The 55539-nt window shown below is 71.4% G+C and carries 58 protein-coding genes and 1 tRNA gene (2 of these 59 cut by a window edge); 41 read left to right on the top strand and 18 right to left on the bottom strand.

Annotation, left to right across the window (positions count from 1 at the left end; genetic code table 11):
- The 6 genes from hpnH to ACIGA3_RS06580 all read left to right on the top strand — a co-directional run.
- Positions 1 to 701, top strand: the 3' portion of a protein-coding gene (gene hpnH / locus ACIGA3_RS06605) for an adenosyl-hopene transferase HpnH (protein ID WP_399711194.1). The gene continues 322 nt to the left of window position 1, outside the view; only the last 701 of its 1023 coding nucleotides appear in the window; its start codon lies beyond the left edge, outside the window; the stop codon is at positions 699 to 701.
- A gap of 4 nt (positions 702 to 705) precedes the next feature.
- Positions 706 to 1839, top strand: a complete 1134-nt coding sequence (gene ispG, locus ACIGA3_RS06600) for a flavodoxin-dependent (E)-4-hydroxy-3-methylbut-2-enyl-diphosphate synthase (RefSeq protein ID WP_399711192.1) — start codon at positions 706 to 708, stop codon at positions 1837 to 1839.
- A 34-nt stretch (positions 1840 to 1873) separates the two neighbouring features.
- Complete coding sequence (gene dxs, locus ACIGA3_RS06595; protein WP_399711190.1) at positions 1874 to 3781, top strand: 1-deoxy-D-xylulose-5-phosphate synthase; 1908 nt, start codon at positions 1874 to 1876, stop codon at positions 3779 to 3781.
- Positions 3782 to 5167 carry an aspartate aminotransferase family protein gene (locus ACIGA3_RS06590; RefSeq protein ID WP_399711188.1) on the top strand — a complete coding sequence of 462 codons (1386 nt, stop codon included), beginning with the start codon at positions 3782 to 3784 and terminating at the stop codon, positions 5165 to 5167.
- A 61-nt stretch (positions 5168 to 5228) separates the two neighbouring features.
- A complete protein-coding gene (locus ACIGA3_RS06585) occupies positions 5229 to 5852 on the top strand; it encodes a helix-turn-helix domain-containing protein (RefSeq protein ID WP_399711186.1) in 624 nt (207 codons plus the stop codon).
- Positions 5849 to 5971 (top strand): DUF6126 family protein, encoded by a 123-nt coding sequence (locus ACIGA3_RS06580; protein ID WP_399711184.1) that lies wholly within the window; start codon positions 5849 to 5851, stop codon positions 5969 to 5971. Before ACIGA3_RS06585 ends, ACIGA3_RS06580 begins: the two co-directional genes overlap by 4 nt.
- A 19-nt stretch (positions 5972 to 5990) precedes the next feature.
- On the opposite strand, the gene ACIGA3_RS06575 is transcribed toward ACIGA3_RS06580, so the two are convergent.
- On the bottom strand, positions 5991 to 6788 hold the full coding sequence (locus tag ACIGA3_RS06575; RefSeq protein WP_399711182.1) for a tyrosine-protein phosphatase: 798 nt from the start codon (positions 6786 to 6788) through the stop codon (positions 5991 to 5993).
- A 260-nt stretch (positions 6789 to 7048) separates the two neighbouring features.
- Between ACIGA3_RS06575 and ACIGA3_RS06570 the strand changes: the two genes are divergently transcribed.
- Entirely contained in the window at positions 7049 to 7834 is a 786-nt protein-coding gene (locus ACIGA3_RS06570; RefSeq protein ID WP_399712450.1) for an SGNH/GDSL hydrolase family protein, read from the top strand.
- A gap of 252 nt (positions 7835 to 8086) precedes the next feature.
- Entirely contained in the window at positions 8087 to 9280 is a 1194-nt protein-coding gene (locus tag ACIGA3_RS06565; RefSeq protein WP_399711180.1) for an MBL fold metallo-hydrolase, read from the top strand.
- Positions 9281 to 9323: 43 nt separating this feature from the next.
- Here ACIGA3_RS06565 and ACIGA3_RS06560 read toward each other — a convergent pair whose 3' ends face one another.
- Positions 9324 to 9770: an SRPBCC family protein gene (locus tag ACIGA3_RS06560; protein ID WP_399711178.1), complete on the bottom strand. Its 447-nt coding sequence runs from the start codon at positions 9768 to 9770 to the stop codon at positions 9324 to 9326.
- Between the two features lie 34 nt (positions 9771 to 9804).
- Positions 9805 to 11739: a hypothetical protein gene (locus ACIGA3_RS06555; RefSeq protein WP_399711176.1), complete on the bottom strand. Its 1935-nt coding sequence runs from the start codon at positions 11737 to 11739 to the stop codon at positions 9805 to 9807.
- Positions 11740 to 12256: 517 nt separating this feature from the next.
- On the opposite strand from ACIGA3_RS06555, the gene ACIGA3_RS06550 reads away from it, so the two are divergent.
- From ACIGA3_RS06550 to ACIGA3_RS06535, 4 genes are read left to right on the top strand one after another with little or no spacing between them, the layout of a single operon-like run.
- A complete protein-coding gene (locus ACIGA3_RS06550; RefSeq protein WP_399712447.1) occupies positions 12257 to 13045 on the top strand; it encodes an ABC transporter permease in 789 nt (262 codons plus the stop codon).
- A gap of 44 nt (positions 13046 to 13089) precedes the next feature.
- Positions 13090 to 14145: an ABC transporter substrate-binding protein gene (locus tag ACIGA3_RS06545; protein WP_399711174.1), complete on the top strand. Its 1056-nt coding sequence runs from the start codon at positions 13090 to 13092 to the stop codon at positions 14143 to 14145.
- Entirely contained in the window at positions 14132 to 14938 is an 807-nt protein-coding gene (locus ACIGA3_RS06540; RefSeq protein WP_399711172.1) for an ABC transporter ATP-binding protein, read from the top strand. The genes ACIGA3_RS06545 and ACIGA3_RS06540 overlap by 14 nt, the downstream gene beginning before the upstream one ends.
- Before the next feature lie 59 nt (positions 14939 to 14997).
- On the top strand, positions 14998 to 15873 hold the full coding sequence (locus ACIGA3_RS06535; RefSeq protein ID WP_399711170.1) for a TauD/TfdA dioxygenase family protein: 876 nt from the start codon (positions 14998 to 15000) through the stop codon (positions 15871 to 15873).
- 41 nt (positions 15874 to 15914) lie between these two features.
- Here the strand turns inward: ACIGA3_RS06535 and ACIGA3_RS06530 are convergent, their stop codons facing one another.
- Together ACIGA3_RS06530 and ACIGA3_RS06525 are read right to left on the bottom strand one after the other, a co-directional pair.
- A complete protein-coding gene (locus tag ACIGA3_RS06530) occupies positions 15915 to 17897 on the bottom strand; it encodes an FAD/NAD(P)-binding protein (protein WP_399711169.1) in 1983 nt (660 codons plus the stop codon).
- On the bottom strand, positions 17894 to 18883 hold the full coding sequence (locus ACIGA3_RS06525) for an amino acid ABC transporter permease (RefSeq protein ID WP_399712444.1): 990 nt from the start codon (positions 18881 to 18883) through the stop codon (positions 17894 to 17896). Before ACIGA3_RS06525 ends, ACIGA3_RS06530 begins: the two co-directional genes overlap by 4 nt.
- Positions 18884 to 19451: 568 nt before the next feature.
- On the opposite strand from ACIGA3_RS06525, the gene ACIGA3_RS06520 reads away from it, so the two are divergent.
- The 10 genes from ACIGA3_RS06520 to ssuE are packed head-to-tail and all read left to right on the top strand — an operon-like array spanning position 19452 to position 28874.
- Entirely contained in the window at positions 19452 to 20576 is a 1125-nt protein-coding gene (locus ACIGA3_RS06520) for an LLM class flavin-dependent oxidoreductase (protein ID WP_399711167.1), read from the top strand.
- The gene (locus ACIGA3_RS06515) at positions 20573 to 21118 is read left to right on the top strand and encodes a GNAT family N-acetyltransferase (RefSeq protein WP_399711165.1); all 546 of its coding nucleotides are present in this window, start codon (positions 20573 to 20575) and stop codon (positions 21116 to 21118) included. The genes ACIGA3_RS06520 and ACIGA3_RS06515 overlap by 4 nt, the downstream gene beginning before the upstream one ends.
- Positions 21115 to 22065: an ABC transporter substrate-binding protein gene (locus tag ACIGA3_RS06510; protein ID WP_399711163.1), complete on the top strand. Its 951-nt coding sequence runs from the start codon at positions 21115 to 21117 to the stop codon at positions 22063 to 22065. Before ACIGA3_RS06515 ends, ACIGA3_RS06510 begins: the two co-directional genes overlap by 4 nt.
- Before the next feature lie 18 nt (positions 22066 to 22083).
- A complete protein-coding gene (locus tag ACIGA3_RS06505; protein ID WP_399711161.1) occupies positions 22084 to 23088 on the top strand; it encodes an amino acid ABC transporter permease in 1005 nt (334 codons plus the stop codon).
- Positions 23085 to 23849, top strand: a complete 765-nt coding sequence (locus tag ACIGA3_RS06500; RefSeq protein WP_399711159.1) for an amino acid ABC transporter ATP-binding protein — start codon at positions 23085 to 23087, stop codon at positions 23847 to 23849. The genes ACIGA3_RS06505 and ACIGA3_RS06500 overlap by 4 nt, the downstream gene beginning before the upstream one ends.
- A 37-nt stretch (positions 23850 to 23886) precedes the next feature.
- Positions 23887 to 24867: an ABC transporter substrate-binding protein gene (locus ACIGA3_RS06495; protein ID WP_399711158.1), complete on the top strand. Its 981-nt coding sequence runs from the start codon at positions 23887 to 23889 to the stop codon at positions 24865 to 24867.
- A 14-nt stretch (positions 24868 to 24881) separates the two neighbouring features.
- Positions 24882 to 25898 carry an LLM class flavin-dependent oxidoreductase gene (locus tag ACIGA3_RS06490; RefSeq protein WP_399711156.1) on the top strand — a complete coding sequence of 339 codons (1017 nt, stop codon included), beginning with the start codon at positions 24882 to 24884 and terminating at the stop codon, positions 25896 to 25898.
- Complete coding sequence (locus ACIGA3_RS06485; protein ID WP_399711154.1) at positions 25895 to 27220, top strand: NtaA/DmoA family FMN-dependent monooxygenase; 1326 nt, start codon at positions 25895 to 25897, stop codon at positions 27218 to 27220. Before ACIGA3_RS06490 ends, ACIGA3_RS06485 begins: the two co-directional genes overlap by 4 nt.
- On the top strand, positions 27217 to 28284 hold the full coding sequence (locus ACIGA3_RS06480) for an LLM class flavin-dependent oxidoreductase (protein WP_399711152.1): 1068 nt from the start codon (positions 27217 to 27219) through the stop codon (positions 28282 to 28284). Before ACIGA3_RS06485 ends, ACIGA3_RS06480 begins: the two co-directional genes overlap by 4 nt.
- Positions 28285 to 28319: 35 nt before the next feature.
- Positions 28320 to 28874: an NADPH-dependent FMN reductase gene (ssuE, locus tag ACIGA3_RS06475; protein ID WP_399711150.1), complete on the top strand. Its 555-nt coding sequence runs from the start codon at positions 28320 to 28322 to the stop codon at positions 28872 to 28874.
- A gap of 28 nt (positions 28875 to 28902) precedes the next feature.
- On the opposite strand, the gene ACIGA3_RS06470 is transcribed toward ssuE, so the two are convergent.
- A complete protein-coding gene (locus ACIGA3_RS06470) occupies positions 28903 to 30396 on the bottom strand; it encodes a SulP family inorganic anion transporter (RefSeq protein WP_399711149.1) in 1494 nt (497 codons plus the stop codon).
- Positions 30397 to 30570: 174 nt separating this feature from the next.
- Here ACIGA3_RS06470 and ACIGA3_RS06465 point away from each other — a divergent pair, with 174 nt between their 5' ends.
- Entirely contained in the window at positions 30571 to 30915 is a 345-nt protein-coding gene (locus ACIGA3_RS06465) for a barstar family protein (protein ID WP_161146586.1), read from the top strand.
- Between the two features lie 3 nt (positions 30916 to 30918).
- Here ACIGA3_RS06465 and ACIGA3_RS06460 read toward each other — a convergent pair whose 3' ends face one another.
- Positions 30919 to 32034 (bottom strand): hypothetical protein, encoded by a 1116-nt coding sequence (locus tag ACIGA3_RS06460; RefSeq protein WP_399711146.1) that lies wholly within the window; start codon positions 32032 to 32034, stop codon positions 30919 to 30921.
- Between the two features lie 375 nt (positions 32035 to 32409).
- Between ACIGA3_RS06460 and ACIGA3_RS06455 the strand changes: the two genes are divergently transcribed.
- The 9 genes from ACIGA3_RS06455 to ACIGA3_RS06415 all read left to right on the top strand — a co-directional run bounded on the left by ACIGA3_RS06455 (position 32410) and on the right by ACIGA3_RS06415 (position 40486).
- Complete coding sequence (locus tag ACIGA3_RS06455) at positions 32410 to 34545, top strand: sensor histidine kinase (RefSeq protein WP_399711144.1); 2136 nt, start codon at positions 32410 to 32412, stop codon at positions 34543 to 34545.
- 107 nt (positions 34546 to 34652) lie between these two features.
- Entirely contained in the window at positions 34653 to 35087 is a 435-nt protein-coding gene (locus ACIGA3_RS06450) for a roadblock/LC7 domain-containing protein (protein ID WP_393591652.1), read from the top strand.
- 2 nt (positions 35088 to 35089) lie between these two features.
- A complete protein-coding gene (locus ACIGA3_RS06445) occupies positions 35090 to 35461 on the top strand; it encodes a DUF742 domain-containing protein (protein ID WP_399712441.1) in 372 nt (123 codons plus the stop codon).
- Positions 35439 to 36038, top strand: a complete 600-nt coding sequence (locus tag ACIGA3_RS06440) for a GTP-binding protein (RefSeq protein ID WP_399711143.1) — start codon at positions 35439 to 35441, stop codon at positions 36036 to 36038. Before ACIGA3_RS06445 ends, ACIGA3_RS06440 begins: the two co-directional genes overlap by 23 nt.
- Before the next feature lie 61 nt (positions 36039 to 36099).
- The gene (locus tag ACIGA3_RS06435) at positions 36100 to 36675 is read left to right on the top strand and encodes a GAF domain-containing protein (protein WP_399711141.1); all 576 of its coding nucleotides are present in this window, start codon (positions 36100 to 36102) and stop codon (positions 36673 to 36675) included.
- A gap of 193 nt (positions 36676 to 36868) precedes the next feature.
- A complete protein-coding gene (tdh, locus tag ACIGA3_RS06430; RefSeq protein ID WP_399711140.1) occupies positions 36869 to 37897 on the top strand; it encodes an L-threonine 3-dehydrogenase in 1029 nt (342 codons plus the stop codon).
- Between the two features lie 53 nt (positions 37898 to 37950).
- A complete protein-coding gene (locus ACIGA3_RS06425; RefSeq protein WP_399711138.1) occupies positions 37951 to 39150 on the top strand; it encodes a glycine C-acetyltransferase in 1200 nt (399 codons plus the stop codon).
- A gap of 30 nt (positions 39151 to 39180) precedes the next feature.
- Positions 39181 to 40086, top strand: coding sequence for a LysR substrate-binding domain-containing protein (locus tag ACIGA3_RS06420; protein ID WP_399711136.1), 906 nt, complete (start codon positions 39181 to 39183; stop codon positions 40084 to 40086).
- Positions 40087 to 40126: 40 nt separating this feature from the next.
- Positions 40127 to 40486 (top strand): MmcQ/YjbR family DNA-binding protein, encoded by a 360-nt coding sequence (locus tag ACIGA3_RS06415; protein ID WP_399711134.1) that lies wholly within the window; start codon positions 40127 to 40129, stop codon positions 40484 to 40486.
- Here the strand turns inward: ACIGA3_RS06415 and ACIGA3_RS06410 are convergent.
- Together ACIGA3_RS06410 and ACIGA3_RS06405 are read right to left on the bottom strand one after the other, a co-directional pair.
- Positions 40483 to 41397: a transketolase family protein gene (locus tag ACIGA3_RS06410; protein ID WP_399711133.1), complete on the bottom strand. Its 915-nt coding sequence runs from the start codon at positions 41395 to 41397 to the stop codon at positions 40483 to 40485. The two genes, ACIGA3_RS06415 and ACIGA3_RS06410, sit on opposite strands and share 4 nt — an antisense overlap.
- A 69-nt stretch (positions 41398 to 41466) precedes the next feature.
- Entirely contained in the window at positions 41467 to 42165 is a 699-nt protein-coding gene (locus tag ACIGA3_RS06405) for a transketolase (RefSeq protein WP_399711131.1), read from the bottom strand.
- Positions 42166 to 42287: 122 nt separating this feature from the next.
- Between ACIGA3_RS06405 and ACIGA3_RS06400 the strand changes: the two genes are divergently transcribed.
- Positions 42288 to 42361: transfer RNA gene (locus tag ACIGA3_RS06400), tRNA-Pro, on the top strand.
- A gap of 96 nt (positions 42362 to 42457) precedes the next feature.
- Here the strand turns inward: ACIGA3_RS06400 and ACIGA3_RS06395 are convergent.
- The 6 genes from ACIGA3_RS06395 to ACIGA3_RS06370 form a co-directional block, all read right to left on the bottom strand.
- Complete coding sequence (locus ACIGA3_RS06395; RefSeq protein ID WP_399711129.1) at positions 42458 to 42865, bottom strand: FKBP-type peptidyl-prolyl cis-trans isomerase; 408 nt, start codon at positions 42863 to 42865, stop codon at positions 42458 to 42460.
- Positions 42866 to 43063: 198 nt separating this feature from the next.
- Positions 43064 to 43471: an SDR family oxidoreductase gene (locus tag ACIGA3_RS06390; protein ID WP_399711128.1), complete on the bottom strand. Its 408-nt coding sequence runs from the start codon at positions 43469 to 43471 to the stop codon at positions 43064 to 43066.
- An 18-nt stretch (positions 43472 to 43489) separates the two neighbouring features.
- Positions 43490 to 43843, bottom strand: coding sequence for a cytochrome C oxidase subunit I (locus ACIGA3_RS06385; protein WP_399711126.1), 354 nt, complete (start codon positions 43841 to 43843; stop codon positions 43490 to 43492).
- Between the two features lie 14 nt (positions 43844 to 43857).
- Complete coding sequence (gene ctaD, locus ACIGA3_RS06380) at positions 43858 to 45552, bottom strand: cytochrome c oxidase subunit I (protein WP_399711124.1); 1695 nt, start codon at positions 45550 to 45552, stop codon at positions 43858 to 43860.
- A gap of 214 nt (positions 45553 to 45766) precedes the next feature.
- Positions 45767 to 46030: a DUF3253 domain-containing protein gene (locus ACIGA3_RS06375; RefSeq protein WP_399711123.1), complete on the bottom strand. Its 264-nt coding sequence runs from the start codon at positions 46028 to 46030 to the stop codon at positions 45767 to 45769.
- Positions 46031 to 46070: 40 nt separating this feature from the next.
- Positions 46071 to 46583 (bottom strand): LysR substrate-binding domain-containing protein, encoded by a 513-nt coding sequence (locus tag ACIGA3_RS06370; RefSeq protein WP_399711121.1) that lies wholly within the window; start codon positions 46581 to 46583, stop codon positions 46071 to 46073.
- Between the two features lie 47 nt (positions 46584 to 46630).
- On the opposite strand from ACIGA3_RS06370, the gene ACIGA3_RS06365 reads away from it, so the two are divergent.
- Entirely contained in the window at positions 46631 to 47368 is a 738-nt protein-coding gene (locus tag ACIGA3_RS06365; RefSeq protein ID WP_399711119.1) for an SDR family oxidoreductase, read from the top strand.
- Between the two features lie 6 nt (positions 47369 to 47374).
- Here the strand turns inward: ACIGA3_RS06365 and ACIGA3_RS06360 are convergent, their stop codons facing one another.
- Together ACIGA3_RS06360 and ACIGA3_RS06355 are read right to left on the bottom strand one after the other, a co-directional pair.
- Entirely contained in the window at positions 47375 to 48139 is a 765-nt protein-coding gene (locus tag ACIGA3_RS06360; protein ID WP_399711117.1) for an SDR family NAD(P)-dependent oxidoreductase, read from the bottom strand.
- A gap of 146 nt (positions 48140 to 48285) precedes the next feature.
- Complete coding sequence (locus tag ACIGA3_RS06355; RefSeq protein ID WP_399711115.1) at positions 48286 to 48870, bottom strand: TetR/AcrR family transcriptional regulator; 585 nt, start codon at positions 48868 to 48870, stop codon at positions 48286 to 48288.
- 441 nt (positions 48871 to 49311) lie between these two features.
- Between ACIGA3_RS06355 and ACIGA3_RS06350 the strand changes: the two genes are divergently transcribed.
- The 3 genes from ACIGA3_RS06350 to ACIGA3_RS06340 all read left to right on the top strand — a co-directional run bounded on the left by ACIGA3_RS06350 (position 49312) and on the right by ACIGA3_RS06340 (position 51441).
- Complete coding sequence (locus ACIGA3_RS06350; protein WP_161147955.1) at positions 49312 to 49713, top strand: hypothetical protein; 402 nt, start codon at positions 49312 to 49314, stop codon at positions 49711 to 49713.
- A 120-nt stretch (positions 49714 to 49833) separates the two neighbouring features.
- Positions 49834 to 50172 carry a DUF3040 domain-containing protein gene (locus tag ACIGA3_RS06345; RefSeq protein ID WP_399711113.1) on the top strand — a complete coding sequence of 113 codons (339 nt, stop codon included), beginning with the start codon at positions 49834 to 49836 and terminating at the stop codon, positions 50170 to 50172.
- Positions 50173 to 50274: 102 nt separating this feature from the next.
- Positions 50275 to 51441, top strand: coding sequence for a PP2C family protein-serine/threonine phosphatase (locus ACIGA3_RS06340; RefSeq protein ID WP_399711111.1), 1167 nt, complete (start codon positions 50275 to 50277; stop codon positions 51439 to 51441).
- A 31-nt stretch (positions 51442 to 51472) separates the two neighbouring features.
- On the opposite strand, the gene ACIGA3_RS06335 is transcribed toward ACIGA3_RS06340, so the two are convergent.
- Entirely contained in the window at positions 51473 to 52366 is an 894-nt protein-coding gene (locus ACIGA3_RS06335) for a helix-turn-helix transcriptional regulator (RefSeq protein WP_399711109.1), read from the bottom strand.
- Positions 52367 to 52524: 158 nt separating this feature from the next.
- Between ACIGA3_RS06335 and ACIGA3_RS06330 the strand changes: the two genes are divergently transcribed.
- From ACIGA3_RS06330 to ACIGA3_RS06315, 4 genes are all read left to right on the top strand, one after another.
- Positions 52525 to 53541: a zinc-dependent alcohol dehydrogenase family protein gene (locus ACIGA3_RS06330; RefSeq protein WP_399711107.1), complete on the top strand. Its 1017-nt coding sequence runs from the start codon at positions 52525 to 52527 to the stop codon at positions 53539 to 53541.
- A gap of 42 nt (positions 53542 to 53583) precedes the next feature.
- On the top strand, positions 53584 to 54249 hold the full coding sequence (locus ACIGA3_RS06325; RefSeq protein WP_399711106.1) for an SDR family NAD(P)-dependent oxidoreductase: 666 nt from the start codon (positions 53584 to 53586) through the stop codon (positions 54247 to 54249).
- Between the two features lie 40 nt (positions 54250 to 54289).
- Positions 54290 to 54703: a cupin domain-containing protein gene (locus tag ACIGA3_RS06320; protein ID WP_399712439.1), complete on the top strand. Its 414-nt coding sequence runs from the start codon at positions 54290 to 54292 to the stop codon at positions 54701 to 54703.
- 431 nt (positions 54704 to 55134) lie between these two features.
- Positions 55135 to 55539, top strand: partial view of an NAD-dependent formate dehydrogenase gene (locus ACIGA3_RS06315; protein ID WP_399711104.1) — the start only. 765 nt of this gene lie beyond the right edge of the window; the window shows 405 of its 1170 coding nt (coding positions 1–405); it begins with the start codon at positions 55135 to 55137; the stop codon falls past the right edge of the window.

Genomic DNA, 55539 nt, shown 5'->3' with positions numbered 1-55539 from the left:
ACGCCATGCTGCTGCGCAAGAAGATGGACAAGTTCACGCCGTCCCCGTACTTCGCGTTCGCGGTCCACATCGACGGGCTGCGCGAGCGGCACGACGAGTCCGTGGCCAAGGAAGGCGTGTTCGACGAGGCCGTGGCGGCGATCAAGGAGGCCAAGCAGCGCGGCTTCCGGGTCACCACCAACTCCACCTTCTTCAACACCGACACCCCGCAGACCATCGTCGAGGTGCTGAACTTCCTCAACGACGACCTCGAGGTGGACGAGATGATGATCTCGCCCGCCTACGCCTACGAGAAGGCGCCCGACCAGGAGCACTTCCTCGGTGTCGAGCAGACCCGCGAGCTGTTCAAGAAGGCGTTCTCCGGCGGCAACCGCAGGCGGTGGCGGCTCAACCACTCCCCGTTGTTCCTCGACTTCCTCGAGGGCAAGGTCGACTTCCCCTGCACCGCCTGGGCCATCCCGAACTACTCCCTGTTCGGCTGGCAGCGCCCCTGCTACCTGATGAGCGACGGCTATGTGCCGACGTACCGCGAGCTGGTCGAGGACACCGACTGGGACAAGTACGGCCGGGGCAAGGACCCGCGCTGCGCGAACTGCATGGCGCACTGCGGCTACGAGCCGACCGCCGTCCTCGCCACCATGGGCTCCCTGAAGGAGTCGCTGCGGGCCATGCGCGAGACCATCTCCGGAAACCGGGAGTGAGGCCATGACGGCCGTCTCCCTGGGCGTCCCCGAGGTACCGGCCCGCCCCGTCGCCACCCGCAGGGTGTCGCGGCAGATCCAGGTGGGGCCGGTGGCGGTCGGGGGCGGGGCGCCCGTCTCGGTGCAGTCGATGACGACGACGCGTACGTCGGACATCGGGTCGACGTTGCAGCAGATCGCTGAGCTGACGGCGTCGGGGTGCCAGATCGTGCGGGTGGCGTGTCCGACGCAGGACGACGCGGACGCGCTGGCGACGATCGCGCGGAAGTCGCAGCTCCCGGTGATCGCGGACATTCACTTCCAGCCGAAGTACGTGTTCGCCGCGATCGAGGCGGGCTGTGCGGCGGTCCGGGTGAACCCCGGCAACATCAAGCAGTTCGACGACAAGGTCCGCGAGATCGCCAAGGCTGCCAAGGACCACGGCACCCCGATCCGCATCGGCGTGAACGCGGGCTCCCTGGACCGCCGCCTGCTCCAGAAGTACGGCAAGGCCACCCCGGAGGCCCTGGTGGAGTCGGCGCTGTGGGAGGCGTCCCTCTTCGAGGAGCACGACTTCCGGGACATCAAGATCTCGGTGAAGCACAACGACCCGGTCGTGATGATCGAGGCGTACCGGCAGCTCGCGGCCCAGTGCGACTACCCGCTGCACCTGGGTGTGACCGAGGCGGGTCCGGCGTTCCAGGGCACGATCAAGTCGGCGGTGGCCTTCGGCGCGCTGCTGTCCGAGGGCATCGGTGACACCATCCGCGTCTCCCTGTCGGCCCCTCCGGTCGAGGAGGTCAAGGTCGGGCTCCAGATCCTGGAGTCCCTGAACCTCAAGCAGCGCGGCCTGGAGATCGTGTCCTGCCCGTCGTGCGGGCGGGCGCAGGTGGACGTCTACAAGCTGGCCGAGGAGGTCACGGCGGGCCTGACCGGCATGGAGGTCCCGCTGCGGGTGGCGGTCATGGGCTGCGTGGTGAACGGCCCCGGCGAGGCCCGCGAGGCGGACATCGGTGTGGCCTCGGGCAATGGCAAGGGTCAGATCTTCGTGAAGGGCGAAGTCATCAAGACCGTCCCGGAGTCGAAGATCGTGGAGACCCTCATCGAGGAGGCCATGCGGCTGGCCGAGGAGACCGGCCAAGCGGATCAGGTGAGTTGAGGCAGAGCACGGCACGGACCGAGAGGGGGCCGGCGTGACGATTCTGGAGAGCATCCGGGGACCACGCGACCTGAAGGCGCTGTCGCAGGAAGAACTGAGTCAACTGTCCGGCGAGGTGCGCGAGTTCCTGGTGGAGGCGGTGTCGAGGACCGGGGGGCACCTCGGCCCCAACCTGGGTGTGGTGGAACTGACCATCGCCCTGCACCGGGTCTTCGAGTCACCGGTCGACCGCATCGTGTGGGACACCGGGCACCAGAGCTATGTGCACAAGCTGATGACGGGCCGTCAGGACTTCTCCAAGCTGCGCGGCAAGGGCGGCCTGTCCGGCTATCCCTCGCGCGAGGAGTCCGAGCACGACATCGTGGAGAACAGTCACGCCTCCACCTCCCTCGGCTGGGCCGACGGCCTCGCCAAGGCGCACCAGGTGCTGGGGGAGCGCGGGCACGTCGTCGCGGTCATCGGGGACGGCGCGCTGACCGGCGGCATGGCCTGGGAGGCGCTGAACAACATCGCGGCCGCCAAGGACCGCCCGCTGATCATCGTCGTCAACGACAACGAGCGCTCGTACGCGCCCACGATCGGCGGACTCGCCAACCATCTCGCCACGCTGCGCACCACCGACGGCTACGAGCAGGTCCTCGCCTGGGGCAAGGCGGCGCTCCAGCACACCCCGGTCGTCGGCGGCCTGCTCTACGAGGCCGCGCACGGCGCCAAGAAGGGGTTCAAGGACGCCTTCGCCCCGCAGGGCATGTTCGAGGACCTGGGGCTGAAGTACGTAGGCCCCATCGACGGCCATGACATCGGCGCCGTCGAGTCCGCGCTGCGCCGGGCCAAGCGGTTCCACGGGCCGGTGCTGGTGCACTGCCTCACCGAGAAGGGGCGCGGCTATCCGCCCGCCCTCGCCCACGAGGAGGACCACTTCCACACCGTGGGCGTGATGGACCCGCTGACCTGCGCCCCGCTCAGCCCCTCCGGCGGCCCCTCGTGGACGTCGGTGTTCGGTGAGGAGATCGTCCGCATCGGGGAGGAGCGTGAGGACGTCGTCGCCATCACGGCGGCCATGCTGCACCCCGTCGGCCTCGGCCCGTTCGCGGCGCGGTTCCCGGACCGGGTCTGGGACGTCGGCATCGCCGAGCAGCACGCGGCCGTCTCCGCGGCCGGGCTGGCCACCGGGGGAGTGCACCCGGTCGTCGCCGTCTACGCGACCTTCCTCAACCGCGCCTTCGACCAGTTGCTGATGGACGTGGCCCTGCACCGCTGCGGGGTGACCTTCGTGCTGGACCGCGCCGGGGTCACCGGCGTCGACGGGGCCTCGCACAACGGCATGTGGGACATGTCGATCCTCCAGGTCGTCCCCGGCCTCAGGATCGCCGCCCCGCGCGACGCCGCCCAGCTCCGGGCCCAGCTGCGCGAGGCGGTCGCGGTGGACGACGCCCCGACCCTGGTCCGCTTCCCCAAGGAGTCCGTCGGCCCCGAGATCCCGGCCCTGGGGCACGTCGGCGGCATGGACGTCCTCCACCGGGACGACGAGCCCGACGTACTCCTCGTCTCCGTCGGCGTGATGGCACCCGTCTGCCTCCAGGTGGCCTCGCTGCTCACCGCGCGGGGCATCAACTGCACGGTGGTCGACCCGCGTTGGGTCAAGCCCGTCGATCCCGCCCTGCCCGAACTCGCCGCAGGACACCGGCTGGTCGCCGTCGTCGAGGACAACAGCCGGGCTGCGGGCGTCGGTTCGGCCGTGGCGCTGGCCCTCGGGGACGCCGATGTGGACGTGCCCGTACGGCGGTTCGGCATCCCGGACCAGTTCCTCGCGCACGCCAAACGCGGTGAGGTGCTGGCCGACATCGGTCTCACGCCGGTGGAGATCGCCGGGCGGATCAGCGCGAGCCTCGCCGTCAGGGACGTGAGTGGCGACCGTGGCCGGCAGAACCAGGAGAGCTGAATGAGCACGGAGTTCGACCTCGAAGCCCTCCTCGCCGCGCGCGGAGCCGAGCGCTACGAGCTGCATACACGCCATCTCAACCCCCAACTCCCGCGCATGCTGCACACCATCGGCTTCGACAAGGTCTACGAACGCGCCGAGGGCGCCCACTTCTGGGACGCCGAGGGCAACGACTATCTCGACATGCTCGCCGGGTTCGGCGTGATGGGCCTCGGCCGCCACCACCCGGTCGTCCGCAAGGCCCTGCACGACGTGCTCGACCTGTCCCTCGCCGACCTCACCCGCTTCGACTGCCAGCCGCTGCCCGGCCTGCTCGCCGAACGCCTCCTCGCCCACAGCCCGCACCTGGACCGGGTGTTCTTCGGCAACAGCGGCACCGAGGCCGTCGAGACCGCCCTGAAGTTCGCCCGCTTCGCCACCGGCCGCCCCCGCGTCCTCTACTGCGACCACGCCTTCCACGGCCTCACCACCGGCTCGCTGTCGGTCAACGGGGAGGACGGCTTCCGTGACGGCTTCGCCCCGCTGCTCCCCGACACCTCCGTACCCCTCGGTGATCTCGCCGCGCTGGAAAGGGAGTTGAAGAAGGGAGATGTCGCCGCCCTCATCGTCGAGCCCATCCAGGGCAAGGGCGTGCACGAGACTCCTCCCGGTCATCTCCGGGCCGCGCAGGAGCTGTTGCACAAGCACAAGGCGCTGCTCATCGCCGACGAGGTGCAGACCGGCCTCGGCCGCACCGGCGACTTCTACGCCTACCAGCACGAGGACGGCGTCGAGCCCGACCTGGTGTGCGTCGCCAAGGCGCTCTCCGGCGGCTATGTCCCCGTCAGCGCCACGCTCGGCAAGGACTGGATCTTCAAGAAGGTCTACTCGTCCATGGACCGGGTCCTGGTGCACTCCGCGAGCTTCGGCTCCAACGCCCAGGCCATGGCCGCGGGGCTCGCCGTGCTCTCCGTCATGGAGGACGAGCAGATCGTCGCCCGCGCCCGGACCATGGGCGAGCTGCTGAAGTCCCGGCTCACCGCGCTCATCGGCAAGTACGAGCTGCTGGCCGACGTGCGTGGCCGGGGGCTGATGATCGGGATCGAGTTCGGCCGCCCCGACTCGCTGAAGCTGCGCGGCCGCTGGACCATGCTCCAGGCGGCCCGCAAGGGCCTGTTCGCGCAGATGGTCGTCGTACCGCTGCTCCAGCGGCACCGGATTCTCACCCAGGTCTCCGGCGACCACCTGGAGGTGATCAAGCTGATCCCGCCGCTCGTGATCGACGAGGCGGACGTGGACCGGTTCGTGGACGCCTTCACCGCCGTCATGGACGACGCGCACAGCGGTGGCGGGCTGATGTGGGACTTCGGCCGGACCCTGATCAAGCAGGCCGTCGCCGGACGCTGAGGCTTTTTGCCTCTGAGGCAAGAAAATTGCCCGACAGGCAAAATTCGGGCTGAATGGAGGCATGAACGCCTCCGAAGCGGCCTCCCCGGCGGGCCAGGGCGACGACCTGCCCGCCGTGGCGCCCCAACTGCGCGCCCTGCGCCGCCGGGCCGGTCTCACCCTGGAGGCCGCGGCCGGGGCCGCCGGGCTCTCCCCGGCGCACCTCTCCCGGCTGGAGACCGGCCACCGCCAGCCCTCGCTGCCGATGCTGCTGGCCCTCGCCCGCATCTACGGTACGACGGTCTCCGACCTGCTCGGTGAGACGGCCGCCGACCGGGACGCCATCGTCCGCGCCGCCGACATGGAACCCACCCGCGCCGCCGGCTGGACCTACTTCCAGGCCGGCGCCCCCGGCCGCGGCATGCAGGCCCTGCGCGTGCGGGTGCCGTACCGCCCCCAGGGCGACATCGTGCGCGTCCACCCCGGTGAGGAATGGCTCTACGTCCTCACGGGGCGCCTGAGGCTGCGCCTCGGGGACAGCTCACATCTGCTCGCGCCCGGCGACAGCGCACACTTCGACTCGCTCACCCCGCACCGCCTCAACGCCGACGACCACGACGGCGTGGAGCTGCTGTTCGTCCACACCTTGCTGCAGAGCCCCACGGCCACGCTGTGCCTGGGCCATCCCACCGGAGAGCCGTCATGAGTGACATGGAAGAGAAGCTGCCGCCCGCCCTGTGGATCCGGGTGGTCATCTACGTCGTCCTCGGCCATCTCCTGGCCGCCTTCCTCTTCCTGCTGTTCTCGCTCGGCGCCAAGGGCTGAGGGGCGGCCGGGGCGCCGGTCAGCCGACCAGGCGCTCGTGCAGCCGCTCCCGCGCGGAGTCCGAGAGCTTCAGCCCCCGCTCCAGGTACGCGTCCACACCGCCCCACGTGTCCTCGATGCTGTCGAAGGCCGCCGCGAGGTACTCGGCGCGTGCGTCGAAGAGTGGGCTGAGCAGCTCCATCACCTCGGGCGTGTACGCGCTCGCCTGGTCGCCGCCGCGCCGGACCTTGTAGCGGCGGTGCTTGGCGTTGGACTCCAGGTAGTCGGCGGTGATCGCCTCCCGGTCCACGCCCACCGCGAGCAGCGTCACCGCCACCGAGATGCCCGCGCGGTCCTTGCCGGCCGCGCAGTGCATCAGCGCGGGCACACTGTCCTCGGCCAGCGCGTGCAGAACCCGGGAGTGCTCGGCGGTGCGCTCGGTGACGATCTTCCGGTACGAGGCGATCATGCGGCCCGCGCCCTTGCCGTCCGACAGGATGTCCCGCAGCTGGTCGAGGTCGCCGTCGCGGACCATCCGCCAGAACTCGGCGCCGTCCGCCGGGTCGCTCAGCGGGACGTTCACGTTCCGCACGCCGGGCAGCTCGACATCGGGGCCCTCGAGCCGCTGGTCGGCCGTGTTGCGGAAGTCGAAGACCGTGTGCAGGCCGAGGGAGGAGAGATAGGCCGCGTCCTCCTCGGTCGCGTGCGCGAGATGCCCGCTGCGGAACAGCACCCCGTACCGCACCCGGCGTCCGTCCACCGTCGGCAGGCCGCCCACGTCACGGAAGTTGCGGACTGCGGCCAGCTCGGGCTCGGTCGACGGGACCTGCTGCGTCACGGGTGCTCCTGGAGGCTCCGCCCCGCCACGCGGCTCGTCGACGGGCGCACCGCCGACGATACGACATCGGATTTCCCCGGCTCCGACCCCATGATCGGCTGTTCGGCATGGCATCCGGGAGGGCTATTCCTCGATTGGCAAATTCTTTAAGGGTGGCTTATATCACCGTTCGTCAACCCCTGCCTACGGTCGCGTAGGTCACATCCGAAGGTGAATCATGGGCCGACGTGGCAGACGATTCGGAGAATGACAACAGGACAGTGATCGGGTCGTACGTGGCGGTGGGGGACAGCTTCACCGAAGGCGTCGGCGACCCCGGCCCCGACGGGGCGTTCGTCGGCTGGGCCGACCGACTGGCGGTACTCCTCGCCGACCGGCGGCCCGAAGGCGACTTCATGTACACGAACCTGGCCGTGCGCGGGAAACTGCTCGACCAGATCGCGTCGGACCAGGTACCCAAGGCGGCACGGCTCGCCCCGGACCTCGTCTCCATCTGCGCGGGGGGCAACGACATCATCCGCCCCGGCACCGACCCGGACGAGACGGCCGAGCGCTTCGAGCGCGCCGTGGCCCGGCTCGCGGCGGGTGCGGGCACCGTGCTGGTGGCGACCGGCTTCGACACCCGCGGCGTTCCGCTGCTCAAGCACATGCGCGGCAAGATCGCCACGTACAACGGTCATGTACGGGCCATCGCCGACCGGTACAACTGCCCCGTGCTGGACCTGTGGTCCCTGAAGTCCGTCCAGGACCGCAGGGCCTGGGACGGCGACCGGCTGCATCTCTCGCCCGAGGGCCACACCCGTGTGGCGCTGCGCGCGGGACAGGCGCTCGGCCTTCAGATCCCGGCCGACCCCGAGCAGGCATGGCCGGTGCTGCCGCCGCGCGGCACGCTGGAGATCCGGCGCGACGACGTGCACTGGGCGCGTCAGCATCTCGTGCCGTGGATCGGGCGCCGTCTGCGCGGGGAGTCCTCCGGGGACCATGTGGTGGCGAAGGGCGTGCTGTCGCCGAGCGACATCAGGATGCGGATCGCGCCGGTGGCGTGAGGCCGTCCGCCGCCCCTGCGCGTCCTCTGCTCGCGGGGGCGGCGGCCCCTGGCACGCTTTCGTCGCGTGTCCGTCGTCCGGGCGCAAGGGAGTCGACCGCTCGCGGTGGGTCAGATCCGGAACACTGTTCGGGAACAGTGAGGGCCGTGAGCGCGTTGGGACTTGTGGCCGGGTCACCCGGCCCACGGCGGCTCCGGGCCGCCACAGCTGCCGACGACAATGGAGCCCTCCGTGACTCCACCTGGAGGTACCGTGTCCGGTCTGCGTTCCCAGAGCTCCGGGCTCCGCGCGCTACAGCCCGAAGCCTTCGGCGCGGAACCGCGCGGTGAGCGCCTCGCGCGCATCCACCGCTCCCCGCATTTCAAGGACGGCGTCTTCCAGAACCCCGGCGGCACGGCCAGCACCCGGCCCTCCGGCTCCGCGCTGGACCTCGCCAAGGCGTTCTTCGACAAGGACACGCGTCCCGTCCGCGCGCCCCACGGCACCATCCCGGTCCACCCCACCACCGTGGCCGACCTGGCCAAGCCGCCGGTCTCCGGCCTCAGGGTGACATGGCTCGGACATTCCAGCGTGCTGGTGGAGATCGACGGGCACCGGGTCCTGTTCGACCCGGTCTGGGGTGAGCGCTGTTCGCCGTTCCCCTTCGCCGGGCCCAAGCGACTGCACCCGGTCCCGCTGCCGCTGGCCGCGCTCGGACCGGTCGACGTGGTGGTCATCTCCCACGACCACTACGACCATCTCGACCTGCCCACCATCAAGGCGCTGGCCGGGACCGACACCCTGTTCGCCGTCCCGCTGGGCGTGGGCGCGCACCTCGAACACTGGGGGGTGTCCCCGGACCGGCTGCGCGAGCTGGACTGGCACGAATCCACCGAGGTCGGCGGCGTCACGCTCACCGCGACCCCGGCCCGCCACTTCTGCGGGCGCGGCCTGCGCAACACCCAGCACACCCTGTGGGCCTCCTGGGTCGTCGCGGGCGAGCAGCACCGGGTGTACCACAGCGGCGACACCGGCTACTTCGACGGCTTCAAGGACATCGGCGCGGCGCACGGCCCGTTCGACGTCACCATGATCCAGATCGGCGCGTACAGCCCCTACTGGCCCGACATCCACATGACCCCCGAGGAGGGCGTCCGCGCCCACCTCGACCTCCAGTCCGGCACCCCGCACGGCGTCCTCCTCCCCATCCACTGGGGCACCTTCAACCTGGCGATGCACGCGTGGGCGGAACCGGGGGAGTGGACGAAGGACGCGGGTGAAGCGGTGGGCCAGGTCGTGGCCTCCCCCCGACCGGGCGAGCCGTTCGAACCCGGTGGCCGGGTCCCGTCCGACCCGTGGTGGCGGACGGTGGCCCACGCGGTCGCCCACACCTGGGAGCGGCAGGAGCCGGTCAAGGCAGCGGCTGCGGAAGGCCGGAGCGACGACCTCAACTACAGCGGGTCGTAACGGCGTTGAGGTGGGCCCCCGCTGAGCGATGCTCAGGAATCGTTCAGGACAGGGGCAAAGCCGACTCGATCGCCTCCGGCATCGTGTGGGTGATCTCGTCGCCGAGGCGTTCGAACTCGCCGCGTAGGAACGGGTCTGCGAGGCGGGCCAGGCCGTGGAACTGGATGTCGGCTTCGTAGGTGATCTCGGTGCCGGCCGGGGCGGGGCGGAAGGTGAGGTTGTCGGTGGAGGTGGCTGTGCTGTTGGTGCCGACGAAGGTCAGGCGGTCTTCGGCGCGGTGTTCCAGGCGGTAGTCCAGCTCGGTGCGGCGGCCCCGGAATTCGGAGACGTTGTGCCAGGTGGCGCCCTCGGTGGGGGTGCCCGTGCCGTCCGTCCGGGCGCATTCCTGGGTGCCGGGGTCCCAGTCCACGGCGTGCGCGAAGTCGGCCAGGTAGTCGATCACGGCGGGCAGGGGGCGGGGGACGGTGAAGGAACGTCGGACGTGGACCATGGTCGTTCTCCAGTGCTCGGGCAGCGGGTCGCCGTTACTGCCGGGTACCCCCGGATGACCCGGAACCGACCTCCGGCAGCCTCTCGCCCGAGGTCAGGCGGGCCCGGACCATCGTGGACGCGTCCTCGGGCGCCCGTACCGCCAGGGTGTGCCCGCTCCGGGTTGCCGTCACGTCGCCGGTGAGGGTGAGCGAGGTGACGGCGCGGCTGCCCGCCGCCAGGACGTACCCATGGCCGCGCGGGGACTTCCAGTGCGTCCGGGCCACCACATGCTGACCGAACCTGCTGCACGCGGCCGTCGACCGGACCCGCGTCACCACCTGCGCGTTCTTGCCCGGACGGCGCAGGGAGACGGTCACGTTCCCCGGCCCCTGCCAGGTGTCCGCCCGTGCGCACGTCCACACGGCGTGGCCTCCGCCGTCCGGCAGATCCTGCTCGGCGAAGTCCCAGGCGTTGACCGCCCGCACCCCCGAGCCTCCCGCCGGGTCCAGGTCGCAGCCGTTCTGGCGCCAAGCCACCAGCGCGGCCGGGCCGGTCGCCTCGCGCGGCTGCCGGGCGGGCGGTGAGCCATGGCCCGGCAGGGGCGTGTACGTCAGATGCGCGGGCGTGAGACCGCCGAGGTCGGCCAGCAGGAACGCGTGATGCTCGGCGATCGCCGGGGACGACCGCAACTGGAGCGCCGGACGGCGCCCGCAGCCGCCGCCCGTCCACCGGGGCACCGGCGCGGTGACTCCGTCCGGCGCCACCGAGAGCGGCCGCGCCGGGGAGTCCGGCCGGGTCAGATCGCGCACCGAGGACTCCGCCACCCACGGCGCCAGCAGATACCGCACCGCGCCACCTCGCTCGTCCAGCGCGAGAGCCGCGGCCGTGGTCACGTCGGCGTCGTCCACGCGGGCCAATACGAGCAGGGCACCCGTGCCCGACTCGTCGTACCTCACCAGGCGTTGGCCGTCGTGGAACACCACCACCGCGCGCCCGCTGACCGACCCGGCGTACAGCAGCCGTGGCGCGCGAGGCGGGGGGTCGGCCGGGGTGCCGGGGGCGCGGACGACCCGGGTGCCGGACGGCGGGTCCGCCCAGACGGCCAGCGCCCGGTCAAGCAGCGCGCGGTCGCGCACCCGGTCCCCGCGCGCGGGCCAGGCCGTGAAGTCGACCCGCGAGGTGTCCGCCCACGCACCAGGGTCGACCCGGACCAGATCGGCGGACCGGGGCTCGCGCGCGTACGACCCCGGTGTGTCCGGCGCCGAGTACGTGACGGCGGCCAGTCCGCCCGCCGCGAGCGCCCCCGCCAGTACGGCGACGGCGGCCAGGCGTACCCGGCGCCGGCGGCGCACCAGGTCGGTGGGGCGGGCGCGCAGGGTGCACGCGTCGAACTCGTCCGAGGTGAGCACCGCCGCCGCGGCCGCCCCCAGTGATGTGTCGAGCCGGGCCGCCTCCCGTACGGCTACCCGGGCCTGGTCCACCCCGGCCGCCTCCAGCACCCCGCGCGCGTGGTCGGCCGTGAGGCCCTCCACGCGGAGCAGGACGAAGGCGGCGCGGGCCGGGGCGGACAGCTCCGACAGGGCCTGGCCGAGCGCCATCTCCTCGGCCCCGCCCGAGCGCGGCGCCAGCCGCAGCCCGAGCACCACGGGCAGCCGGGGCACCAGCAGCCGGGGCGGCCGGACCCCCTCGGGCCACAGCCGGGGCCGCCGGCACTGGGCGAGCGCGGCGCGCACCACCGCCACCCGGAGCGACCGGTCCGGGTCGGCCCCTGGTGAGCGGGGCGCCGGTACGGCGGGCGTGGCGTCGGGCAGGCTGCGCTGCACCAGCGAGTGCGCGGCGAGGACCCGGCGGTGGCGGCCGAGGGAGGCCGGGAGCACGAGGTAGGCCAGGCGGACCAGCTCGGCGTACCGCTCGGCGAGTCTGCGCTCGGCGTGCAGCAGGCGGCGGCGCGAACCGTGCGGGGAACGACTGAGCGAGGACAGGACCATCGGGCGACTGCCTTCCGCGACCGGGGACGTTCGGAGCTGGTGCTACGGCAAACGAGTGAACGCCGCCCGGGTCACAGCGCGTTTCGGCGGCCTGTCCAGGCAGAACGTTTCTCTCGCCCGCCTCTCCCGCCCCCCTTTCTCACCCAGTGGTCCACTTCGTGGACACCTCTTGGTGGTGAGCCCCGGCTGCGGTAGAAAAGGGCCCCATGAATCCCATGCCGTTGGTGCGACGCCTGGTCATCGACCTGTGCCGATGCCCGGCCGCGTGTTGTCGCTGACCGCCGCTGTCCGCGCGTCCCTGACGGTCCGCTCCGCCCGGTGAAGTAACCCGGCGCGGTATCAGGCGAGTTGTCTCTCGTAGGACCGGTCTCTCCCGCTGTGCAGGCGGCACCTCGCTGTCCCCTCTTCTCACATCGCCGCTGTTACGAGGCCCCCATGGAGGCCGCCCGTGTCCCTTTCCCTGCGCCCGGAGAAGGCCGACCCGCTCCCGGCCGCCGCCGCGACCCGCCCGGCCCGTATACCAAGTGCCGTACGGCGTACCGCACTTCCGCTGGGCTCGCTCGTGCTGTTCCTCCTCCTGTGGCAACTGCTCGCGGTGAGCGGCACCTGGAGCGAGACGCTGGTGCCGCCGCCGGCCAAGGTGTGGCGGGCCTTCGTCGACGTGTCGACCACCCACGGCGGGGTCCGGGGCTACAACGGCACCTATCTCATCGAGCACTTGGGCATCAGCCTGCGCCGCATCGCGTTCGGCGCCGGTATCGGCATCGCCGCCGGCGTGGTGTTCGGCCTGCTCATGGGCACCATCGGCTGGGTGCGCTCGCTGTTCGAGCCGTGGATCACCTTCCTGCGGACGCTGCCCCCGCTGGCCTACTTCTCCCTGCTCATCATCTGGCTCGGCATCAACGAGGAGCCCAAGATCACCCTGCTGGCCGTGGCCGCGTTCCCGCCGGTGGCCGTCTCCACCACCACCGCCGTGGCCGCCGTACCGAAGGCGCTCACCGAGGCCGCCCGCGCGCTCGGCGCCTCACGCTGGGACGTCGTACGGGACGTGGTCATCCCCTCCGCCCTGCCAGAGACGCTCACCGGCGTCCGGCTGGCCGTCGGGGTCGCCTACTCCTCCCTGGTGGCCGCCGAGTTGGTCAACGGGCTGCCCGGTATCGGCGGCATGGTCAAGGACGCCGCCAACTACAACAACACCCCGGTCGTGCTCGTCGGCATCATCGCCATCGGCATCTCCGGCCTGATCATCGACGGCCTGCTGCTGCGCCTGGAGCGGGCCGTCGTGCCCTGGCGCGGCCGCACCTGAGACCCGTACGCCCACCGAACTCCCCGTACAGAAACGGCCTTCCGATGACCTTCGCCAACCACCGCCCCTCCCGTCGTCAGCTGCTCGCGGGTGCGCTCGCCGTCGCCGCCACCGCCGCGGTCACCGGCTGCTCCACCGACAGCTCGGCGTCGTCCTCCGGTTCCGGGAAACGGCTGCGGATCGGCTACTTCGCCTTTCCCAGCGGCGACTTGATCGTCAAGAACAGAAAGCTGCTGGAGAAGGCGCTGCCGGACCACACCATCACCTGGATCAAGTTCGACTCCGGGGCGAGCGTCAACCAGGCTTTCCTCGGCAAGTCCCTCGACATCGCCGCGCTCGGGTCGAGTCCGTTCGCGCGCGGGATATCCGGGCCGTCGCCGATCCCGTACAAGGTCGCCTGGATTCTCGACGTGGCGGGGGAGAACGAGGCGCTGGTAGCGCGCAAGAGCGCCGGTGTCACCGACGTGGCCGGGCTCAAGGGGCGCACGATCGCCACGCCGTTCGCGTCGACCTCGCACTACAGCCTGCTGGCCGCGCTGGACAAGGCCGGGCTGAAGCCGTCCGACGTCAAGCTGATCGACCTCCAGCCGCAGGCGATCCTCGCCGCCTGGCAGCGGGGCGACATCGACGCCGCGTACGTCTGGCTGCCGACGCTGGACGAGCTGCGCAAGACGGGCAAGCAGCTCACCAGCAGCAGGCAGGTGGCCGGTTCGGGCAAGCCGACCCTGGACCTCGCCGTCGTCTCGGACGAGCTGATCGCCAGCGACCCGAAGGCGATCGACGCCTGGCGCAAGGCGGAGGCCGAGGCGCTGCGACTGCTCAAGTCCGACCCCGAGGGCTCGGTGAAGGCGGTCGCGGCCGAGCTGAACATCAGCGCCGCCGACGCCAGGGCGCAGCTCGCGCAGGGCGTGTTCCTCACCCCTGAGCAGGTGACCTCCGCCGAGTGGCTGGGCACCGACGGCAAGCCCGGCAAGCTGCTGACCTACGTCGGCGACACCGGCCGCTTCCTGGCCGGCCAGAAGCAGATCGACGCGGCGCCCTCGGGGGCCTCCGTCGAGAAGGCGTTCTACCTCAAGGGGCTGCCCGATGTCCTCAAGTGAGCTGGCAGAAGCAGAAGTCGCGTCACATGGTGTCGAGGGCGGTGCCGTCCGGCTCGACCGCGTCACCCACCGGTACGGAGCCGTGACCGCCGTCGGCCCCGTAGATCTCACCGTGCCCACTGGGGAGTTCCTCGTCCTGGTCGGCGCCTCGGGCTGCGGCAAGAGCACGCTGTTGCGGCTGATCGCCGGGTTCGAGCGGCCCACCGAGGGCACCGTGACGGTCTCCGGCACCGGCCCCCGCCCCGGCGACACGGCGGGCGTCGTGTTCCAGACGCCGAGGCTCTTCCCCTGGCGCACCGTGCGCGGCAACCTCGACCTCGCCCTGCGGTACGCGGGTGTCGAACGCGCCCAATGGCCCGAGCGGCGGGCCGAGTTGCTGGCGCGTGTCGGTCTGGAGGGCACCGAGGCGCGCCGCATCTGGGAGATCTCCGGCGGCCAGCAGCAGCGCGTCGCCATCGCCCGCGCGCTCGCCGCCGAGAACCCACTGCTCCTGCTCGACGAGCCGTTCGCCGCCCTGGACGCGCTCACCCGCGAACGGCTCCAGGAGGACGTGCGGAGGATGGCCGCCCAGGCCGGGCGCACCACGGTGTTCGTGACGCACTCGGCCGAGGAGGCCGTCTTCCTCGGCTCCCGCATCGTGGTGCTGACGAAGAGCCCGGGGACCGTCGCCCTGGACCTGCCGATCACCCTGCCGCGCGGTGAGGTGGACGCCGAAGAGCTGCGCGGCTCACCGGAGTTCGGCGAGCTGCGCGCCGAGGTCGCGCACGCCGTCAAGAGCGCCGCCGCTTCCTGAACGCCGTACTCCGAGAAAACCCAGGTCCCGGACGGGGCCGTACCGGAAAGGACACCCGTATGAGCATCCTCAGCGACCGGCCCGTGGCGACGCGGCTGCCGCTCACCGAACTCGGCCCGAACATCGGCGCCGAGATCGACGGCATCGAGCTGGCCCGGCTGGACGACGACGGCGTGCTCGCGCTCCGCGAGGCCCTCGTGCGCCACAAGGTCCTCTTCGTGCGGGGGCAGCACCGGCTCGACGACGCCGGGCAGATCGAGCTGGGCCGGCGCCTCGGCGAGGTCACGGTCGGGCACCCGGTGCACGACTCCGGTGACGTGGCGCCCGAGGTGTACTCGCTGGACAGCCAGGACAACGGCTTCGCCGACGTGTGGCACACCGACGTCACCTTCGTACCGCGCCCGCCCGCGATCTCCGTGCTGCGCGCGGTGGTGCTGCCGCCCACTGGCGGCGACACCAACTGGGCCGACAGCCAGGCCGCGTACGAGTCGCTGTCGCCGGGGCTGCGGGCGCACATCGACACCCTCACCGCCGTGCACGACGGCTCGCGCGAGTTCGGGTACTACCTCGCCCAGCGCCGTCAGGGGAAGGGCAACCTGTGGGAGGGCGAGGTGTTCACGCAGCTCACCCCGGTGGAGCATCCGGTGGTGCGGGTGCACCCGGAGAGCGGGCGCAGGGGGCTGTTCGTGAACCCTGGCTTCACCTCGCACATCGTCGGCGTCTCCGAGCACGAGAGCCGGGGCCTGCTCGACATTCTCTACGCACACCTCACCAAGCCGGAGCATGTGGTGCGGCACCGCTGGCAGCCGGGCGATGTGGCGCTGTGGGACAACCGCAGCACCTCGCACTACGCCAACCGCGACTACGGCGACCAGCACCGGGTGATGCACCGGATCACCCTGCGCGGCGACATCCCGGTCGGGCCGCAGGCGTAAGGACTCAAGGGGCTGCCCGCTCAGGGGCAGCCCCTCCTGTGTCAGCCCCCGACCCGCGCGCAGTCGACCGGACCCGGCACATGTGGCTCCCGCACATGTGGCTCCGGTTCGGCGTCCAGCTCCCGCAGCACCGCCCTGGCCACCGTGTCGTTCTGCCGGAAGGCGGGCGCGTTGGTGCGGGGGCGGGCGAAGGCGGCGATGGCCCGGCTGTCGGTGGGGGCGCCCAGGGCGATCCGGCGCGGGTGCGGCCGGCCCAGGCCGGGGTCGATCAGGTGACCGTCGGCGGGGGAAACCGTGATCCGGCCGGACCGGTGCCGGTGCGTACCGTCGGCCACCACCTCCTCCGCGAGCGCGCCCGTGCGGTGCAGACGCCGCAGCAGCGGGTCCTCGGTGCGGTCGAGATTCGGGCCCGGCAGATACGCCTCGACCAGGGCGGTCGCGTGCACGGTGTGACCCGGTACGGTCGGGCTGGTCGCCGTGAAGGTGCCCGTCGCCTCGTCCGTGCCGACGCGGACGTCCGCGCCGAGGAAGCGCACCACACCGGCGCGGGACAGCGCGTCCAGCTCGCGCAGCCGGAAGCCGGGTGGCCCTGAGGCGAGGAAGCTGAAGAACCCGTGCCACCAGCCGTCCAGCCCGTCCGCCAGCGAGCGCGCCGTCAGCCGCCCGGAGGCGACCAGGCCGGGCAATTGGCCGTATATCGAGAGCAGCGCGAGGAACGCCCCGAGGTCGGCGCTGAACTCCGGGTCCTCGCGGCGGGCCACGTCCCGGCGGGCGTAGGCGCGCAGGTGTTCCTGGAAGGCGTCCGGGGTGTCGAAGACGAGCCCGTCCAGCGGCCGGTCCAGCGCCTCGAAGTCCAGCCGGTCGGCCGGGTCGGGCACGGCGGTGGCGACCAGCCCGGCCAACTGGACTGAGTACCAGTCGAATTGGTCGTAGGCGGCCAGGAACTCCGGCCAGGACATGGCGGTGCGCTCGGGGTGGGCGTGGAACAGCTCGTGATAGTGGCCGAACCCGATCTCCTTGGCCATCAGCGGCCATACATCGCGCCGTAGGTCCAGCGGGCCCGCCCCGGCGCCCAGCGCGTCGACCGCCTCCGGACCGAAGTACCGGGGGAGCGGGGGCCGGGGGCCCTGGAGCCGGTAGCCGGTCTTGGCGTGGTACGGCACCCCGCGCCGCGAGCCGACGTGCAGCACGGGTTCGCGGCCGGAGGGCAGGTAGGTCAGCGTGCCGTCCGGCTCGGTCCGGTAGGCGCCGCCGCGGCCCTCGGTGAGCAGCACCATCAGGTCGACGAACGCCAGCCCGAAGCCGCGCAGCACGACCTCCTCGCCGGGCCGCAGCCCCGACAGATCGGCGTCGGCGGAGAAGGCGGGCGGCAGATGGAAACGTCCGTGCCTGCGGGCGAAGTCGGCGTGAACTCGGTGCGCCGGGGCGGGAGTCGAGCCCAAATGGCCCTGGGTCAGCACCACCAGGTCGGCGCGCAGCGGGTCGCGCCGGCCGGCCAGGCGGACCTCCTGGGGGCCGTCCGCCGGGCCGGTGACCGAGGTCGCGGTGGTGCGGTGCCACTCGACGGTGACCGAGGGCGGCAGGTCGGCCAGCGCCCGGCGGAACACCCAGTCCAGGTAGGCGCTTTGCGCGCGCCGGGTCGGGAAGTCGGCCGGGTCCAGGGCGCCGAGTTCGGCGAGCACCTCCGGGTCGGCCGGCTCCGCGTACGGGGTGAAGCGCGGGGCGTCCGGCCCGGCGAACTGTGCGGCCCACTCGGCCAGCGAGGGGCCGGGGCGCACGGGGCCGTCCAAGGTGGAGGTCTCGTCGGTGAACATGGTGACGTCCTCGGCCATGGAGTTCATCCGCAGCAGCGGCGACTGCTCGTGTCGCCAGACCCGGCCCGGACCGGGCGGGTGCGGGTCGACCAGATGGACGCGCAACTCATGTGCTCCGGACCAGAGTTCGGGTGCGTTGGCGCCGATGCGCTCCAGCAGCCCGGTGGCGCGCGGTCCCGCGCCGACGACCACCAGGGTGCGCGTGCTCACCGGTCACCGCCGAGGGAGGCACGGCGGGTTCTGGCACGCAGCACGGTGAGCCAGGGCCCCAGCCGGGCGAGCGGAGTGGGCGCCAGGGCGCGGGCGGCGCCCCGGCCGTAGTACCGCTCGACGTGGTACTGGCCCACGCTGAGCACGGAGGTCACCGCGATGTACCAGACGGTGGCGACCAGCAGCAGCGGGATGACCTGGTAGGTCCGGTTGTAGATCAACTGGACGGAGAACAGCAGGTCGTGCACGGCAAGCACGCTGACGATGCTGGTGCCCTTCAGGGTGCCGATCAGCATGTTCCCGGCCGTGGGCACGATGGAGCGCATCGCCTGGGGGACGACGATCCGACGCAGGGTGCGCCATCTGCCGAGGCCGAGCGCCTGCGCCGCCTCGGTCTGCCCCGCGTCCACGGACAGGATGCCGCCCCGGATCACCTCGGCCGCGTACGCCGTCTCGTGCAGGGTGAGGCCGATCAGTGCGGTCAGGGTCGGCCCGAGCAGGTTCACCGTCTTGACGCTGATGAACTCGGGGCCGAACGGGATGCCGATGCCGAGCGTCGGGTAGAGGGCGCCGATGTTGAACCAGAACAGCAGCTGCACCAGCAGCGGGGTCGACCGGAAGATCCATACATAGCCCCAGCTCAGGGTGCGCAGCACCGGGTTGGCCGAGAGGCGGAGCACCGCTATGCCGATGCCTAGGAGGAACGCCAGCACCATCACGGCGGCCGTCAGCCACAGGGTGAGCAGCAGTCCGTCGAGCACGGCGGCGGTGGTGAAGTACTGGCCCACCACCTGCCACTGGAAGGCGTCGTTGCGCACCACGGAGTTGAGCACCATGGCGAGGACCAGCAGTGCGACGACGGCGGCGATCCAGCGGCCGAGGTGCCGGCGCGGCACGATCCGGGGCAGCGCGGTGTCGTCGGACGGCGGCGCGGCCGCTGGGGGCTTCAGGACGGGGGTGGAGGTGACATCGGAAGGCGTGGCCATCGGTAGACGCTCCGGGAGGGAGGTGCGGACGTGGGCGACCGTCCGGTGGCACACGTACTCGCGTACGGTGCGGCCGGTGGCCTGCGTCGTCACGTGCCGCGTCCCTCAACGCGACCGGAAGAGCCCGCCGCGTGGCAGGCCCCGTCCGCTGTCGATCGTATGGGTGGAGCACACACATCTGTCAACCACACCCGACACCCGGTCGGTTATGGTCCGGCATGCGGTCATGGGTTGACGAAAAGCGAGATGCGCTGCTCAATTGACCGCATGGATGCCCAGCAGCGCTTGGTCACGCGCGATCACATCGACTTCGGTCGAGTGTGGTCGTCCTCGTGTTGCGTCTGACTCGGCAGCGGGCCGTCTGACCGGCCCTTTCCCTCCGCCGGCCTACTCCGGCGCGGGCCGATGCCCACCCTTCCGCGCGCTGCCGCCGCACCGTTCCACCCGACGCCCGTCGTCGTCACGCCCGCATTTCTGACGTCATGTTTCTGACGCTCCATCAACTTACTGAGCACGCAAGGTAGTTCAGCCCTGCACGCCTGCGCTTTTTCGCCGGAAAGGCTCACTCATGCCAGTGGAGTTCCTCGGCATAGCCGCGACCAACGACGGCTCCGAAACCACCCCGCGCTCCGGCGCGGCCTTCGACAAGGACTACACCCTCCGCCTCGCCCGGGCCCACGAGGACCACGGCTGGGACCGGGTGCTGTTCGCCTACGGCTCCGGCTCCCCGGACCCCGCGCCCGCCGCCGCGTACATCGCCGCCCGCACCGACCGGCTCCAGCTGCTGCTCGCCCACCGGCCCAACGTCTCGTACCCCACCTTCGCCGCCAAGACCTTCGCCACCCTCGACCAGATCAGCGACGGCAGGCTCACCGTCCACTTCATCACCGGCGGCAACGACCACGAACAGGGCCGCGAGGGCGACACCCTCACCAAGGACGAGCGCTACGCCCGCACCCTCGAGTACATCCAGATCGTCAAGAAGATCTGGACCACCCACGAGGCGTTCGACCACGAGGGCGGGCACTACCGGTTCCACGACTTCGTCAGCGACGTCTTCCCCGTCCAACAGCCGCGCCCCGGGGTCTCGTTCGGCGGTTCCTCGCCCGCCGCGTACGCCGCCGGAGGCGCCGAGGCCGACATCTACTGCCTCTGGGGCGAGCCGCTGGCGAAGACCGCCGAACAGATCGAGGCGGTCAAGGCAGCCGCCCGCGCGGCCGGACGCACCGACGTGCCCCGCATCCAGGTCGCCTTCCGCCCGATCATCGCCCCCACCGAGGAACTGGCCTGGGAGAAGGCGCACCGCACGGTCGGCGCCATCAAGCAGCGCCGCGAGGCCGGCCTCGTCCGCCACCGACGCGGCGGAGCCCCCGAGAACGCCGGCTCGCAGCGCCTGATCGCCATCGCCGAGGCGGGCGAACGCTACGACCGCGCCCTGTGGACCCCGACCGCCGCCGCGACGGGCGGCGCGGGCAACTCCAACGCGCTGGTCGGCACCCCGGAGACGGTCGCCCAGGCCCTGCTCGACTACTACGACCTCGGCGTCGACATCCTCTCCGCGCGCGGCTACGACCTGCTCGGCGACGCCATCGACTTCGGCCGCCATGTCATCCCGATCGTCCGCGAGGAGGTCGCCAAGCGCGACGCCGCCCGCGCGGCCGGCGCCGGCCCGCTCACGGCGGTGGGCGAGTGAGCCTGCCCGCCCTCTCCGCGCGGACGGTCGTCCAGGTGGCGGTCTCCGACCCGCGCGTACGTCCCCTGCTGCGCGAACTCGGCGAGGAGTACTCCGCCCGCTACGGCAAGGACGCGCACGCCGAACTCGCCCGCTACCCCGACGAGGAGTTCACCGCACCCCACGGCGGCCTCCTGCTGCTGATCCTGGAAGGCGGCGAACCCGTCGCTGGCGGCGCCTTCCGCCGGTACGACGCGGACACCGCCGAGCTGAAGCGGATCTGGACCCACTCCGGCCACCGCCGCCGGGGCCTCGCCCGAGAGGTCGTCGCCGAACTGGAACGCGAGGCACACGCCCGCGGCTACCGGCGGATCTACCTGACCACCGGACCCCGCCAGCCCGAGGCCCGCGCGCTGTACCTGAACACCGGCTACCGCCCGCTCTTCGACACCGAGGCCGACCCGGAGTCCATCGGCCCGCTGCCCTTCGAGAAACACCTGTCAAGACACCCCGAGAGCGACCTCGGGAAAGACCTCCGCACCGGAAAGGCCACCGCCCAGTGAAGCTCCCCGGCATCCCCGGCCGCACGCGCCCGCTCGTGGCCGCCGCCGCGCTCCTGCCCCTGCTGGCCCTTACCGCGTGCGGCCCCGGCGACCCCGCCGAGGCGACCGCGGCGGGCGGCTCGCCCGCGCCGACCGCCGACCCCGTCGCCGCCGTCCACAAGGTCGACTCCGCCGCCGCCCTGCTGCCCGCCGACGTCCGCTCCAAGGGCACCCTGCGCATCGGCAGTTCGGTCGGCGCGCCGCCCTCCGCGTACTACCCGAACGACTCCCGCACGCCCCAGGGCCAGGACATCGACATCGCCGCGGCCGTCGCCAAGGTGCTCGGGATCAGGCTGGAGCGGCAGGACGCCTCCTTCGAGACCATCCTCCCCGCCCTCGGCAGCGGCAAGTACGACGTCGGTACCGGCAACTTCGGCGTCACCACCGAGCGGCTGAAGACCATCGACTTCGTCACCTACATCGACGACGGCCAGGGCTTCGCGGTGAAACAGGGCGACACCTCCTTCGGCAAGAAGATCACCGAGCTGACCCAGCTGTGCGGCCGCACCGTCGGCATCAACGCCGGCACCACCTTCGAGGCCACCCTCGCCGCGCAGAAGGGCGTGTGCGCCAAGGCCGGGAAGAAGCCGTACGAGGTGAAGGTGTACGCGGAGAACGGGGCGACCGTCACCGCGCTCCAGCAGGGCCGTATCGACGTGATCATGTCGACCATCAACGGCCTGCGCTACCAGGCCGCCCAGCCCGCCGCCCACACCGCCTTCCTCGGCGAGTACCACCGCCTCGACGTCGGCTTCGCCTTCAAGAAGGGCTCGAAGCTCACCAAGGCGTTCCAGGCGGCCGTCAACGAGCTGATCGAGAACGGCACTTACGACCGCATCCTCAAGAAGTGGGGCACCACCGGCTCCGCCATCGAGACCTCGCGGATCAGCCCGCCCGAGCACGCCTGAGAAGCGACGGAACCCACCATGACCACCGCCGCCCCCGACACCGCCCCGGCCGCGCCACGCGTGCCGCCCGCCAACGGTGACCCGGCCGCCTACAAGGTCGTCCCCGCCCGGCACCCCGCCCGCTGGGCCGGCGCCGCCGCCGTACTCGTCCTGGTCGCCCAGTTCGCGCACGGCCTCGCCACCAACCCGGTCTGGGAGTGGCGCGTCTTCCGCGACTACGTCCTGTCCGAGACGATCATCCAGGCCGTCTGGGTCACCCTCCAACTCACCGCGTACGCAACGGTACTGGGCTTCCTCCTCGGCACCGTGCTCGCCTTCATGCGGCTCTCGCACAGCCCGGTGCTCCAGACCGTCGCCTGGACCTACATCTGGGTGTTCCGGTCCATCCCGATGATCGTGCAGCTGGTGTTCTGGTTCAATCTGAGCGCCCTGTACGAACGCCTCGGCATCGGTATCCCCTTCGGACCCGTCTTCTGGTCCGTCGACAGCGACAGCCTGATCGGCACCATCGGCGCCGCCGTCATCGGCCTCACCCTCCACCAGGCCGCCTACGCCGCCGAGATCGTCCGGGGCGGAGTCCTCTCCGTCGACGCAGGGCAACGCGAGGCCGCCGCCGCACTGGGCATACCCCGGCTGCGGCAGATCCGCCGGATCGTGCTGCCCCAGGCCATGCGCGCCATCCTGCCCACCGCCGGCAACGAGATCATCGGCCTGCTCAAGGGCACCTCGGTGGTCTACGTGATGGCCATCGGCGAGCTGTTCTACCAGGTCCAGGTCGTCTACGGCCGCAACGGCCGGGTCATCCCGCTCCTGCTCGTCGCCACCGCCTGGTACATCCTGCTGACCTCGCTGCTGTCGGTCGCCCAGTACTACGTGGAGCGCCGCTACGCCCGCGGCGCCGACCGCACCCCGCCGCCCACCCCGCTCCAGCGGGGCCGCCGCTTCCTGCGTGACCTGCGCGCGGCCGCCGCCCGGCGCGAGGCACCCGTCACCGCACTGCACCTCCGGGGAGAGAGCCGATGAACGACGTCATGGTGGACGTACGGAGCGTCCACAAGAGCTTCGGCCCGCTTCAGGTGCTGCGCGGTGTCGACCTGACCGTACGGGCGGGCGAGGTCACCGTGATCCTCGGCCCCTCCGGCTCCGGCAAGTCCACCCTGCTGCGGACCATCAACCATCTGGAGAAGGTCGACAGCGGCTGGATCAGCATCGACGGCGAACTCATCGGCTACCGCCGCGCCGGGAACAAGCTGCACGAACTGAAGGAACGGGACGTCCTCAGGCAGCGCACCCACATCGGGTTCGTGTTCCAGAACTTCAACCTCTTCCCGCACCTCACCGTGCTGGACAACCTCCTCGAAGCCCCCGTCTCCGCGCTGCGCCGCCCCAAGAGGGAGGCCGAGGCGACCGCGCGCCGCCTGCTGGACCGGGTCGGCCTCGCCGACAAGGCCGACGCCTATCCGCGCCAGCTCTCCGGCGGCCAGCAGCAGCGCGTCGCCATCGCCCGCGCGCTCGCCCTGGAGCCCAAGGTGCTCCTCTTCGACGAACCCACCTCCGCGCTCGACCCCGAACTGGTCGGCGAGGTCCTCGACGTCATCAAGGACCTGGCCCGCACCGGCACCACCATGATCGTCGTCACCCACGAGATCGGCTTCGCCCGCGAGGTCGCCGACACCGTGGTCTTCATGGACGACGGAACCGTGGTCGAACAGGGCCCGCCCGCAGCCGTTTTGGACAATCCGCAGCGCGAACGCACCCGCGCCTTCCTCGCCAAGGTCCTCTGACCCTCCCAACTCATCCGCAATGCAAGGAGACTTCCGCGTGTCCACCACCGCCCGCCGTATCGCCGTCCCCGCACTCGGCCTCGCCTCCGCCCTCGTCCTGGCCGCCTGCGCCAACCCCACCGACGGCGGCACGGCCGAGATCGCGGCCGGCAAGGGCACCACCACGAAGATCAACCTCAGCCCCGACCAGCACCGGGTCGCCACGCCCCAGGTCGCCTCCATCGCCGCCGAGGTCCCGGAGAAGATCCGGAAGAGAGGCACGCTGGAGATCGTCGACTCCTCGGGCTCGGCCGCACCACTGGGCTTCCACGCCACCGACAACAAGACCCTCATCGGCGTCGAACCCGACCTCGCGTACCTCGTCGCCGGAGTGCTCGGGCTCAAGCCCCACCTCAACACCGTGTCCTGGGAGAACATCTTCGTCGGCCTCGACAGCGCCAAGTACGACGTGGGCTTCAGCAACATCACGGTCACCGAGGAACGCAAGGAGAAGTACGACTTCGCCACCTACCGGGAGGACAACCTCGGCTTCGCCGCGAAGAAGGGCAGCGGTCTGAAGGTCACCGGCCCCGCCGACCTCGCCGGCCGCACCGTCGCCGTCTCCAGCGGCACCAACCAGGAGAAACTCCTGGTCGAGTGGAGCAAGGAGAACGAGAAGGCGGGCCGTAAGCCCATCCACATCAAGTACTACCAGGACGAGAGCGACACCTATCTCGCCATCCGCTCCGGCCGCATCGACCTCTACGTCGGCCCCAACCCCACGGCCGCCTACCACGTGGCGACCACCGGCCAGACCGAGGTCGTCGGCACCTACTCCGGCGCCGGCGCCACCCTCCAGGGCCTCATCGCGGCCACCACCAAGAAGGACAGCGGCCTCGCCAAGCCCCTTGCGGACGCCCTCAACCACGTGATCGAGAACGGCACTTACGCGAAGGTGCTGAAGCGCTGGGGGCTGTCCGACGAGGCCGTGACCAAGTCCGAGATCAACCCGCCCGGCCTGCCCAAGGCCGGGAAGTAGGCGAGGAGGACAGCATGACCCGCGAACTCCATCTCTCCGTCGCCCTCGGCAGCGCCGGGCCCCGGTCCGCCGCCCACTGGACCGGCCTCGTCCAGCTCGCCGAACTCGGCGCGCTCGACTTCGTCACCCTCGACGACTCCCTGGACCCGGCCGGCAGCGACGGCCGCCTCGACGCCGTCGCCGTACTGGCCCACGCCGCCGCCCGCACCAGCCGGATCGGCCTCATCCCCACGGTCACCACCACCCACACCGAGCCCTTCCACACCTCCACCGCCCTCGCCACCCTGGACTTCGTCAGCCAGGGGCGCGCGGGCTGGCTGGTCGACGTGTCCACCACCGACGAAGCGGCCCGCGCCATCGGCCGCCGCGACCCCGCGCCCGCACCCGAGCTGTGGGCGGAGGCGGCCGACGCCGCCGAGGTCGCCGCCCGGCTCTGGGACAGCTGGGAGGACGACGCCGAGATACGGGACGCCGACACCGGCCGCTTCATCGACCGCGACCGGCTGCACTACGCCGACTTCGAGGGGCCGCACTTCTCTGTCCGGGGGCCGTCCATCGTGCCCCGGCCCCCGCAGGGCCGGCCGCCTGTCGCTGTCGCTATCGATGCTCAAGAGCGGGACACACGCTGGGAGTTGGCCGTCCAGCATGCGGAGATCGTGCTGCTGGACGTGGACAGCCCCGCCGCCGCCCGTAAGGCCCACACCGAGCTGCGCCGGCGCGCCGACCGGGACGACCTGCGCGTGCTCATACGCGTCGGCCTCGCCCCACACGCCACCGCGCGCGTCACCGAAACCCTCGACACGCTGCCGGACCTGCTCGCCGACTGGCACGCCGAGGCCGGTACGGACGGCTTCCACCTGGTCACCACCACCCCCACGGAGGAACTGCCCGCCGTGATCCACGACGTCGTACCCGCGCTACGCGCCCGCGGCCTGTTCCGCGCCACCCACACCGGCCACACCCTGCGCGACCACCTCGGCCTGGCCCGCCCCGCAAGCCGCTACGCCGTACGGACGGAGGCTGCACTGTGAGTGCGTCAACTCCCGCCGGGCGCAAGCAGATCCACCTCGCCGCGCACTTCCCCGGCGTCAACAGCACCACCGTGTGGCGGGACCCCGACTCCCGCAGCCAGATCGACTTCTCCTCCTTCCAGCACCTGGCCCGCACCGCCGAACGCGGCCGGTTCGACTTCTTCTTCCTCGCGGAGGGGCTGCGGCTGCGCGAACGCAAGGGCCGCGTCCACGACTTGGACGTGGTCGGCCGCCCCGAGTCCCTGACGGTGCTGAACGCGCTCGCCGCCGTCACCGAACATCTCGGGCTCGCCGCCACCGTCAACGCCACCTTCAACGAGCCCTACGAACTCGCGCGCAGATTCGCCTCGTTGGACCATCTCTCCGGTGGCCGCGCCGCCTGGAACATCGTCACCTCCTCCGACGCCTTCACCGGCGAGAACTTCCGGCGCGGCGGCTACCTCGACCGCGCCGACCGCTATCTGCGCGCCGCCGAGTTCGTGGAGGTGGCCCGCGCCCTGTGGGACTCCTGGCCCAGCGGCGGCACCCCGCGCACCGTGCGGCACAGCGGGCCCCAGTTCGACATCACGGCCCGCGCCACCCTGCCCCACTCGCCCCAGCTGCACCCCGTCCTCATCCAGGCCGGGGACTCCGACGAGGGCCGGGAGTTCGCCGCCCGCACCGCCGACATCGTCTTCAGCCGGCACAGCACCCTGGAGGCGGGCCGCGCCTTCCACGCCGACGTCAAGGGACGCCTGGCCCGGTACGGCCGCACCCCGGACCAGCTGAAGATCATGCCCGCCGCGACCGTCGTACTCGGCGACAGCGAGGCCGACGCGCAGGAACGCGCCGCCCATATCCGACGGCAGCAGGTCAGCCCGCAGACCGCGATCGCCACGCTGGAGAACGTCTGGGGCCGCGACCTCACCGGCTACGACCCCGACGGACCGCTCCCGGACGTCGAACCGGTGCCCGACGGCGAACTCGCCCAGGGCTGGGCGCACATGTCCGACCGATTCGGCATCGCCGCCCGCTGGCGATCCCTTGCCGAGGAGAAGCACCTCTCCATCCGCGAGCTGGCCATCGAACTCACCGCCCGGCAGTCCTTCATCGGCACCCCCGCCACGGTCGCCGCCGCCATGGACGAACACGTCCGGACCGACGCCGCCGACGGCTTCATCCTCGTACCCCATCTCACCCCCGGCGGGCTGGACGAGTTCGTGGACCAGGTCGTCCCGCTGCTCCAGGAACGCGGCGTCCTGCGCACCGAGTACCAGGGCCCCACCCTGCGCGACCACCTCGGCCTCAGCCGCCCCGACCCGCGTCCGAAGGAGTCCGCATGAGGTTCCAGGTCCTCACCATCGGCGGCCACGCCCCGCACCCCCTGACCGGCGAACAGGCCCCGGCCGCCGACCGGTTGACCGAGATCGTGGAAACGGGTGTCGCCGCCGAGGAGCTGGGCTTCGACGCGTACGCCATCGGGGAGCGGCATGCCGGACCCTTCCTGTCCTCCAGCCCCACCGTGCTGCTCGGCGCGCTCGCCGCCCGCACCTCCCGCATCCGGCTGCTCACCGGCGTCACGGTCCTCGCCATACTCGACCCGGTGCGGGTCGCCGAGGACTACGCCACCCTGCACCAGCTCTCCCGCGGCCGCCTCGAACTCGTCATCGGCAAGGGCGCCGAGGCCGGCCACTTCGACCTCTTCGGCCTCGACGAGGGCCTCCAGTGGGACTACCAGGCCGAGAAGTACGAACTGCTGCGCAGACTCTGGCGCGAGGAGGACGTCACCTGGCAGGGCAAGTTCCGCCCGCCCCTGACCGGCGTCACCACCCTGCCCCGTCCCTACGAAGGCCGCCCGCCACGCGTCTGGCACGGCTCCGCGACCAGTCTCAACTCCCCGGAACTCGCCGCCCGGCACGGCGACCCGCTGTTCAGCGCCAACGCCATCCAGCCCCGCGAGGCGTACACCCGGCTCATCGGCCACTACCGGGAACGCTTCGCCGCCCACGGCCACGACCCGGCCACCGCCTACGTCGGCGCGGGCTCCGGCGGCCTGTTCATCGCCCGCACCACCCAGCAGGCCATCGCCGAGTTCAAGGAGTTCTACGAGGCCCGCGTCCGCGAGTCGTACAAGCCGCACCTGGCCGGCAAGCCGGGCTACAACACGCCGTTCCGCACCGTCGAGGAGGCCATCGCGGACGGGCCCCACCTGATCGGCAGCCCGCAGCAGGTCATCGACAAGATCCTCGGCTTCCACGCGGCCTACCGCCACGACCTCCAGTCCGTCACCGTCGACGGCTCCGGCCTCGCCCTGCCCCGGCAGATCGACCAACTCCGTTGGTTCGCCGAGGAGATCGCACCCGTGGTGCGAGCGGAAGCGCCCACCACCCTGTGGCAGCAGGCGTAGCCCCGCCCATCGAACCCCGCTTGAAAGGTCCCCCCATGGCAACCGTCCTGTCCATCTCCGGCAGCCCCTCCGCCACCTCCCGCACCGGCCGTCTGCTGCGCCACCTGGACGAGCGGCTGAGCCGCCAGGGGCACCAGGTGGTCCCGCTGGACGTGCGCCAATTGCCCGCCGAGGCGCTGCTCGGTGCCGACGTGCGCCACCCGGCGATCGCGGCCGCCGCCGAGCTGGTCGACCGGGCCGACGGCGTCGTGATCGGCACGCCTGTGTACAAGGCCGCGTACTCCGGGCTGCTCAAGTCCTTCCTCGACCTGCTCCCGCAGTACGCGCTCACCGGCAAGACGGTGCTGCCGCTCGCCACCGGCGGCACCACGGCCCATGTCCTCGCCATCGACTACGCGCTGCGGCCGGTGCTCAGCTCCATGGGCGCCGCCCATATAGTCCAGGGCTGGTTCACCCTCGACAAGGACATAGTGGTGCGCGAGGACGGCAGCCTCGCCGTCGCCCCCGGTACCGCCGAGGCGCTGGCCCAGATCACCGACCAGTTCTCCGTCGCGCTCGGCGGCCGCACCCTGCTGGCCGCGACCGGGTGACGGCCGTACGCCCGCTCGACACGTCCGCTCAGCCGCTGCCCGCCAGCTCGCCGGTCAGCGTGCTGTGCAGACGGGCGCTGCGTTCGTCCAGGCCACTGATCTCGACCGTCTTGCCGTGCTCGGCGTACCGCGCCTCGACGGCGTCCAGCGCGGCGACGGACGAGGCGTCCCACACCTGGGCGGCGGACAGGTCGATCACCACCCGGCCGGGATCGGTGGCGTAGGCGAAACGGTGCGCCAGGTCGTTCGCCGAGGCGAAGAACAGGTTGCCGGTGACCCGGTAGACCACCGTCGAGCCGTCCGGGTCCAGGACCGAGGTGACACCGGCGGACCGGGCGACCCGGCGCGCGAACACCGCCATGGCCACCAGCGTGCCGACCACCACGCCGATCGCCAGGTTCTGCGTCGCCACCACGACCACCACCGTGAGCACCATGACCGCGATCTCCCCGGCCGGCATCCGCCGCAGGGTGCGCGGCGCGATCGAGTGCCAGTCGAAGGTGCCCACCGACACCATCACCATCACGGCGACCAGCGCGGCCATCGGGATCTTCGACACCACGGGCCCGAAGGCGACGCACAGCACCATCAGGAACACCCCGGCCAGGAACGTCGACAGCCGGGTCCGGGCGCCCGACACCCGTACGTTGATCATGGTCTGGCCGATCATCGCGCAGCCGCCCATGCCGCCGAGGAAACCCGTCACGATGTTGGCGACGCCCTGCCCGACCGACTCACGCGTCTTGGAGGAGCGGGTGTCGGTGATGTCGTCCACCAGCCGCGCCGTCATCAGCGACTCCATCAGGCCGACCAGCGCCATGGCCAGCGCGTAGGGCGCGATCGTCGTCAGCGTGGCCAGGGTGAACGGGACGTCCGGCAGCCCCGGCACCGGCAGCGCCGAGGGCAGCGCGCCCCGGTCGCCCACGGTCGGCACCGCGATGCCCGCCGCCACGGTGACCGCGGTCAGCGCGACGATCGACACCAGCGGCGCCGGAACCGCCCGCGTCACCTTCGGGAAGAGGACCAGCAGCGCCACCCCGGCCGCGAACAGCGGATACACCGGCCAGGGGACGTCGGTCAGCTCCCGGAGCTGTGTCAGGAAGATCAGCACGGCCAGCGCGTTCACGAAGCCGACCATCACACTGCGCGGCACGAACCGCAGCAGCCGCGCCACCCCCAGCGCGCCCAGCACGATCTGGAAGACGCCCGCCAGGATCACCGTGGCGATCAGATACCCGAAGCCGTGCTCCCGGTTCATCGGGGCGATGACCAGGGCCACCGCGCCGGTCGCGGCGGAGATCATCGCCGGGCGTCCGCCCACGAACGCGATGGTCACCGCCATGGTGAACGACGCGAACAGCCCGATCGCCGGGTCCACCCCGGCGATCACCGAGAACGAGATCGCCTCCGGGATCAGCGCGAGAGCGACCACCAGACCGCCCAGCACCTCGGTGCGCAGCACCCTCGGGTCGGACAGCCAGGACGGACGGCGCAAACGGCGCGGGGGTGCGGAGGTGGTCAAGACGAGGGGTACCTGTCGGGCTCGGGCGCACCCGGTACGGCTCCGGGGCACAAAGGGGCCAGCCTACCCCGGAGGCGCACCTCCGAGCCCGGTCCGGCGAACCTGCGGACCCGCTCCGACCGGGGCATGATGGGTGGACCGACGCCATCCCCGGACCCCGAAGGCGGTGCCGACATGCCCGCAGCCACCCTCGCCGAGGTCGTCCACCAGGCCGGCTGGAAGGTCATCCCGCTCGACCTCGCCGGCGTCACGGACCAGGCCGGATTCATGGACCGCGCCACCAAGGCCCTCGACCTGCCCGAGTTCGCCGGACGCAACTGGCAGGCGTTCCAGGACGCCTGCGGCGACATCGGCTGGGGCCCCGAGGTAGCGGGCCGCCTCCTCGTCGTCCTCGGCTGGCGCGACTACGCCAAGGCCCAGCCCGAGCAGTGGGAGAGCGCCCAGCAGGTCCTCGAATCGGTCGCCGGACGCCAGCAGAAGTACGACTCCACGCTCGCGGTCGTCCTCACCCTCGTCTGAGGCTCAGCCCCGAGTCGGGTCGGGGGCAGTGGCCTCCTTCGGCGCCGCCGCTCGGAGCGTGACGGCGGCCACCGCCCCCGCCACCAGCCCCCAGAGCAGCGCGGCCGGGACCCCGGTGCCCAGGCTGCCGACGATGTACCGCAGCCCCCACTTCAGCCCGCCGCCGACCGTCGCCATCCGGAGCAGCTGCCCGGCCATCAGCCCGACGACGGTCGCACAGACCGTGCCGAGAGCCATCGCCGGGACCGTGGCCCTGGTGAGCAGGCCCGGCAGCAGCCGGAGCGCCCACCACACCACCGCGAGCACCAGCACGTCGGGCAGCCGGGCGAGCAGCCAGTCGCCGACCGGTGTGCCCGCGGGGCCCGACCAGCCGCCCAGCAGCAGCCACTCACGCAGCAGATCACCCGGCTCGGAGAGGAACCCGCCGCCGTAGGGCGCCGTCTGGATCTCGGCGGCGACCGGCTGGTACGACAGCACCAGCAGCGACAGCGCGATCACCGCCGTCCCCGCCGTGGCCGCCAGGCGCGCGGCGCGTGGCGGGACCTCCCGCCGGGGCAGTGGGCCCGCGCCCTTGGCGGTGGCCCGCCCCAGGAGCACCGTCGCGGCCGCCACGACCAGCCCGACCACCACCGCGAGCTGGCGCCCCTGGGCCATCACGCCCGCCAGATTCGGCAGGAAGCGGTAGCTGCCGTGCCCGTACGAGGCGATCTGCCACGGCGCCGACACCGTCACCGCGAGTGTCGCGGACACCAGACCCCAGGCCCACAGTGCGAGCAGCGCGGCGGGCACCCGCCCCGCCACCGGCGGCAGCCACCGGACCAGGAACAGGGCCCCGACGGTGAAGAGGACGAAGACCGCGCCGAACCGGATCTGCATCGCGGTGTGGAACAGGTCGAGGTAGCGCGCGCCGTCGCCGTCCGGCACGTACGGCGACGGCTGCGGCGGGTCGTACGCCCATGGGGTGAGCCACCGCTCCAGATCGGCGACCGCCTCGCCGCCGAGCAGATCGGTGCTCCCCGGCAGGTGCAGGGCGTCGGTGCTCGCCCCCGCCCACCACAGCAGTGCCGTGAGCAGCAGCCCGCCGACCACCGCCGGTATCGCCGCGCGTCCGAACGTCATGACCCGTCCCCCGTCCTCATCGCCCGCCCTCGCGAGCCGATCAGGCGGAGAGTACGGGGCGTGGATCACTTCTGGATCACGGGCCGGGGTGACGTCCCTGTACCGGCCCGACGATTTCCCGCACCCCCCGAATGATTTCTTCTGACCGATCCAGACCGTTTCCTTTTCCCTTTGTCACGGAAATTCATCGGCTTTATCGATCGGCCGTACGAAGCCTCATACCAGAGCGGGACGCAGGCCGGGAGACTTTGTCAACTGCCCATCGCACCTGCCGCACAGGCAACTAGCGTGAATGCCCGTCGGACGGCTCAGGGCCCCCTTTTTCCCACTCTTTCTTTCCGACACCAGGCCCGACGGACCAGTACGAGGACGCAGATGTCTCACCTCCGCGCACCGGCCGCCCGTGCCGACCGTCGAGAGGGCGGCCGACACGGGAGACCGGTCGCCCGACCCGCTCCCGCACTGCCCGAGACGCTCCTACGGCCCCAACTCATGCGGCTCGCCGTGCTCCCGCCCGTCGCGGTCGCCCTCGCCGCCACCGCGGCCGTGGTCCTCGCCGTCCGTGCCGGCGGCGCGCACCCCGGGCTCGTGCTCTGGGCGGGCCTCGCCGCTGCCGTCGCGCTGGCCGGGGCTGCCATCGGCGTCGCCGCCGTGGCCGCCGACCGCGCCGCCCGGTCCGTCGGCGACCGCGTCGGCGCACTGCGCCGCAACGCCGCCCGGGGTGAGGCCGACCTGCGCGCCCTGGTCGACGGGCTGCGCCGGGGCGAGGCACCGCCACGCGGCAAACCCCGGCGCCGGCCACCCGAGGACGCCGACGACTTCGAACTCCTCGCCGCCGACCTGGCCCGCGCGCACGACGGCGCCGTCACCGCCGTCGTCCGCGCGGCCCAGCTCTCCAGCCAGGCCGCCAACGAACAGAAACTCGAGGTCTTCGTCAACCTCGCCCGGCGCCTGCAGTCCCTGGTGCACCGGGAGATCTCCATCCTCGACGAGCTGGAGAACGAGATCGAGGACCCCGACCTGCTCAAGGGCCTCTTCCACGTCGACCACCTCGCCACCCGCATCCGCCGCCACGCCGAGAACCTCGCCGTGCTCGGCGGCGCCGTCTCCCGGCGCCAGTGGAGCAACCCGGTCGACATGACCGAGGTACTGCGCTCCGCCATCGCCGAGGTCGAGCAGTACTCACGGGTCAAGCTCGTCCCGCCCGTCGAGGGCGAGCTGCGCGGACACGCCGTCGCCGACGTCATCCACCTCCTCGCCGAACTCGTCGAGAACGCCACCGTGTTCTCCGCCCCGCAGACCCAGGTCCTGCTGCGCGCCAACCTGGTGACCTCAGGGCTCGCCATCGAGGTCGAGGACCGGGGACTCGGAATGCCGGTCGAGGAACAGCACCGGATGAACGCCCTCCTCGCCGACCCCGACCAGGTCAACGTCGCCAGCCTGCTGGCCGACGGCCGCATCGGTCTCTACGTCGTCTCCCAACTCGCCCGCCGCCACGGCATCTCTGTGCGCCTCCAGACCAACATCTACGGGGGCGTGCAGGCGGTACTGGTCGTGCCGCAGGCGCTGCTGGGGGCTTCGGCGGGGGCGGTGCCGGAGGCCGAGGGAGCGGCGGGTGTCCGGGGGGCGGACGGTGTGGGTGGCTCCGTTCCGTCGCCGCCGGCGGCCGGGGCGGAGGTGGCTCGGCCGGTGGGGGCCGGTGAGCAGGGCGGGGCGGGGGCTCCAGGTGCTTCGAGTGCTCCAAGCGCTACGGGCGGTGTGGGTACTTCGGGTGCTCCGGCCACCGGGCGGCATCGGCAGGTGGCGCGGCGGGGGAGTGGGGACGCGGGTGCCGCTGTCGGCGCCGGGGCGGGGGCCGACGGGGGTGGGGTCGGAACGAGCGGTGCCGTGCCGCCTCCGCTGCCGATGCGCGGCGCCCAGGAGCACCGGCCCAACCCCGCCGAGGCGGTACCCGGCATCAGCGTCGGGGACCGGGCGGTGGTGGAGGCCCACACGGGCGTGCTGCCGACCCCGCGCGGGGGAGCGGCACCCACGAGCACGGACAGGCCCCGGCTGCCCCGCCGCCGCGCCCAGGAGCACATCGTCCCGCAGCTCCGTGGTGGTCCCGCACCGCGTCAGGACAGCGACCTCGTCGTGGGCCACGACCCCGGCCTCATGGCCGCCTTCCAACGCGGCGTCGGCCTCGCGGAGTCCCAGCAGAGCCTGGAGGGCGGGGAGCAGGGGTATGGGGAGCCGCCGCCTTCCGGTGAAGACGTGCCCTCGGATACCGCGTATGTGGAGGGCACGCATACGGACACCGCGCTCATGGCCGCCGACGCCATGACTGCCGGTCACATGGAGGCCATCCACATGGAGCCCGGCCACACGGAGCCCATCCACACGGAGCCCATCCACACGGAGCCCATCCACACGGCGCCGGGCCACATGGCGCCGGGCCACATGGAGCCCGACCACATGGCGCCCGGACATATGGAGCCTGGACCCATGGACAGGAGTGCGCCGCCCGCATGACCTCCACCACCCACACCCCCACCACCCCCACCGCCCCCGCCCCCCATACCCCCACCCCACCTCCCAGCGCTCCCGCAGACCTTCGTACCCCAAGGAGTCGATCCACCATGGCGAGCGATGCGCCGACCGCCCACGCATCCGACCTCGACTGGCTGCTGAGCGGCCTCGTGCAGCGCGTACCGCACACCAGCAGTGCGGTGCTCCTGTCCTGCGACGGGCTGGTGAAGTCCGTACACGGGCTGGACCCCGACAGCGCCGACCACATGGCCGCGCTCGCCTCCGGCCTGTACTCCCTCGGCCGCAGCGCGGGCGTCCGGTTCGGGGACGGCGGGGAGGTGCGGCAGGTCGTGGTCGAACTGGCTTCGACGCTGCTGTTCGTCACCACCGCCGGCTCCGGCACCTGTCTCGCCGTGCTCGCCGGGCGCGAGGCCGACGCGGCCGTGCTCGGCTACGAGATGGCGATGCTGGTCAAGAGCGTCCGCCCGTACCTCGTCACCGCGCCCCGGCAGCCCGCGACCGACCCCACGGCGATGAGGCCGTGAGCGTGGCCGCCGTGGGCGACGAGCCCTGGCTCGACGACGCGGCCGGGCGGCTGGTGCGGCCGTTCACGGTCAGCAACGGCCGTACCGAACCCAGTGTCGCCCTGGACCTGATCTCCCAGGTGATGGCCACCGGAATCACCCCGCTCGGCTATCTCGGCCCCGAACACGCGCAGGCGCTCGACCTGTCCCGCGCCCCCGTCTCGGTGGCCGAGATGGCCGCGCACCTGAGGCTGCCCGCCGTGGTCACCAAAGTGCTGCTCTCGGACCTCGTCGACTGCGGGGCGCTGACCACCAAGCCGCCCGCCTTCCGCCACAACCCCACTGACCGGTCTCTGCTGGAGGCAGTGCTCGATGGACTACGACGACAGCTCTGACCCGTTCCCCACCGCGCTCAAGATCCTGGTGGCCGGCGGGTTCGGGGTGGGCAAGACGACCTTCGTGGGCGCGGTCAGCGAGATCGCGCCGCTCAGCACGGAGGAACTGCTCACCACGGTCGGCGCGGCCACCGACAACCTCGACGGCGTCGAGAACAAGGTCGAGACGACCGTCGCCATGGACTTCGGCCGCATCACCCTCGACCCCCGGCACGTGCTCTACCTGTTCGGCACGCCCGGCCAGGAACGGTTCTGGTTCATGTGGGACGAGCTGTCCGAGGGCGCGCTCGGCGCGGTCATCCTCGCCGACACCCGGCGCCTGGAGGAGTGCTTCGCCGCCGTCGACTTCTTCGAGGAACGCGGCGTCGCCTTCATCGTGGCCGTCAACGAATTCGACGGCGGCTTCCGCTACGACCCCGACGAGGTACGCGCCGCCCTCGATCTGAGCCCCGCCGTCCCGGTCGTCCCCTGCGACGCCCGTATCTCCAGCTCCGGCGTACAGACCCTGCTCACCCTCGTACGCCACCTCCTCGCCCACACCCCCGCGCCCGCCCCGAGCCACAGCGCCCACATGTGACCCCGCCCTACAGCCCATGGAGCCGCCATATGAGGTACGCCCACAGCGACGGAGCCCGGTCATGATGTACGAGCCGGCCCGCCGCGTCCGTGGCCTGCTGCTCACCCCGGAGGACAAGGAGGCACCGGCCCGCGCCACCCGGCTGTGTCGGCTGGGCCTCGGGGAACGCCCCGAACCTGCCCTCGACGCCTTCGCCGACCACCTCGCCCAGGTCACCGGCGCGCCGTACGCCATGGTCAACTTCATCGGCGAGCAGCGTCAGTTCTTCGCGGGCCTGAGCGCTCCGCCCACCGGCCCCCTGACGCGCGAGGATGGCCCCCGGTCCGAGGTCGGTCGGGTGCTGCCCCGTGAACATGGGTTCTGCCCACATGTGGTGGTCCGCCACAAGGCCCTGGTGCTGGAGGACGTCCGCGACTACCCGCGCTTCGCAGGCAACCCGATCGTCGACGACCTCGGCATCCGCTCCTACCTCGGCGCCCCACTCATCGACAGCTCCGGCATGGTGCTCGGCACCGTGTGCGCCGCCGACACCGAGCCCCGCAGCTGGGGCAGGACCGGGCTTGAGGCCATCAAGGCGATGGCCGCCGAACTCTCCGTGCGCATCGAACGGGCGGCCGACGACGGACTGCCCATCTGAACGGCCCCCCAGGCGGACCGAGTTGGGCCGTGCCTGCCGAGGTGTGAAGCAAAGCTGAGGCGCCGGTTAAGAAAAGCTCGATGGATTCCGGTCGGCTCATACGGCAGATTGCGGGGTGATTCCACCCCTCTGACCCGGTGCGGACGCCCAGGCGTGCCCGTACGGCCGGGCCTCACCCACAGGAGCCGTCGCGTTGAAGGCGCTGGTCAAGGACAAGGCGGAGCCCGGTCTCCGGCTCATGGACGTGCCCGAGCCCGAAGTGGGACCCGGTGACGTACTCATCAAGGTCATGCGGACCGGTATCTGCGGCACCGACCTGCACATCCGGGCCTGGGACGGCTGGGCGCAGCAGGCGATCCGCACTCCGCTGATCGTCGGCCACGAGTTCGTCGGGCAGGTCGTGTCCACCGGCCGCGACGTCAGTGACATCCGGGTGGGCGACCGGGTCAGCGGCGAGGGCCACCTGGTGTGCGGCAAGTGCCGCAACTGCCTCGCCGGCCGCCGCCACCTGTGCCGCGCCACCATCGGCCTGGGCGTGGGCCGCGACGGCGCGTTCGCCGAGTACGTGGCGCTGCCCGCGTCCAACGTGTGGGTGCACCGCGTCCCCGTGGACCTCGACATCGCCGCCGTGTTCGACCCGTTCGGCAACGCCGTGCACACCGCGCTGTCCTTCCCGCTGGTCGGCGAGGACGTCCTGATCACCGGCGCGGGCCCGATCGGCCTGATGGCCGCCGCCGTCGCCCGGCACGCGGGCGCCCGCAACGTCGTCGTCACCGACGTCAGCGAGGAGCGCCTCGAACTGGCCCGCAAGATAGGGGTGAGCCTGGCACTGAACGTCTCGCGCTCCACGATCGCGGACGGTCAGCGGGAGCTGGGCCTGCGTGAGGGCTTCGACATCGGCCTGGAGATGTCCGGCCGCCCCGAGGCCATGCGCGACATGATCGCCAACATGACGCACGGCGGCCGCATCGCCATGCTGGGCCTGCCGTCGCAGGAGTTCCCGGTGGACTGGACCCGGATCGTCACCTCGATGATCACCATCAAGGGCATCTACGGCCGCGAGATGTTCGAGACCTGGTACGCCATGTCGGTCCTCCTGGAGGGCGGCCTCGATCTCGCCCCCGTCATCACCGGCCGGTACGACTACCGCGACTACGAGGCGGCCTTCGAGGACGCGGCCGGCGGCAAGGGCGGCAAAGTGATCCTGGACTGGACCGCCTGATTCTGGCCGCGCCCCTTCAGCTCACTCGCCCTCACACCTTTGTAGGAGCCCCCATGTTCGACACCGTCCGCGACGACCTGCGCGCCACCCTCGACGAGATCCGCGCCGCCGGACTGCACAAGCCCGAGCGCGTCATCGGCACCCCGCAGTCCGCGACCGTCGAGGTCACCGAGGGCGGCCGCCCCGGTGCGGTCCTCAACTTCTGCGCCAACAACTACCTGGGCCTCGCCGACCACCCCGAGGTGATCGCCGCCGCCCACACCGCGCTGGACCGCTGGGGCTACGGCATGGCCTCCGTGCGCTTCATCTGCGGCACCCAGGAGGTCCACAAGGAGCTGGAGGCCCGCCTCTCGGCGTTCCTCGGCCAGGAGGACACGATCCTCTACTCCTCCTGCTTCGACGCCAACGGCGGTGTCTTCGAGACCCTGCTCGGCCCCGAGGACGCCGTCATCTCCGACGCCCTCAACCACGCCTCCATCATCGACGGCATCCGTCTGTCCAAGGCCCGCCGCTTCCGCTACGCCAACCGCGACCTCGCCGACCTGGAGACCCAGCTCAAGGAGGCCAACGCGGGCGGCGCCCGGCGCAAGCTGATCGTCACCGACGGCGTCTTCTCCATGGACGGCTACGTCGCCCCGCTCGCCGAGATCTGCGACCTGGCCGACCGCTACGACGCGATGGTCATGGTCGACGACTCGCACGCCGTCGGCTTCGTGGGCCCCTCCGGCCGCGGCACGCCCGAGCTGCACGGCGTGATGGACCGCGTCGACATCATCACCGGCACCCTCGGCAAGGCCCTCGGCGGCGCCTCCGGCGGCTACGTCGCCGCCCGTGCCGAGATCGTCGCCCTGCTGCGCCAGCGCTCGCGCCCCTACCTGTTCTCCAACACCCTCGCCCCGGTCATCGCCGCCGCCTCCCTGAAGGTCCTCGACCTGCTGGAGTCCGCCGACGACCTGCGCGTCCAGCTGGCCGAGAACACGGCCCTGTTCCGCTCCCGCATGACCGAGGCCGGCTTCGACATCCTCCCCGGCGACCACGCCATCGCCCCCGTGATGATCGGCGACGCGTCCGAGGCGGGCCGCATGGCGGAGCTGCTGCTGGAGCGCGGTGTGTACGTGATCGGCTTCTCCTACCCGGTGGTCCCGCAGGGCAAGGCGCGCATCCGCGTCCAGCTGTCCGCCGCGCACTCCACCGAGGACGTGAACCGCGCCGTGGACGCCTTCATCGCGGCCCGCGCCGAGCTGGCGGCCTGACCAGGGCGGACGCCTTGCGATAATGGCGGCATGATCGAGGCGCGGCGGCTCCACATCCTCCGTGCGGTGGCCGACCACCGCACGGTCACGGCGGCGGCCGCCGCGCTCTATCTCACCCCCTCCGCGGTCTCCCAGCAGCTCACCGCGCTGGAGCAGGAGACCGGCCACCGCCTGGTCGAGCGGGGCGCGAAGGGCGTACGGCTCACCCCGGCCGGTGAGATCCTGCTCAGCCACACCAATGCCGTCCTCGCCCAGCTGGAGCGGGCCGAGGCGGAACTCGCGGCCTACGGCAAGGGCGAGGCCGGGACGGTCACCGTCGCCGCCTTCGCCACCGGCATCGCCCAGGTCGTCGCGCCCGCCCTGGCCCGGCTGGGCCGGTCGGCGCCCGGCATAGGAATCCGGGTCCAGGACGCCGAGGGTGACGCGAGCCTCCGGATGCTGCTGGACCGGCAGGTGGACGTGGCGGTGGCCGTCGAGTACCGGGGCGCGCCGCCCGCCGACGACCCCCGGCTCACCCATCTCCCGCTGTACGCCGAGCCGTTCGACGCCGTCGTCCCGGTCGGGCACCGGCTCGCCGACGACGCCGAGGTGCCGCTCGCGGAGCTGTCCAAGGACCCGTGGATCGGCCCGTACCCCGGCAACCCCTGTCACGACGTGGTCGTGCTGGCCTGCGAGAGCGCCGGGTTCCAGCCGCGCCTGGAGCACTCCTCCGACGACTTCCGCGCCGTGGTCGCGCTGGCCTCGGCCGACGCGGGCGTGGCCCTCGTACCCCGCTCCGCGCTGCGCGGCATGGACCTCACGGGCGTGGTCGTACGGCCCGTGGACGGTGTGGCCCCGACCCGGCGCGTGTTCGCGGCCGTGCGCCGGGGCGCCGAGGCGCATCCGCTGATCCGGCCGGTGCTGGAGGCGCTGGGGCAGGCCGCCGCCGAGGGCTGATCCGGGGCCGTTGTCAGTGCCGGGGGTTACGGTGCGTTGCATGCCGGACGCAGAAGACGTACGCCGTATCGCCCTGTCCCTGCCGGACACCACGGAGAAGACGGCCTGGAGCATGCCCACCTTCCGGGTGGCCGGGAAGATGTTCGCCACGCTCCCGGAGGAGGAGACCTCCCTCGCGGTGCGCTGCCCGAAGGAGGAGCGGGACGAACTGGTGCTGGCCGAGCCGGGGAAGTTCTGGATCGCGGACCACGAGGCCGCGTTCGCCTGGGTGCGGGCAAGACTCGCCGCGCTGGACGGCGAGGACGAACTCCGCGACATCCTCGCCGACTCCTGGCGCCAGGCGGCACCCATACGGCTGCTGGAGGAGCATCCGGGGCTGGGGGTGCCGCAGGACGGCTAAGCGCTGACCGCGCCCGCGCCCACGAACGCGCCGATCCGTTCACGCAGGCCATGGGCGTCCAGCCCGTGCGCGGCCAGGTGCTCGTCGAGCGTGCCGTACCGGCGCAGCTCCCGGCGGCCCACGCCCAGCCCGAGCACCCGGTGTGGCACGTCGGACAGGGCCTCCGTGGCGGCGGCGGTCGAAGTCCCGGCGAGGTAGGGCTCGACCAGGACCACGTCCGTGCCCGCCGCCTCGGTGGCCCGGCGCAGGGCGGCCGTGTCGAAGGGGCGCACGGTCGTCGCGTAGAGCACGGTCACGTCCAGGCCCTCGGTGGCGGCGAGCACGGGGTCCAGCATCGGGCCGACCGCGACGACCACCCCGGTCCGCCCCTCGCGCACGGTGTGGAAACGGGCGCCGTCGACGGGGAAGGGGAGCCGGTTGCGCTGGAGGGAGAGGCGTACGTACACCTTGTCGTCGCCCGCCGCGACGGCGTGCCGCAGCAGGGTCTCGGCCTCGTCCGGATGGCCGGGTACGTGCACGGTCCAGCCGTCCAGGGTGTCGAGGAGGGCGACGTCGCCGGGCGACATATGGGTCTGGCCGCCGGCCGGCCAGTCGAAGGAGGCGCCCGCGCTGACCAGCACCGCACCGGTGTCCTGGTGGCCGAGGTCCAGCTTGACCTGCTCGAAGGGGCGCTCCACGAGGAACGCGGCGAAGGTGTGCACGATGGGCCGCATCCCGGTGAGCGACAGCCCGGCGGCGGCGCCCACGAGAAGCTGCTCGCGGATGCCGACGTTGATCAGCCGGTCGGGATGGCGGCGGGCGGCGTCCGTGAACGCGTCCCGGCCGATCTCGGCGAGGACGACCGCGACCCGCGGATTCTCGTCCAGCAGCCGGGAGGCGACGGCGCCGAACCGGTCACGCATGGTTTCCATGGTCGCGATGGTTTCGGTGGTCGCGATGGTCTCGATGGTGTCCACGAGGATGAACCTTTCCTGTTCCGGTCAGCGGGCGTTCTTCGGTTCCACCCGGGCGACGACCGCGAGCGGGCGGCCCGGATGCGGGGCGGTGAAGGCTTCGTACAGCGCGGCGTGGTCGCGTCCGTCCACGGTCGCGGTGGACCAGTTCGCGGCCTCGAACCGGGCCGCGATGCCGCCGGGCAGGGCGTGGCTGGCGGAGGCGTTGTCCACGACCACGGTGTGCAGCCGGTCGAGGCCCGCCGCCCCCGCGTAGGCGATGGCCTCGTGGTTGCTGCCCTCGTCCAGCTCGGCGTCCCCGATCAGCACCCACACGGCCGGCCCGGTCAGCCCCTGCGCCCGCAGCCCGAGCGCGCTGCCGACGGCGAGGGGCAGCCCGTGCCCGAGCGACCCGCTGCCGATCTCGGCACCCGGCACGAGCACGCGGTCCGGGTGATGCCCGAGCGGCGAGTCGTACGAGCCGAAGCCGGGGAGCCACTCCTCCGGCACGAACCCCTTCGCCGCGAGGACGGCGTAGTACGCCATCGGCCCGTGCCCCTTGCTCAGCAGGAACCGGTCCCGGTCCGGGGCCCCGGCCCGCTCGGGGGTGACGTCGAGCACCCGGTCGTAGAGCACCCACAGCGCGTCGAGCGTGGAGGTGGCGGCGAAGTCGTGCTTCTCGTCGCCGGTCATCAGGCTCATCAGCCGGGGCAGATCGTCGTAGCCATGGTCCGCTGTGATCGTCATGCCGACGATCCTGCAACCTCAAGCCCAGTTGAGGTCAACAGCAGCGGTGCGCGAGCACCGACCCGAGTGCGGTATTGTTTCCCTGCGCGTTTGGACCAGGGAAACCCCAGGTCAAACAGCATCGGGACGTGGCGCAGCTTGGTAGCGCACTTGACTGGGGGTCAAGGGGTCGCAGGTTCAAATCCTGTCGTCCCGACTCGTGAGAGTCGCAGTTCAGGGCCGGTTTCGGAGAAATCCGAGACCGGCCCTGAGCCGTTCTCGGGAACTCGTTGGGGGCCGGCGTCCGCAGGAGCTACTTGGCGTTGCTCCATCCGGTGGTGCTGGAGTACGAGTCCAGCAGGTCCACCACGAAGACCAGGGTCGAGCCCGCCGGGATCAACGGCGAGGGCGACTGATTGCCGTAGCCCAGACGCGGGGGAACGATGATCTCGCGCCGACCGCCGACCTTCATCCCCCTCACCCCCCGGTCCCAGCCCTTGATGACCTTGCCGCCGCCCAGGGCGAACTTGAACGGCTCGCCCCGGTCCCAGGAGGCGTCGAACTCCTTCCCGGACTCGAAGGTCACCCCGACATAGTGGACCCTGACCACCATGCCCGGCCTCACCTCAGGCCCGTTCCCGACGACCAGGTCCCGGATGGTCAGCTCGGTGGGAGCGTCACCCTCCGGGACGTCGACCTCGGGCTTCGTCGGTTCACTCATCGCAGCCTCATCACTCTCCGTCGAAAGCCGTCGAAAACCGTCGCACGGATCAGCCGGACATATGGACGCTCCATGCAGCGGATGGTCACGCTACCGAGGCCGGTCCTCACACCGACCTGCCGCCCCCACCTTCCGCTCAGGCGGTCGGCGCCAACATGCCCGCTTGTCGGGGCGGACTTCTTCGGGGCGAGCCGCGCGCTACGGCTTCTCAGGCGTGGTGCCGGAGCCACTGCTCGTAGGACGTGGTGCCGAGGTGGGCTCCCGGCGGCGCGGTGATGGCGTCCTGCGGGACCTGGCCGAAGAGGCCGGCGTTCTCCCGACGATGGACAGGAGCACCACGTTCCGGACGCCGGCCTGGTCCGCCGCGCGCAGCAGGGTCTCCGTCGTGGTGCGGAAGAACGGGACGGCGGACTCGTCGAAGCTGGGCGCGTCGATGGTGTTGACGACGGCGTCGGCTCCGGCCAGCGCCTCCGGCACACCCTTTCCCGTCAGCAGATCGACTCCGGTGGAACGGTCGTGCGCCGTGATCTCGTTGTCCGTCGCCCGCAGCTTCTTCGCCAGGCGCGATCCGACGAATCCGCCCGCTCCGATGACGGCGATCTTCATACGGGAGGAACTCTCCGGTCAGCGGCTCAGGGCGAGCACGGCGGCCGCCGCAGAGGTGAGACCGGCCGCCGCGCCCAGCGTGTATCCCACACAGCGCAGCCGCAACACGCGGTAGCGCTCCTCGTACTCGCCCCGCAGCGACCGGCAGCGGGCCGCGATGCGCTCCAGGTCCTGCCGGGCACGGCGCAGGCTGTCGGAGATGTGAAGCTGCTCGATCTCCTCGCGCTGCGCCGTGGTCAGCCAGTCCATGCGCTCCACGAACTCCCGTGCACGCTGTTCGGCCACCGAGATGGTGGCCTGCCACAGCAGATACCCCTCGACCTCGTTGCCGAGTTCGGTGCCTTCGGCTTCCTGCCCCGGCAGTCCGGTCATGGTGATCTCCGGACTCAGTGCCCGATGGCGTACGCCTCGCGCTCCGCCCGGGCGATGTCCGGGTGGTGCAGGTCGAACGCCGGGGACTCGCTGCTGATCCGCGGCAGGGTGACGAAGTTGTGCCGCGGCGGCGGGCAGGAGGTCGCCCACTCCAGCGAGCGGCCGTAGCCCCACGGGTCGTCGACGTCGACCGGCTTGCCGTACTTGGCCGTCTTCCACACGTTGTAGAAGAACGGGAGCATCGACAGGCCGAGCAGGAACGAGAAGATCGAGGAGACCGTGTTCAGCGCGGTGAAGCCGTCGGCCGCCAGGTAGTCGGCGTACCGGCGCGGCATGCCCTCGGCGCCCAGCCAGTGCTGGACCAGGAAGGTGCCGTGGAAGCCGATGAACAGCGTCCAGAAGGTGATCTTGCCGAGGCGCTCGTCCAGCATCTTGCCGGTGAACTTCGGCCACCAGAAGTGGAAGCCCGCGAACATGGCGAAGACGACCGTACCGAACACCACGTAGTGGAAGTGGGCCACCACGAAGTAGGAGTCCGAGACGTGGAAGTCCATCGGCGGCGAGGCCAGGATGACACCGGTCAGACCACCGAAGAGGAACGTCACGAGGAACCCGGTGACCCACAGCATCGGTGTCTCGAAGGAGACCGAGCCCTTCCACATCGTGCCGATCCAGTTGAAGAACTTCACACCGGTCGGGACCGCGATGAGGAATGTCATGAAGGAGAAGAACGGCAGCAGCACACCGCCGGTGACGTACATGTGGTGGGCCCACACCGTCACCGAGAGACCGGCGATCGCGATGGTGGCCGCGATGAGGCCCATGTAGCCGAAGATCGGCTTGCGCGAGAACACCGGGATGATCTCGGTGACGATGCCGAAGAACGGGATCGCGATGATGTACACCTCTGGATGACCGAAGAACCAGAAGAGGTGTTGCCACAGCAGGGCCCCGCCGTTGGCCGCGTCGAAGACATGGGCACCGAACTTGCGGTCCGCCTCCAGGGCCAGCAGCGCCGCCGCGAGCACGGGGAAGGCGAACAGGACCAGCACGCTGGTCAGCAGCACGTTCCACACGAAGATCGGCATGCGGAACATCGTCATGCCGGGAGCACGCATGCAGATGATCGTGGTGATGAAGTTGACCGAGCCGAGGATGGTGCCGAAGCCGGAGAAGGCCAGACCCATGATCCACAAGTCGCCGCCGACGCCGGGGGAGCGGATCGCGTCCGTCAGCGGGGAGTAGGCGAACCAGCCGAAGTCGGCCGCACCTTGTGGGGTGATGAAGCCGCTGACCGCGATGAGCGAGCCGAACAGGTAGAGCCAGTAGGCCAGCATGTTCAGCCGGGGGAACGCCACGTCGGGCGCGCCGATCTGGAGCGGCATGATCCAGTTCGTGAAGCCCGCGAACAGGGGAGTGGCGAACATCAGCAGCATCACGGTGCCGTGCATCGTGAACGCCTGGTTGAACTGCTCGTTGGAGATGATCTGCATGCCTGGACGCGCCAGCTCGGCACGCATGAGCAGCGCCATCACGCCACCGAACAGGAAGAACCCGAACGACGTCAGCAGATACAACGTGCCGATCGTCTTGTGGTCGGTGGTCGTCAGCCACTTCAGGACGACATTGCCGGGCTGCCTGCGCTGGATGAGAAGCTCGTTCTCGCTCGAGTCCTCAGCCGCCGGCTCGGGCTGATTGATGATTGTCACAGGTCGCGCTTCTCCTGATACTCGAGTTCCACCCGCGCCGTGGCGTCAGTGACGGCCATCCTTGCGGCTCGGCCCGGACCCCGAATTGCTGAGCGCCCGACACGCCGCCGATCGGGGGGTTTTGACACTCGAATGCAGTAGTGGTCCCCGCTCGCGCCCACTACCGCGCCGAGGTACGTCGACGGCCACGGGATCGGCGCGTACAGGGTCCGCGCTACCGGCGTGCGCGGCGGATGCGGAGGGGGCCGTGTGCCTCGGCCTCCGTGACGGGCTTCCCGGACCGGGTCACCTCGACCTCGCCGGCCGCCACCAGCCGCCAGGCCGCCCGGCGGGCCGGTTCCATCAGGTCTCGCCAGCCGTCGTCGTCACCGTCGTAGGCGGCGCGGGCGGCGTCGGAGGGGCAGATCGAAGAGGTCGCGGCACGGCGCTCCAGCAGGCTGACGATGGCCTGCTCGAGCCGCTGGTCCGTGTCCGTCACAGGGCCAGTGTGAACCGTTCCCGGTGGGTGCCGCGAGGGATCAGAGCCGGGTGGCCGTGCGGATCAGCCCGGCGAGGGCAACGGAACGGCTGTGCGCGGGCCAGGCGATGTGGGTGACGATCGCGCGCGCGGCGAGCGGATGCGCGGCCGGCAGCACGGCGAGCTGGCCCTCGCTCGTCAGCTCCTCATGGTCGAACCCGGCGAGGGAGTCGAACGGGGCGTGCATGAGGGCCGCGCCGGCGCGGCCGTCGCGCAGCATCTCCTCCTGCTCGCACATGCCGCTGGGCAGCACCTCGATCTCGGCGGCGCCGGGTTCGGCCGCGTGGGCGCCGAGAAGCTTCTGGAGCAGGTAGTGGGAGGCGGCGGCCTTCACCGCCGGCACCAGGCGGTCACCCGAGCCGCCCGCACCGTGGCCGGTGCCCGCGCGACGGGTGCGGCGGACGGCGGCGGTGGCCGCGTCGAGGGCCACGCGGCCCTCGTGCAGCAGTACCTCGCCGGCGCCGGTCAGGGAGACGCCCCGGCGGTCGCGTGCCAGCAGGGAGACCCCGAGCACCGCATCGGCGTTGGCGGTACTCGTGGTCCGCGAGCGAGCATCGAAGCATGAGTGAAACGAAGACCGCGCTGGTGACCGGCGCGAACAAGGGAATCGGGTACGAGATCGCGGCCGGCCTGGGCGCCCTCGGCTTCCGCGTGGGCGTCGGAGCCCGCGACGGGGCGCGGCGTGAGTCCGCCGTCGAGAAGCTGCGGTCCGCCGGGGTGGACGCGTTCGGGGTGCCGCTGGACGTGACCGACGACCGCAGCGTGGCCGACGCCGCGGCACTGGTCGAACAGCAGGCGGGAGGCTTGGACGTCCTGGTCAACAACGCCGGCATCTCGGGCGACATGGGGCCGGACTGGACGCAGGACCCCACCGCGATCGACCTCGGCCTGGTCCGCACGGTCGTGGACACCAACGTCCTCGGCGTCATCCGGGTGACCAACGCGATGCTGCCCCTACTGCGGCGTTCGGCCTCACCGCGCATCGTCAACATCTCCAGCTCCGTCGGCTCCCTCGCCCGCCAGGCGGACCCGGACATCGAGATCGGGCCCGTCATGGCGGCGTACGCCCCGTCGAAGACGTTCCTCAACGCCGTCACCGTGCAGTACGCCCGGCAGCTCGCCGGGACGGGCATCCTGATCAACGCCGCCTGTCCCGGCCTGGTGGCGACCGACTTCAATGGCTACGCGGGCTCCCGCACCCCCGAGCAGGGTGCGGCCACGGCGATCCGGCTCGCCACCCTGCCCGACGGCGGGCCGAGCGGGTCGTTCTTCGAGGACGCCGGCGTCGTCCCCTGGTGACCCGCGTCAGGCAGCCGCACCCCCGTCCACGACCAGGTCGGTGCCGACCACGGAGGCCGCATCGGCGGAGGCCAGATACAGCACCGCCGCCGCGATCTCGGCGGTGGACGAGACACGCCCCAGCGGGGACGCGTTCTTCATCCGGGCCGCGCGCTCGGCATCGTTCTCGCCGGGGCGCAGTGACATGGCGGTGGCGGACGGGCCGGGACTCACCGCGTTGATGCGGATGCCGTCGGCGATGTGGTCCAGAGCGGCGGCGCGGGTCAGCGCGGACACGGCCGCCTTGCCGGCGATGTACGCGGCCAGGCCCGGAGCACGGCGGTGCGCGCCGAGGTTGGAGGCGATGTTGACGATGGCGCCGCCGGTGGGCTGGGTGCGCATCTGGGCGACCTCGGCCTGAAGGCTGAACAGGACTCCGGTGACGTTGATGTCGAGCAGGGCCCGCCAGTCCTCCTCGGGGAGATCGGCAACCGGCACGCCACCCCGGAAGACACCCGCGTTGTTGACCGCGACATCGAGGCTGCCGAACTGCTCGACGGTGCGGCGGACCAGAGCCCTGACATCTTCGGAACGGCTCACGTCCGCGGTGACCGCGGCCGCCTTGCCGCCCTCCTCCTCGATCAGAGCGACCGTTTCGTCGAGTGAGGCGGCGGTACGTCCGGCCGCGACCACCGAGGCCCCTTCGGCGGCGAAGGCGAGAGCGATGGCCCGGCCGATGCCGGAGCCCGCGCCGGTGACGAGGACGGTCTTACCGGTGAAGCGCGCTGTCACGGTGACAACTCCCTTGGTGTGTACGGAGGAAGGCGACGGCGGCGAGGGCGACTGCCGTCGCCGCGAGTGAGGTTGGTGTGGGAGCCGAGGATTTTTGACCGGTCATTCCGTATTCGGCTCACCCTGAAGGCGTTTGTGCGAGCTGCTCAGTCCAGCAGCCTCAGTGCCTGCTCGGCGGCGTCCACGACCCGGCGCGGATCGCTCGACGCCTTGCCGACCACGCGCAGGCCCTGCATCAGCACCAGCAGCATCCGCGCGAGGGCCCCCGGATCGCGGTCCGCGGGCAATTCGCCCTGTGCGTGGGCCCGCACCAGCGCCGAGTGCAGCAGGGTTTCGATGTGGTCCCAGCTCGCTGCGACCCGGCCGGCCGCCGCCGAGTCCCACGCGCCCAGTTCGACCGCGGTGTTGGTGACGAAGCACCCTTTGTCGCGCTGGTCTTCGCTGCTCGCCTCGGCGGCGAAGCGTCGCACCACCGTACGTACGGCGGGCAGTGCGGGGCCCGGTCGGGACAGTTCGTGGAGAAGTGCCAGGTCGTGGTTCTCGTTGTACCGGTCCAGCGCCTTCAGGTACAGCTCGTGCTTGTTGCCGAAGGTGGCGTAGACGCTGGCGCGGCCGATGCCGAGGTGTGCGACAAGGTCGGCCATCGACGTCGCCTCGTAGCCACGCCGCCAGAACAGCTCCAGGGCTGACTGGAGTGCCGCGTCCGGGTCGAATTCCTTGGTTCTGGCCACGGTGGAACCGTATCGATTGTTGACCGATCGGTCCAGTAAGTCGAGGGTCGCTGACTTTCCTGACCCGGTTCGAGGTGTCTCCCTGTCCTTCATGGACCTGGCCGGCGTGACTGCCCCCCGATCGTCCCGGTCCTCCTCGGATTCGGCCATTCCGTATCCCTCCCCGCCCTCACTTCGCCTCGTACGACGAGTGGCCGCCCTGAGCCGGTGACGCGCTGTGGCCCCCGGTGACGGGTGCGGCTGTACGGGCGGCCAGCAGGCGTGACACGTGTCCGGCGGGGCGATGCGCCCAGCCGTACCGCTCCCACCCGAACGGATGGCCGATTCGCTGCGCCGGCCCCAGGGCGGGAGTGGTTGCGGGACATCTCCGGGTACTCGCGCTGCATCCCAAGTCCCGTACAAGGCAAGGGACTTGACGTTCCACCGAGAGGGAGTCGAACGATGAACCGCAAGCTCTTCAGGACCGCGCTGCCGCTGATGGGTGCCGTCGCGCTCGCCGCCGTCCCGGCGGTGACCGCGCAGGCCGCGCCCGCGCAGGCGGAGCCCTGTGTCCAGAAGGTCGCGGTGGTGAACAATTCGGGGTTCGTGCTCTCCTGGGCCGCGAGCACCCGCACCGGGGAGCAGTCGCCGTCGACGGACGCGTACCCCGTGAACCAGACCCGGACCATCGACCTGACGACCACGTCGTTCCCGGAGGGCACCGACCTGCGCCCGGTGGTCGACGCCGTCGCCGGCACCACGGCCTACGGCAACCGGTACGTCTCCTACTGCGACAACGGCCAGACGGCGACGTACACCGTCACCGGCACCACGCTCGACTACTCGGTCACGCTGCTCGACTAGCAGGGTGCACCACCTGGGGGCCGCGTCCGACGGGCGCGGCCCCTCCGCGTGCGCGCTGCATCCGGGGGCGCGCGGACGGCCGAAGCACAGGTGACGGCTTCCGAGCAGGAGGTGCCCGCGATGAAGGATGTCCGCCTGTCTCCGCACGAGAAGCGCGTACTGGCCGAGATGGAGCGGGCGCTCAGCCGTGACCCGGCGCTCGCCCGGCGGCTCGGGGCGGTACGGGTCATGCGCCCCGTCCCCCGGGCCACCCTGCACGGACGGCCGCACGCCCTCGCCACCGCCGTGATCGCCTTCGCCGTCGTCTCCCTCACCCTGCTCGCCGTCGCGGTCGCCTACGCGCGCCCGGTCCTGCTCTGGGTGTTCGCGGCCACCTGGCTGCTGACCCTGGCCGGCCTGATCCGCCTGACCCTGCGCTGGAGCCGGGGGTGGAGGTCGGCTCCGCCCGCCGTCGAGTGAGGGGCCGCCCCCCCCGAGAAGCGTCCGTACCGGCCACATGAGCCACAGCTGTGTGCCCGTTCGACCTGCGGGAAGGAGAGTGGTCGACCCAAGGAGGCAGATGTGACGCGCGACAGGATCGGACTGGCCGAAGTACTCGAGGCGGCGGAGGCCGCTGCGCCTGTGGCCTCTCTCGACGTGGTCGCCCGCAACCTGTGCGAGCGGTTCGGCGCGCGATCCGTGTCGTTCCTGTTCGTCGACGTCGTCGGGCGGCGCATGGTCCGGGTCACCGAGGAGACGGCCACCCGGCAGGGACGCCGCGCCGACCAGATCCCCCTGGCCGGCAGCATCTACGACGAGGTCCTGCGCACCCAGAAGCCGGCGCGGGCGACGGACGACGGGCAGGGACAGCGGGTCCTCGCCCCGGTCACCAACCGCGGCGACACCATCGGGGTGCTGGAACTGTGGCTGCCCGAAGTCACCGAGGACGTGTTGGAGCAGGTCGAGGAGGCCGCGCACGCGCTGGCGTACATCGTCGTCACCGACCGCCGCTTCACCGACCTGTACCACTGTGGGCAGCGCACGACCACGGTGAGCCTGGCCGCGGAGATCCAGCGCCAGCTACTGCCCTCCGCCCCCTCCTGCGAAGCCGCCGAGTTCGCCCTCGCCGGTGCCCTGGTCCCGGCCGACAGCAGCGCCGGTGACACATACGACTACAGCCTCGACCACGACACCTTGCACCTGTCCATCACCGACGCGATGGGCCACGACGTCGACGCCGCCCTCATGGCCACGCTCCTGGTCAACGCCTCCCGAGGCGCCCGCCGCGCCGGGGTCGGCCTCGGCGAGCAGGCCGACCGCATCCACCAGGCCCTGCTCGACCACGGCCGGCGGACCTTCGCCACCGGCCAACTGCTGCGCATCGCCCTCGACGGAAGCCGCGCCCAGCTCGTCAACGCCGGGCACCTCTGGCCGCTGCGGCTGCGCGACGGCGAGGTCACCTCGATCAGGCTGAAGGTCAACCTGCCCTTCGGTGTGTCCGGCCGGCGCGGCCCGTACGAGGTCCAGGACCTCGACCTGCGGCCCGGCGACCGTCTCCTGCTCTGCACCGACGGCATGCAGGAACGCCGGGCGGCATCCGTCGACCTGCCCGGGCTCCTCCGCGACACCGCCACGGAGCACCCGCGCGAGGTCGTACGCATTCTGGTCGCCGCGGTCATCGCGGCCTGCGGCGACCACCTTGACGACGACGCCACCGTGCTCTGCGTGGACTGGTACGGCCCGAGGTGACCTGGCGTTGAGGGGAAGAGGCTCGGGTCCGTCACGCGTCGGGCTGAGGGTGCCCGGCGCGGGAGGTGGCTTCTTCCGTGGCCGACCACGATGCCAGCAGTCGCAGCCTCTCCTCGGACGGGGAGCCGGGTTCGGCCGTGTAGATGGTGAGGGTCAGGTCGGGTTCGGCGGTCAGTTGCAGGCCCTCGTAGGCGAGGGTGAGGGGGCCGACGGTGGGGTGGTGGAAGCGTTTGGTGCCGGTGCCGTGGTGGCGGACGTCGTGGGCGGCCCAGCGGGAGCGGAACTCCTCGCTGCGGGTGGACAGTTCGCCGACGAGGTCGTGCAGGTCCTTGTCGTGCGGGTTGCGGCCGGCCTCGGTGCGCAGGATGGCGACGCAGATGTCGGCGAAGGTGTCCCAGTCCGGGTAGAAGCGCCGGGAGGCCGGGTCGAGGAAGTTGAAGCGGGCGAGGTTCGGCTGCTGGGTGCCGGTGAAGAGGTCGCTGTAGAAGGCTCGGGCCAAGTGGTTGGCCGCGACCACGTCCATACGGGCGTTGCGGACGAAGGCGGGCCCCGCCGTGATCGCGTCCAGCGTCCACTGGAGGCTGCGGTGCGGGGTCCATTGATCCTTGCTCCGTCGGCGGCGTGGCCGGGTGAGCGCGTCGGAGCCGTCGGCGGCCCGGGCCAGGTGCAGCAGATGGGCGCGCTCGGCGTCGTCCAGCTGGAGGGCGCGGGCGACGGACTCCAGGACGGCCGGTGAGGCTCCGGCGAGGTTTCCGCGTTCGAGCTTGGCGTAGTACTCGACGCTGACGTCCGCCAGCGCCGCGACCTCGCTGCGGCGCAGGCCGGGGACGCGCCGTCGGGGGCCGGCGGGCAGCCCGGCCCGCTCGGGGGTTATCTTCGCTCGCCGCGAGGTCAGGAACTCGCGGACCTCTTCACGGTTGTCCACCCCTCGACGGTACGTCCTGCCCGCCACAGGAGGGGTGTACTGCCGGTACACCCATCGACGGTGCCTCGCTGCCCAGGCGAAACAGCGGTTACCTGGAGACCAAGGCAACCGCACCCGGCGTCCCCGTGCCGGACGCCTCAGCACATAAGGAGCCCGTCATGCGCGGAGCAGTGATCCACGCCCCCGGCGATGTGCGCCTCGAGACGCTCGACGACCCGAAGATCCTCCAGCCGACCGACGCGATCATCCGTACGGTCGTGACCTGTGTCTGCGGCTCGGACCTGTGGCCGTACCGGGGTCTGGAACCGATCGGGGACCCGCACCCCATGGGCCACGAGTACGTCGGTGTGGTGGAGGAGGTCGGCAGCGAGGTCATTTCCGTCCGGCCGGGCCAGCTCGTCGTGGGCTCCTTCGCCACCTCGGACAACACCTGCGCGAACTGCCGCAACGGCTGGCAGTCCAGCTGTCTGCACCGCGAGTTCATGAGCACCTGCCAGGCCGAGCGCGTACGCGTCCCCAACGCGCAGGGCACCCTCGTCGCCACCGGGGAGATCCCCGGCGACGAGTTCCTGCCCGGCCTGCTCGCCGTCTCCGACGTGATGGGCACCGGCTGGTACGCCGCCCTGGCCGCCGAGGTCCGCCCCGGCTCCACCGCGGTCGTCGTCGGGGACGGCGCGGTCGGGCTGTGCGGGGTGATCGCCGCCAAGGAGCAGGGCGCGGAGCGGATCATCGCCATGAGCCGCCACGAGCCCCGGCAGAAACTCGCCCTGGAGTTCGGTGCGACCGACATCGTCACCGAGCGCGGTGAGGAGGGCGTCGCCCGGATCAAGGACCTCACCGACGGGATCGGCGCCGACTCGGTCCTGGAGTGCGTCGGCACCGCCGAGTCCATGCGACAGGCCCTGCACTCGGCCCGGCCCGGCGGCAACGTCGGCTTCGTCGGTGTCCCGCACGACGTCACGATCGACGCCCAGGAACTCTTCTTCTCCCACGTCGGCCTGCGCGGCGGCCCCGCCCCCGTCCGCCGCTACCTCCCCGAACTGATCGACCTCGTCCTGTCGGGCCGCATCGATCCGGGCAAGGTGTTCGACCTGACGCTGCCGCTGGACCAGGTGGCGGAGGGATACAAGGCGATGGACGAGCGGCGCGCGATCAAGACGCTGCTGAAGCCCTGAATCCCTTGGAGGACTCACCGTAACCACATGGGAGGACCCACCGTGACCACATTCGCCGTCGTCGGGGCCGGCCCCGGCCTGGGGCTCGCCACCGCCCGCCGCTTCGGCGCCGCCGGACACGGCGTCGCCCTGATCGCCCGCGACGCGGACCACCTGGAGAGCCTGGCGGAGGAACTGGGCCGCGACGGCGTCCAGGCCCGCGGCTACACCGCCGACGTACTCGACACCGCCTCCCTCGCCGCCGCCCTGACGGCTGCCGCCGAGGAACTGGGACCGATCGAGATCCTCCAGTACAGCCCGGTGCCCCGCGCCGACTTCATGAAGCCGGTCCTCGACACCGACGCCGCCGACCTCGACGCCCCGCTGGCGTTCTCCGTGAAGGGCCCGGTCACCTGCGTCCGGGCCGTCCTGCCGGGGATGCGGGCGCTGGGCCGGGGCACGCTGCTGTTCGTCAACGGCGGCACCGCTGTCCGCCCGCACCCCGAGCGGGCCGGTACCTCGATCGCCTTCGCCGCCGAGAGCGCCTACGCACGGCTGCTCCACGACGCGCTCGCCGGGGAGAACATCCACGCGGCCCAGCTCATCGTGCCGGGCGCGATCCGCCCCGACGCCGAGCACAGCAGCCCCGAGGCCCTGGCCGAGCGCCTCTACGCCCTCCACACCGAGCGGTCCGGCTTCCGGCACTATGCCGAGCCCATGCCCGACTGACCCCGAACATCGCACTGACGCAACAGAGTTGAGAGACACCGTGGAATTCGTCCAGCAGCAGCCCACCAGCAAGGCCCCGGCCGACTGGTTCACCGGCGACGTGTGGTGGGACGTCATCGTCGCCGGCCAGGAGCCCTCCCGGCTGCGCGCCAACCTGGTCCGCTTCGCACCGGGCGCCCGCACCAACTGGCACTCCCACGCCCTGGGCCAGACCCTCCACGTCGTCTCCGGCGTGGCCCTGATCGGCACCCGGGACGGCACCATCCTGGAAGCCCATCCGGGAGAGACGGTCACCTGCCCGCCCGACGAGGAGCACTGGCACGGCGCGGTTCCCGACCGCTTCATGGAGCACATCGCCATGTGGGAGGGGCGGGGCGGGGGTACGCCTGAGACCACTTGGGCGGAGGCGGTCGCTGACGAGCAGTACGACGGGCCTCGTACGCGCAGTCGGTAGCTCCAGTCCGATGGGTAGACGTACTTGCGCTGCGAATGGCGCGCTTTGGATTGCATATGCGACTTCTGAGGCTTGGATACCTGGCATATGCGTTACCTCGACAATGTGACGTCGGTCACGCTGAAGGCGGCTTGAGGGCGTGTGCGGCGCCGGCTCGCGACTGTGCCATGCGCGCCCTGTCGAAGCGGGCGACGGTGCGAGGTGTGGGTGAACCCCCAGTTCGGGTACGTGAGTTCAGTCGCCGCCACCACCCGCGAAGACCGCCGCACCCCCTCCCTGGAGAAGTTGAAGCCCTCAATCAATAAGCGGCTCCTATGAAGCAGTCGAATCCCCCTCTTTGACCCCGCCCCCGGCACGGGTGGAGTGTGGTTTTCGGAACGGAAACCGGTAAGGAATTCCGGGGTTATTCCGTCATTCCAGAGGAGGAAATCGTGGCTAAGATTGTCTGCGTCCTTTACCCGGACCCGGTCGACGGATTCCCGCCCCGGTACGCCCGGACGAGTCTGCCGAAGATCGAGGGCTATCCCGGCGGTCAGACCCTGCCGTCCCCGAAGGCCATCGACTTCACGCCGGGTGAGCTGCTGGGCAGTGTCTCCGGTGAGCTGGGCCTGCGGGAGTTCCTCGAGTCCCGCGGTCACACCCTCGTGGTGACCTCGGACAAGGAGGGCCCGGACTCGGTCCTGGACCGTGAGCTCCCGGACGCCGATGTGGTGATCTCCCAGCCGTTCTGGCCCGCCTACCTCACCCCGGAGCGCATCGCCAAGGCGCCCAAGCTGAAGCTGGCCCTGACCGCCGGTATCGGCTCCGACCACGTCGACCTGGACTCCGCGATCGCC

Source organism: Streptomyces sp. NPDC085596, from assembly GCF_044541565.1.
Taxonomy (GTDB): domain Bacteria; phylum Actinomycetota; class Actinomycetes; order Streptomycetales; family Streptomycetaceae; genus Streptomyces.
The sequence above is the reverse complement of the archived record's forward strand: the minus strand, read 5'-3'. Positions and strand labels throughout refer to the sequence as shown.

Coding starts and splice junctions, on each gene's coding strand:
- ispG (WP_399711192.1), top strand. CDS start 706: ATGACGGCCGTCTCCCTGGGCGTCCCCGAGGTACCGGCCCGCCCCGTC.
- ACIGA3_RS06590 (WP_399711188.1), top strand. CDS start 3,782: ATGAGCACGGAGTTCGACCTCGAAGCCCTCCTCGCCGCGCGCGGAGCC.
- ACIGA3_RS06585 (WP_399711186.1), top strand. CDS start 5,229: ATGAACGCCTCCGAAGCGGCCTCCCCGGCGGGCCAGGGCGACGACCTG.
- ACIGA3_RS06580 (WP_399711184.1), top strand. CDS start 5,849: ATGAGTGACATGGAAGAGAAGCTGCCGCCCGCCCTGTGGATCCGGGTG.
- ACIGA3_RS06560 (WP_399711178.1), bottom strand. CDS start 9,770: ATGGTCCACGTCCGACGTTCCTTCACCGTCCCCCGCCCCCTGCCCGCC.
- ACIGA3_RS06555 (WP_399711176.1), bottom strand. CDS start 11,739: ATGGTCCTGTCCTCGCTCAGTCGTTCCCCGCACGGTTCGCGCCGCCGC.
- ACIGA3_RS06545 (WP_399711174.1), top strand. CDS start 13,090: ATGACCTTCGCCAACCACCGCCCCTCCCGTCGTCAGCTGCTCGCGGGT.
- ACIGA3_RS06540 (WP_399711172.1), top strand. CDS start 14,132: ATGTCCTCAAGTGAGCTGGCAGAAGCAGAAGTCGCGTCACATGGTGTC.
- ACIGA3_RS06535 (WP_399711170.1), top strand. CDS start 14,998: ATGAGCATCCTCAGCGACCGGCCCGTGGCGACGCGGCTGCCGCTCACC.
- ACIGA3_RS06525 (WP_399712444.1), bottom strand. CDS start 18,883: ATGGCCACGCCTTCCGATGTCACCTCCACCCCCGTCCTGAAGCCCCCA.
- ACIGA3_RS06520 (WP_399711167.1), top strand. CDS start 19,452: ATGCCAGTGGAGTTCCTCGGCATAGCCGCGACCAACGACGGCTCCGAA.
- ACIGA3_RS06505 (WP_399711161.1), top strand. CDS start 22,084: ATGACCACCGCCGCCCCCGACACCGCCCCGGCCGCGCCACGCGTGCCG.
- ACIGA3_RS06500 (WP_399711159.1), top strand. CDS start 23,085: ATGAACGACGTCATGGTGGACGTACGGAGCGTCCACAAGAGCTTCGGC.
- ACIGA3_RS06490 (WP_399711156.1), top strand. CDS start 24,882: ATGACCCGCGAACTCCATCTCTCCGTCGCCCTCGGCAGCGCCGGGCCC.
- ACIGA3_RS06480 (WP_399711152.1), top strand. CDS start 27,217: ATGAGGTTCCAGGTCCTCACCATCGGCGGCCACGCCCCGCACCCCCTG.
- ssuE (WP_399711150.1), top strand. CDS start 28,320: ATGGCAACCGTCCTGTCCATCTCCGGCAGCCCCTCCGCCACCTCCCGC.
- ACIGA3_RS06465 (WP_161146586.1), top strand. CDS start 30,571: ATGCCCGCAGCCACCCTCGCCGAGGTCGTCCACCAGGCCGGCTGGAAG.
- ACIGA3_RS06460 (WP_399711146.1), bottom strand. CDS start 32,034: ATGACGTTCGGACGCGCGGCGATACCGGCGGTGGTCGGCGGGCTGCTG.
- ACIGA3_RS06455 (WP_399711144.1), top strand. CDS start 32,410: ATGTCTCACCTCCGCGCACCGGCCGCCCGTGCCGACCGTCGAGAGGGC.
- ACIGA3_RS06450 (WP_393591652.1), top strand. CDS start 34,653: ATGGCGAGCGATGCGCCGACCGCCCACGCATCCGACCTCGACTGGCTG.
- ACIGA3_RS06440 (WP_399711143.1), top strand. CDS start 35,439: ATGGACTACGACGACAGCTCTGACCCGTTCCCCACCGCGCTCAAGATC.
- ACIGA3_RS06435 (WP_399711141.1), top strand. CDS start 36,100: ATGATGTACGAGCCGGCCCGCCGCGTCCGTGGCCTGCTGCTCACCCCG.
- ACIGA3_RS06425 (WP_399711138.1), top strand. CDS start 37,951: ATGTTCGACACCGTCCGCGACGACCTGCGCGCCACCCTCGACGAGATC.
- ACIGA3_RS06420 (WP_399711136.1), top strand. CDS start 39,181: ATGATCGAGGCGCGGCGGCTCCACATCCTCCGTGCGGTGGCCGACCAC.
- ACIGA3_RS06415 (WP_399711134.1), top strand. CDS start 40,127: ATGCCGGACGCAGAAGACGTACGCCGTATCGCCCTGTCCCTGCCGGAC.
- ACIGA3_RS06410 (WP_399711133.1), bottom strand. CDS start 41,397: ATGGAAACCATGCGTGACCGGTTCGGCGCCGTCGCCTCCCGGCTGCTG.
- ACIGA3_RS06405 (WP_399711131.1), bottom strand. CDS start 42,165: ATGACGATCACAGCGGACCATGGCTACGACGATCTGCCCCGGCTGATG.
- ACIGA3_RS06395 (WP_399711129.1), bottom strand. CDS start 42,865: ATGAGTGAACCGACGAAGCCCGAGGTCGACGTCCCGGAGGGTGACGCT.
- ACIGA3_RS06390 (WP_399711128.1), bottom strand. CDS start 43,471: ATGAAGATCGCCGTCATCGGAGCGGGCGGATTCGTCGGATCGCGCCTG.
- ACIGA3_RS06385 (WP_399711126.1), bottom strand. CDS start 43,843: ATGACCGGACTGCCGGGGCAGGAAGCCGAAGGCACCGAACTCGGCAAC.
- ACIGA3_RS06365 (WP_399711119.1), top strand. CDS start 46,631: ATGAGTGAAACGAAGACCGCGCTGGTGACCGGCGCGAACAAGGGAATC.
- ACIGA3_RS06350 (WP_161147955.1), top strand. CDS start 49,312: ATGAACCGCAAGCTCTTCAGGACCGCGCTGCCGCTGATGGGTGCCGTC.
- ACIGA3_RS06345 (WP_399711113.1), top strand. CDS start 49,834: ATGAAGGATGTCCGCCTGTCTCCGCACGAGAAGCGCGTACTGGCCGAG.
- ACIGA3_RS06330 (WP_399711107.1), top strand. CDS start 52,525: ATGCGCGGAGCAGTGATCCACGCCCCCGGCGATGTGCGCCTCGAGACG.